This is a genomic window from Echinicola arenosa, from assembly GCF_014841125.1.
Lineage (GTDB): Bacteria > Bacteroidota > Bacteroidia > Cytophagales > Cyclobacteriaceae > Echinicola > Echinicola arenosa.
Window position 1 is genome coordinate 288357 of record NZ_JACYTQ010000004.1, and the last position, 57671, is coordinate 346027.

Here is a 57671-nt window from a genome sequence, read left to right on the forward strand (position 1 = left end):
AAAACCCCCTATCCTATCCAACAAGTCCTTAACTTTAAGGTAAACCTAATAACCCTAAATGACCATGTTGCGAATGATATGTCTGGCAGTGTTTGCCCTCTTGGCCTGTAAGGCTGATGCCTTTAAAGAGTCCCCTCAAAAAAATGAAAATGAAAACATCCAATCCTTATCTGTTGTGGGAACGCAATTGGTGGATGAGGAAGGAAACCCGGTGGTACTACGCGGGGTAAGCTTTGGCTGGCACAACTGGTGGCCCCGCTTTTATAATGCTGAAGCCGTCAATTGGCTGAAGGAAGACTGGGGCGTCAATGTGGTTCGGGCGGCCATGGGAGTAGAACCTGAGGGAGCCTATTTGTCCAAACCTGACTGGTCCAAAGAAAAAACAGAAGCGGTAGTAGAAGCAGCCATAGCAGCTGATATTTATGTGATCATTGATTGGCATAGCCATCATATTTTTACAGAAGATGCCAAGGCCTTTTTTCAGGAAATGGCCAGAAAATATGGTGAGAATCCCCATGTGATCTATGAGATCTATAACGAGCCTGTGGATGATACTTGGGCAGAAGTGAAAGCCTACAGTGAAGAGGTAATCCGTGCCATCCGGGAAATAGACCCAGACAACCTTATTCTAGTAGGCTCGCCCCATTGGGATCAGGACATCCATTTGGCAGCAGATGACCCAATTGTCGGTTTGGATAACTTGATGTATACTTTGCATTTTTATGCTGCTACCCATAAGAAGTTTTTAAGGGACAAGGCGGATTATGCGCTAGACAAAGGACTTCCGCTTTTTGTGTCGGAATGCGCAGCCATGGAGGCCACTGGTAATGGTCCCATTGATCAGAAGTCTTGGACGGATTGGCATAGTTGGATGGAAAAGAATCAACTGAGCTGGTTGACCTGGTCGGTGTCAGACAAGGATGAAACCTGCTCCATGTTAAAGCCCTCAGCCTCCTCGGAAGGGAACTGGAAAGCTACAGATTTAAAAGAATGGGCAGTCTTGACCAAGTCTTACCTGAAGACGGAATAGCATAGGAACTTAGTAGAGCAAATGAATAGGAAAGTTTAAGTGTTTATTTCACATTTTAATTATTGATGGTTAAATTGTTCAAAATGACTGCCTTTAAAATTTAAATAAGGTGGCTTTACCCAATTTAACCTTATTATTCTATGAAAAGACTATACCTGTTCTTCTTCTTTGTGGTAACGACCCTTTCCTTTTTGAATACTTTTTCTTCCTGTGGGCAGAGTGCTTTGCCTATTACGTCAGCCGACACCGTGATACTTCAGGTTAATTTTGATAAAATCATAGGGGAAATGGATCCGGTTTGGGCCTGGTGGGGCTATGATGAACCCAACTACACCTATATGAAAGATGGACAGAAACTTCTAACGGAGATTTCCCAGCTTAGTCCTGTTCCTGTTAATGTGCGGGCGCATAGCCTATTGGTTACCGATGAAGGCCCCCGGGCAGCCTTAAAGTGGGGCTCTACCAATGCCTACACGGAAGATGAGCAAGGCAACCCGGTGTATGATTGGTCCATTGTTGATAAGATTTTTGATACTTATGTGGAAAGGGGGATGAAGCCGTTTGCCCAGATTGGGTTTATGCCCAAAGCACTTTCTTCCAAGCCTGACCCTTATCGGCATCATTGGAAGCCTGGCGCCAAGTATGAAGAGATTTATCGCGGCTGGGCTTATCCTCCCAAGGATTATGAGAAATGGGCGGAATTGGTTTTTCAGTGGGTGAGGCACTGTGTGGATCGCTATGGAAAAGAAGAAGTGGAAAGTTGGTGTTGGGAGCTATGGAATGAACCCAACATTGGTTATTGGCAAGGCACCACAGAGGAGTATATCAAGTTATATGATTATACCGCCGATGCAGTAAAGCGGGCTCTACCCACTGCCAAAATCGGCGGGCCTGAAACTACTGGCCCGGGTCATCCTGATGCAGCCAAGGTTTTAAAACAGTTTTTGGACCATGTCACTGAAGGGACCAATTATGTGACAGGTAAACAAGGTTCTCCTTTGGACTTTATCACTTTTCATGCCAAGGGAAGTCCCCGATTGGAGGATGGCGTGGTAGTGATGGACATGGGTAGGCAGTTACGGGATATTGATAAAGGTTTTGAAATTGTGGCTTCTTATCCTACTTTAAAAGATTTGCCGATAATCATTGGAGAGTCCGATCCCGAGGGTTGTGCGGCGTGTTCTGAGGCGGATTACCCTCACAATGCTTATCGAAACGGAACCATGTATTCCAGCTATACGGCAGCTTCTTTTGCGAGGAAGTACCAGTTGGCAGACCACTATGGCGTTAATTTCTTAGGTGCTGTTACTTGGGGATTTGAATTTGAAGACCAAGCTTGGTTTGCCGGGTTCAGGGATATGGCCACCAACGGTGTGGATAAACCTGTTTTGAATGTATTCAGAATGTTTGGCATGATGGATGGAAAGCGGGTACAGGTCCTCAATGGAGCGGACAATAGTGATCAATTAGCTTATGATGCCATGTCCATTAGAGATCATAGTGTCCGGGGAAATTTACCCGATATCAATGCATTGGCAGCGAAGTCTGAGGATCAATTGACCATAATGGTTTGGAATTATCACGATAGAAATGAAATGGCCCCCGCTTCTCCTATCAGTTTGGATTTGAAAGGCTTGGAGCCAGGTAAATATTTGCTAGAGCATTTTAGGATAGACAAAGAAAACAGCAATGCCTATGAGCTTTGGAAAGCCATGGGATCCCCACAGTCTCCAAGCGCGGAACAAATCCATCAGTTGGAAAATGCAGGCCAGTTGGATTTGCTGACCTCTCCCCAATGGATTTACGCCAAAGAGGGAAGCTTTCAGTTGGATATGGCATTACCCCGTCAAGGTGTGTCGCTGATCAAGCTGACCAGAAAGCCTTGAGACCTTAAGTGGGTTGGAAGTTTGGGAGGAGAATTGATAAGGTACAGTATGGAACAGTACACTTACGGTTGGGATTGCCCTTATCTTAGTTCGGGAATATGGGATTGAGGTAGGTTCAATAGCCTACGTTTAATATTATTATTACGATAATTTGGGTTTATTTTAATGTTTTAGGCCTAGTTCCTAAACATTTTCTGAAGAGCCCCGGAGCATTTTTTCCGGGGTTCTTTCAGTTAAATATAAATGATAGCTCCTGCAACTTACTCATTCAAATGAAATATCAGTTTTATGCCATTAGCGTTCTCCTTGGACTTTTGTGGAGTTCATGTTCTGAAAAGAAAGTGACTATCCGCATGGAAGAGGTGAAAGTAGCTGCTCCTTTTGAAATGCCTGTTATCAAGGTGCCTGATTTTAGTGAGGCCAAGCGCTTTTTGATTACTGATTTTGGGGCTAAACAAGAGGATCAAGAAGCTACTTCTAAAGCTATTGAACAAGCCATCACTGCAGCATTTGAGCATGGTGGAGGAAAGGTGGTTGTACCAGCTGGAGAGTGGCCAACTGCAAAGATCCACTTCAAAAGTAATGTAAATCTCCACTTGGAGGAAGGTGCAGTATTGCTTTTTTCAGGAGATCCACAGGACTATTTACCTGCGGTGCAGACGACTTGGGAGGGTATGGAGTGCTTTAATTATTCTCCCTTGATTTATGCTTTTGAGTGTCAAAATGTGGCCATTACTGGTACAGGTGAGCTTAGGGCCAAGATGGACATTTGGAAGGTATGGTTTGCCCGGCCAAAGCCACATATGGAAAGTCTAAAAAGGCTTTATGGCCAAGCGGCGAAAGGTGTGACAGTGGAGGAAAGGCAGTTTGTGAATGACACTTCCCACTTTCGACCACAATTTATCCAGTTTAACCGGTGTCAAAATGTGCTGTTGGAAGGAGTTAAAATCAGGAACAGCCCCTTTTGGGTGATCCATCCATTTATGTCCAAGGATGTGGTGATCCGAAAGGTAAATGTCTATGCCCATGGGCACAATAATGACGGGGTGGACCCTGAAATGAGCCAGAATATGCTGATAGAAGATTGTGTGTTTGATCAAGGTGATGATGCCATCGCCGTAAAGTCGGGTAGAAACCAAGACGCGTGGCGGTTGAATATGCCGACGAAAAATGTAGTGATTAGAAATTGTTTGGTGAAAAATGGCCATCAACTCCTTGCCATAGGAAGTGAGCTTTCTGGAGGAGTGGAGAATGTTTATATGGAGAATTGTGAAGTGGAGGCTGGCGCTAAACTCAACCATCTTTTATTTATCAAAACCAATGAAAGAAGAGGGGGCTATGTGTCCAATATCCAAATGAAAAACATCAAGTCAGGTAAAATAGATAAAGGCATTTTGGGAATAGAAACAGATGTGCTTTATCAGTGGCGGGATTTGGTGCCTACTTATGAGCGTAGATTAACTCCGATCAAGGAGGTTTTTATGGAAAATGTCGAAGCCACAGATGTGGCATTTGTTTCACGGATTCAAGCCAATGCGGAAGAGCCAGTGGAAAATGTTCAGCTAAAAAATATTCAAGTAGATTCCATCAGAGGCGAAGCACTCCTCAACGAAAATGTGAATGGGTTTAAGTTGGACAATTGACATGTGATTCTTTATTCAATTTTTAAGCGATTTACTCAGGTCAGGATGGAGTTTTTGGGCTTCAGGTATATTGATGAATTCTTTTAAACCTTTTAAAGCAATGACTTTGTAGTCGTGTTTGGAAAGGTATTCCAAGTAGCTTTTGAACAAGTCGGGAGGGGTGTTGACCCAAGGATGCTCCAGATCTGGAACACCGTGAAAACTCAAGACAACTATTTTCCCATTTTGTGCTTCTTGGAGCGCAGCCATGATTTCTTTTTTGTTCTCGGCTTGTGGCGCCCAACTTGGGATTAAAAAAGGATGGTCTTTTAGCGGATCGTAGGCACGGCTTCCTCCTGCTCTGGAAAAATCATAGCCTTTGGAATCAAGGACTTTCAAGGATAAATTGTCAAGGCCGTATCCCGGAAAAGCAAAGCTCTTTGGTGAGGGTATCTCCATGGAATCGCATTTGTTTTCGATGTAGCTTAACTGAAATTTGATTTCATCTTCATTGAGCTGGTCCACATGCGCATGGGACTGGGTATGGTTCCCTATCTCAAAACCCATTTTGTCCAAAGCTTGAATTTGTCGCCAGTTCATATAGAGGCTGCTGTCCGCATAATTGGGAGGGAATTCACAAACAAAAAATGTGGCCCCAAACCCATGTTTTCTAAGTAAGGGAGCCACTAATGAATAGTGACTGGCAGGAGCATCATCAAAAGTCAGCACTACCAGTTTATCAGGGATTGGTTTTTTAAGGATCTGTGAGGAGCAGATCATGGGAAAGAGGATCAGATAAAAGAATATGAGGTTTTTTTTCATTGGTCTTGGATTTATTTCAACAAAAGGTCCAGTATGTAGAGGCACCATGATTTCATTTTTTAGAGCCCATGGAGAATGGCTTTTTCGGCGGCTACCCAAACCGCATAGCCTTGTTCGTTGAGGTGAGTACCATCATTGGTCAATTCCTTTTTTATCAACCCTCGCTGGTCGGTGAAATACTGGTGAAGATCGATGACCTGATAATCTTGCTTGGATTCATTTTCTTTGATTATCGCATTTACCAAATCTATACTCTCCTTGATTTCAGGCCTGGCGTTTGGAAGAACCGTCTGGACAAAAACCTTGGTTTTGGGGGACTTTTGATGGATTTTTGCAGCAATTTTAATGATATTATCTGCCACATACTTGGGGGAAGGAATTTTGGTATGGTACAAGACATTGAGCCGGGACTCATTTTCCTGATGGTAATTGGACAGGTCGTTGATACCAATGAGCAAGAAAACCGCTTTAGGTCGGTAATACACGATCTCATCCAGTCTGGCCAAAACTCCATCTGTTACATCTCCAGATATTCCCCTGTTTTTAATGTTGCTCAAACCAAATTTTTCATTCCAGTTTTTGCCCTGTTCCGTAATGCTATTGCCGATAAAGACAATATCTCCAAAGTCCAAAGGGTTTTCTTGAAAGGCTTTAATCCTGTTTTGATAATGACCGACCGTCCATTCATTATGATAGGGAGTGACCACCTTGTCGGTAGGATAATGCGCTTGATCGTCTGCTTGCTTTTTAAAGAGGGTACAACTGCTAATACAGACCAGAAGGCCGAAGATCAATGAGGTATTGCGAAAGGGAAGTTGTCCGTTTGTCATTTCAGTTTGTTCTTGGTTGGCCCTACTTGAGCTTTGATTTTATCCAATTCAAAATTACTCTTCTCGTTTTTTCAGAAACCCAATGCTCATTGATCGGAGTAATAAAGGCCTCTTTTTCGCTTTTCAAAACATTATAAACTACGTAGCTGGTGGTAGGTGGGCAGGTATTGTCATTATAGCCCCAAGTCATAAATACCGGCACCTCAATCAACTTGGCAAAGTTGACCACATCGTAATATTGCAAGGTGTTGATTTTTTCTGGCGTCAACATATCATTGAAGCGATTCAGGTGGGGATAGCCACCAGCCCTATCGGCTTGATAACCTGCCATATCACTCAAAGCAGGGTGGTTTGCGGCACAGGCAGTGATTCTGGCATCTAATGCTGTGGTGATCAAGGCCAGCGCACCTCCTTGACTACCGCCTTGTGCAATCAGGTTTTTACCATCCCATTCGGGTAAAGTGGTCAAGAAATCCAGTGCCCTTACACAGGAAAGGTATACTTTTTTCATATAATAATTGTCACGGTTATCCAAGCCATTGACCAGGTAACTTTTGTCACCATTCCCAAAGGCACTGCTGATTTCTTTGTAGGTAGCGGCATCTAAATCAGGGCGGATACCATGAATCTCCATATCAAACCGAATCACTCCGGATTCTGCGTAAAACAGGTGTTTCATGGGGTTCATAGGCTTGATGCCGGCACCTGGAGGTGCAAAAACCACGGGGAATTGGCCTTCTTTCTTAGGGATGCTGAGGTATCCATAAACCTGTTGGCCTTTTTCAAATGCCTGTATTTTGACTAAATAACAAGCAACATGATCGTTGGAGTATTCGGGAACAAAGGTTTTTTCTATCAGCATGGGGCATGCTGCGGCTTTTTTCTTGGCAGCCTCCCAGTAGCTGACAAAATCCTCTGGGAATTCGGTGAAAGGTTCCAGCTTTTCCGGTGCAAAACCCACCTTGACATGGTGTCTGTAGGTTTCCCCATTGAGTGCTGCGGTAAACCAACAATCCCTAAAGCCGGGAGCGGTGGAGGTTCCCAAGGACAAGACGGCTTTTCCATCTTTCAAGGTCAATGTGCCTTCCTGATCTGCCGGCATCATTTCTGGACCGACGCGATAGGTTATGGTTTTAGCATCCACCGGCATACCAAATTCATAAAGTGAAACGGTTACTGTCGCTTCTTCTCCTAACTGATACAACCAATCCCGGTGGTCAGGTTCGGTGACCCAGAGGACATTACTTCTGGAGGGGTAATTCTGGGCTATGGCAGCCGCCATAACGAAAAAGCAAAAGGCAAGCAGGTTTAATTTTTTCATAATCGATGATCATTATTCAATAGAGACCCTGTAACATGAGTTCGATCATGAAATAGATATCAATGCGTCATTGCGAACCCTTTTTAGGAGGGTTTAGGTTGGAAAAGGGTGTGGCAATCCCGAAATACTGAGACTGCCACGACTTCCGGTCCTCAAATCCTCCCTTAAGCCTCGCAGTGACGGTTTTATAATCGAACTGAGGTATGTAAAAATAAAGGTTATTCCAATATGCTCAGAGCAAATTGAAATAACCTTTGAAAATGATGAACAGCTGTAACTTATTCTGCCAATTTGTACATTTCTGAAGCGGCCAATAAGAAACAACCTAGACCATAATCCTCAAAATCCGGTTGGCTGGTATAGGTAACCGGTTGCCCATCTTTAGGCTCTTTGCCTGTTCCCTGCAGATAGCCTAAATAGCCATTGTCATGGACAGCCTCTTTGGAGATGGCGTTCCAAGCTTTGGTGATGGCAGGCATATAAACCTCTTTTTCTAACAGGCCATTATTGACTCCCCAGGCCATTCCATAGAGGAAAAGCGCGGTGCCAGAAGTTTCTTTGCCCTCAAAATGAGTAGGGTCGTGCAAGCTGACATTCCAGAATCCATCGGTTCTTTGTACCGTCAAAATGGATTTGAGCATGCGTTGAAGCATTTGTGCATATTCAAAACGATGGGGATCATCTTTGGGCAAGAACTCCAAAGTTCTTACCATGGCCGCCACTACCCAGCCGTTACCGCGTGACCAGTAGCAGTCATTGCCATTGGGTTCTTGGTAGGGAGGCAGAAAGTCTTTATCTCTCCACCAAAGGTCATCGATAGGGTTAAAAAGTCCTTGGGTTACTTTGGTATCCATATACATTTCATACATACGCTCAGAATATTTCTTGTCGCCTGTGATGCTGGTGAGCTTGGCAAAAACCGGCATGGCCATCTGTAAAGCATCTATCCAATCCCAATCATTGATTTTATAAGTCTCTATCATATCATCAACTGAAGATTGTATATCCCGAATCCTTTCGGGTTGTGGATCTATTTCATATAGCATGATATAAGTTTGGCCTGCGCAGTGATTATCGGCGTGTCGGGTTTGGGCTCCGTTTCTTAAGCCCCAATTGTGTGCCTCTCCCCATTTTACAGCATAGTCATAATAGGCTTTGTCATCTTTCAGTGCATAAAGTGCCATCAGTCCTTCATAATATACCGCACGGGTCCAAAGGTTGCTGGGGCGTTCTTTGTTGGTGATGACATTGACGCCCGGATCGGGCCATTTGTTCATCAAATACTGATTGGTCAATACCATCTGGTCCATTACTTCCTTTTGAGTGGGAAGTTCTTGCGCCTTGGTCCAGCCAGCCGAAAATAATAAGGCAATAAGGAAGATAGCTATACGGTTATTTTGCATGATATATTGAATTGTTATTTTGCATTGATGCAATTGATCTTCTCGAAGATAAAAACTTGCCTGCAAATAGGCATGCTGATATGTCCTGATCGATGGTTGAAGAGTCAGAAGTACTTTGTGAAAAGAATTAATCACTTAGGATTTTGATGGTAAATAAAGATACAGCAAAATACCCCATCAGAGATGTTTTATTGTCAATAAGAAAGTATTAGTTTTAAAGCATAAAGGTTTCAAAAAAATATCTTAAGAATGATAATCAGATGGAACAAAGGAAATTAGCGGCGCTAACGGATAAGGAATTATTAGTAGAAGCTAAGAAAATGAAATCTACCAAAATTTATGACGCTGCCCTCTTTGGGCTTTTGGTGGGAATTGCCATCTATAGCTCCCTGGTCAATGGCTTTGGGTTGCTTACTTTTTTGCCCTTGGTTTACCTTCCCATAGCAGGTAAGAACAAGGCTAAAGCCAGAGACTTAAAGCAAATTTTGAAAGAAAGGAATTTGAGTGAAGGGTAAAAGGAGCTTGGGTTACAAACTCAATTTGAATCACACCTAAGAGGAATAAAATTTCTCAGTTTAACCTTAATTATATTTAAACAATGAAGTATTTGAGACGACTTTTTCTTGCAATAATTTTAACCACTTTTATGGCCAGTTGCAGTGGAGTGGAATCCTCCTGGAGCTGCTTTGGTGCTTCCACTCCTACCAGTTTCACAATGGACAATGATGGACAAACAACAAAATCCGTAACGCTCTACAAACACAACAATCAATTAGGATTTGATCGGGTGGGTACACTTGAAATAGCAGCTAATTCAGTAAAAACAATCTGTTTAGAAGGTGAAGGAACGATAGAAAAAGGGCTTTACATTTATGAGAGTGGTACGTTACATAAAGTGTATTTGAACCAACTTGAAAGCCAGCGCCTAAAGTTTAGCGAGACCGCTTTTCGAATAGCAATCCCAAAACAATTGAAAGACCTAATTGATCAAGAGAGCTAAAAGGTGAGTGAAGCTTATTTTGAAATAAAAAAAATGATTAATGGGATTATGGGACTACTTGGGAGCATTTTATTATTGGGTCTATTTGGCTGTTCTCTCTAAAATACAAGGCAAAAGCACCCCAGCTTATAAGGATATTAGGCTTGGAAAGGGTAAGTACAATAAAGGAGAGGTAACAGATAGGGTTGCCTATGGCTTAAAACTCAAAACTATTGGGCTGATTGTTACGATGCTGATTATTTCTATAATTGTTAAATCTGGTATTTAGTAAGCGGCTTAATATAAAGTCCACACTTGGAGAAAGATGGACACAGATTTGTAGTGGATTGATAATACATATCCGTGTTCATCCTTTTTACCTGTGGCTAGCCAAAAGTGAATAACCATCTTGTAATCAAGAAGGTTTGCTGCACCAGCTGCCAATAAAAACCTTATTCAGCTATCTTTTCACCATTAAGTGTGATGTTCTCCAGTTGTAGATGATGGATATAATCTATATCAATTCCTTTTTCCTCAGGAGCAGAAAGGCTCAGGTTTTTTAAGCTTAGTTCAGATACTTGGTATTGATCTGAAGATTGGGTGTTGAAAATACGCTTACATTCCAGGTTGATATTGTGGAAAGAGATGTTATTTGCCGTAGAAGTTTTTATGCCGCTTTCCCCTTTCAGATCGAAAAACTGCGTCCAAGGTTTGATATAGAGCATATTGGCTGCGCTTCCACTGATGTCCTCCAATTGGATATATTCGTAATGCTGCGGCGTGTCAGGGCGCATTTTGAGCCATAGCAAACGGGTGGCATGAGACACTTTTGTTCTACGCAAGATGATATTCTTATTGTGGATAGATTCACTTCCACAGGTTAAGGCGCTGTGACAGTAGCCAAACTCACAGTCTTCAATGATGATATTGTAGTTACCGCCATTATCTGGATCCTTATCTGCATTTGGGCCTTTCCCGCCCTTTAGGGCGATGGCGTCGTCATTGACGGACATGTAGCAGTTTTTGACCAATACATTTTTGCAGACATCCAAGTCGATGGCATCTGAACTGGGTGCTTTTTCTTTTGCAGGTTTGTGTGGAGCAAAAATATACAAGCCCAGGATTTTCACATTTTCGCATTTGTAATAGTGAGAAGTCCAAAAGGGAGAATTGATCAGGCTGATATCGGATACTTGCACATTCTTGCTGTTAGAAATAAACAGCAGGCGAGGACGCATTTCATCTACATTGGTGCAGTCTGGGTTCCACTCTCTTCTAAGCCAAAAAGCCCTCCAGAAGCGAAGACCGTTGCCATTGAGGGTGCCTTTTCCTGAAATGGTGAAACCGTCCAAACCGTCAGCATTGACCAGGGCAGCAAAATACTTGCGGTTTTGACCTTCAATACGTGTCATCAACAGCTTAAAGTGGCTGATGTCATCACTGCCTTTAAGGACAGCACCTTCTTCCAAGTGCAGGTGGGTGCCTTGCTTGAAAAACAAAGAACCACTCAGGAAAGTACCTGCCGGGATGATAATAACTCCACCGCCTTCCTCATGGGCCTTGTCTATAATGGCTTGGATTCGTGTTGTTTGCAAAAGGGTACTGTCTCTTACCACCCCGAAATCGGTAATTCGGTAATGTTTTCCCAGCTGGTCAATATCTGTAGCTTGGGTGTCACTGAACCAATCTGGCACAGGACTGCCATCAGGAAAAGTGTCTTTTTGCGCGAAAGCCTTGGAGTTGAAAATGGTAAAAAGGAGGAATAAAATCAGGAAATTTCTCATGAGGTAATCAGGTTATTATTGGTTTAATTGTCCAGTCAATCTATGTGATTTGGCCTACGGTTTTATAAGATCACTTATTTTTAAGCTTGAAAAGGGAATTTAGGCAATCCCTTAAATAGATCAATCCTGTATTGTTCTGGTATTTCTAAGTTTTTAACCTAAAAGGTATTTTATAATCTATAAGAAAACCTTAGTTTTATTGCTTGTTTATTTTTCAGGCTGTTGTAGATGGAAAAAGAGTCTTTTAAATATTAAAAAGATTGAATGGCGCTTATAGTGTAGAAAACACAAAGGTACAAAGATGAAAGACTTCTTAAGGAAACTAAAATTGGTTAAGGATATATCCATTGAGTTAAATATTCAAAAAAATGACTTTGTTAGAAACTTTAAAAGAAATGTAGATGAAGGTAGTACTGGTTTTATGTCAGATGCTTTTGATATTTTTTCATCTAGTAAAAATGAATATAAAGGTTATGTAAGGTTTGACCACTTTAAAATAAAAAGAAGGAGGCGTTTTTTAGATATGAATCTAAACTTGGCTGTTGCCAAGGGGACATATGTACAGAGAGGTGATTTACTGATTGTTGAAACAGAAATAAATGGATTCAATGGAGCAATGATGCCTTTTTACATAATCCTGCCAATTTTTTATTCAATTTTTATTGTAGTGTTAATATTTAACGAAAATGTCGGAGGAAAGGAAGTTGGCTTTGCTATACCATTTTTAATTGTCCATGCAGCCTTTATGTTAGGAATACCTTACCTAATGATGAGAAAAAGTATCAAAAGAATGACTCATGAGCTGGAAAGAGAATTCTTCTATTTAACGAAAGCGAGATCTCGTAGCGAGTAACCGTTTTTGAAATAATGATTGAGCCTTAATTTTATTCATTAAAAAATGGATAGTTGGAACAGAAAATGAAGTTGAGGTATATGATTCAAAAGTAGTGCTTCCTTTATACAAGTTTCTGGGTGAGATGTGGGGACCATTAGATTTGGAATAAGTCAAAAACAATAAGAGTTTATAACTATTTATTATTACTCTGATTTTGAGAGCTTATCTAGAGCTCCCTTTGAGTAAAAAATAAAATCCCCATGGTGGATGGGTTGGATCATTTGTTAATTCTTCTATTGAGCACAAAGAACATTTAAACTAATCCAACTCTCGCAAACCATGGAGACCTTACTGAAATTATTAGCCCTAAGCTTAGTTTAACTAAACTTCTTCAATCTGCTAAAATTTAGTTGAGAAGGGCTATCCATAACGTGCAGAAACCTATCATTTTTGAACATCCTGGTAAGTGGCAGGATTGTAATCTATTGGTTTTTAGGTATTTAATTGTTTTCTGTTTTTTCTTTGATAAACTGGCTTGGAGAGGAACCAAAGTGTTTGGCAAAAGCCCGGGTGAAATTATTGGGAATACTATATCCGACCTTATAAGCCGTTTCTGAAATATTGTATTGGCCACTCAATAGGAGTTCAGCGGCTTGGTTCATCCTAAAGGAGGTGACAAAATCGGATGCGGATTTATTGGTCAAGGCTTTGATTTTTCTGTAAAACTGGGAGCGGCTCATATTTAACTGCTCCGCCAGTGAGTCAATGTCCAAGTTTTCGCTTTCTAAATTGGATTCAATTAACTGGCGGGTTTTTTCAAGAAAAGCTGCATCCGTAGCATTGACCGCAATTTTCTTTAATTCGATGGTAGAGCCATTGGAGAAAAGGTCCCGTAAGCGTTTCCGCTGCTCCAGAAGGTTGTGTACCTGAGCCCTCAAAACGGATGTATGAAATGGCTTGGTCACATAGGCATCGGCGCCCGTTTCATAGCCTTCGGTTTTGGCGGTTGCAGATTGCCTAGCAGTCAAGAGGATGATCGGAATATGGCTGGTGCGTTCATCAGTTTTTAATTTTTCACACATCTCCAACCCATTCATGTCCGGCATCATCACATCACTGATGATCAAGTCTGGAATATGGTTTGTTGCACTTGCCAGACCCTCCAAGCCATTGCTGGCAGTGATTACTTGATATTCCTGATTAAAGGTCATTTCCACGTAAGTTCGAATGTCATCGTTATCATCAACCACTAAAATTACAGATCGGTCAGGATCAATATTGTGAGAATCCGGTTCCTTTTTCTCATCGCTCTTGTCTTGAAAAGCATGAGGGGCAGTGTTGGTGTTTATTGCGCTTAAAGTTTCTGATAATGTTGTGTTGTCTGGAAGAAAAACTGAAAAGCTGGAGCCTTTTCCTAAATCACTGTCCACTGTGATTTCGCCACCATGCAGGGCGACTAGCTCTTTGGTGAGACTTAAGCCAATTCCAGAGCCTTTGTACTGCCCATTGTTATTGCTGGCTTGATAGAAAATCCCAAAGATTTTTTCCAATTCTTCTTTAGAGATACCTTGCCCGGTATCTTTTACCTGAATAATTATTCCTTTCTTGGGATGGTTAGTTTCCTTAAGGTCCAGGGTGATTTTTCCTTGATCTGGAGTAAATTTAAAAGCATTGGACAGCAAGTTGTTCAGAACCATGGTGAGCTTGGCCTGATCGAAAGGCATGATCAGTGGTGTGGAGTTGGTGGTGACCTTGAAGAAAATTTGCCGTTGTTTGGCCATTTCTTCAAATGAGGCTGCGAGATTGCGCACAAAGGCTACTAGATCGGAATTTTCCAAATCTAGCTGCAAGTGCCCAGATTCCAGTTTTCTAAAATCCAGCAATTGGTTGACCAGGGCCAATAATTGTTGGGCATTTCTGTGCATCAATTGGTAATACTGCTCGGCCACCTTTTGTTTGGGCTTTTCGGCAATAAGCCTTTCCAGCGGGTCAATGATCAGGGTCAAGGGTGTCCTGAATTCATGGGATACTTCTGTGAAGAAATGAAGCTTGGCTTGGTGTATGGCTTCTTTTTTGCGCAGCTGAATTTTTGAATTCAAGGAACGGTACACGAGCCAGGCCAAGGTGCAAAACAGTATAAAATATATAAGCATTGCCCACCAGCTTAGCCACCAGGGAGGAAGGATTTTGATTCTTAAGGTCGTGGCAGTTTCATTCCAAAGACCATCACTGTTGGCTCCATGGACTTTAAAAATGTAATCTCCTGCAGGAAGGTTGGCGTAGGAAGCCGTAGGCCGAGAAGCATCTGTAAAAATCCAATCCGTATCATACCCCTCCAGCATGTATTTGTATTTGTTACTGCGAGGGTTGGCATAATGCAAAGCTGTAAATTCTAGCATAAAGGTTTTGTCCCACCAAGTCAGTGTAATCTCTTCGGTTGCCAGCAAGGAGTTTTCAAGAATTATCCGGTCATTCACCTTATCGCCTATTTGTACATCTTGGTGCATGACATCGAGTTGTGTCAAAACTACTTTTGGAGGGTAGGGATTGGCTTTGATTTGACTGGGCTGAAAAGATGTCAGACCATTTGATCCACCAAAAAAAAGCATCCCACTGGGAGCATGCTGAAAAGCTGCATTTTGTTTGAACTCATTGCCCTGAAGGCCATCTTGCATGTTGAAGCTTTGCATTTCGCCAGTCTGGGCATTTACTTTTGTCAGTCCTTTGGTGTGACTGACCCAGATGGATCCTTGCGCATCAGCTGCCACGGCTGTGGTAAAGTCGTCTGGAAGTCCGTTTTGCTTGGTGAAGTTTTGAAATTGATTGTTTCTTGGATCCAGTTGACTTAGACCAGCATCTGTGGCCGCCCATATATTTCCCGCTTTGTCTTCCGCCAAGGAATAAATTCGATTACTGAGAATCCCATTTTCATGGCCTATATTTTCAGTATAGTTGGTTATGGTAAACTCCTTCTTGCCTATAAAATTGGGCGGAGGGGAGAGCTTGCTCAGTCCACCCTCTTCTGTAGCCACCCAAAGGTTGTTTTCCTGATCCACCAGCAGGTCCATAATTTGGTTTCCTGCTAATCCCGATGCCTTATTCATACAATGAAATTCATCTAAATAGGGGTCATATAAGGCAAGTCCATTATAAGTACCTACCCAAATGGCACCTTGTTGGTCCTCTGCTATGGCAAATACACTGGGGTGGCACATGTTCAAGCTACAGTTTCTAAACTCATCCTTGGCAGGGTCATAATATACCAGGCCTTTTTTGGTTCCTATCCACACTAAGCCTTGGCTGTCGCAGAATAAATTTCGAATCAACAGGTTGTTGAGGGATTCCTGGCCTACATAGGTATACTTGTTTTCTTTTTTTGAAGGATCAATAATGGTGATTCCATGGTTTTCTGAGCCTACCCAAATTCTGCCTTGATGATCCACCGTCATGGCCCTGGCGACATTGTCAACCAAGCCTTTTCCCGCTGGTCCTTTATAATAATTCACAAAAGGTTTGGTGTTCAGGTCAGCATGGCTGACACCACCAGACTGTGTGCCTACCCACAAATGCTGTTGGTCATCCAAGTAGATGTATTTGGTAATGTTATCTGATAAGGAGGAAGGGTCGTTTTGATCGGCTTGATAAAGAACTGAATCTCCTGTTTGTAGGTCAATCTGCAAAAGTCCATTGGAAGAGGTGGACCATTCATAGGAAGCGTTTGAAGTTCTTTTTACATTATAGCGGTACTGAACATTGATTTTATCGAGGATGTTTTGGGGAGTGTTATCCCTAGGGATTTGGTGAAAGTTTTCCTTTTCATAATTGTAGAGAAACAAATTGTCCCGAGGCTCTACTTCTATCCAAATATTGTTCAAAGAATCGGTTACAATTGCGCTGACCCTGTTGTCTGACAGGGCCGTGGAGTCATTTTCATTGGCTCGGAATACCTTGACATTGTATCCATCATATCGGACAGCACCGCCCCAAGTTCCAAACCACATAAAGCCATATTTGTCTTTGGTGATGGAATAGACGGAATTTTGAGGAAGCCCATCGTTTACTGTAAGGTGTTCAAATTTCAAGTGGGTGTTTTGGCCATATCCCATTTCCCCAATGGACAGAAATAGAGAAAGTAGTACAAATGAGATTTTCAAAATTCGGGACATGTTTGCCGAGTAGTAGATGCCAATGACGAAAATAAAATTTATTTTTTGATATACCATGGGGCACTTACATGCAATGGATTTTGGTTCCATTCAGCTTTCAACCTTATTTAGCAATACCTGTTTGGATTGTTTATTTTTACAACTAGACCAAGGTCAAATAATAACTTTCAAGGAATTTGTAGCCCTGTTTGGTACATCTATAAGGTTTGTGGAGCTAAGGTTCGGTCTTTGGTGACAAAATAATATAGAGTACTTTTTGGGAGGTGTAGATGAATTGTATTTTCGATTCCTATCTTTGTGAAAGATAGTAAAGTTTGTCAGGCTTACTCAAGAATAAGAAAAATCATTAATAATCAACTAAATAAACGAAGTACATCATGGAAAAGAAAGCGGATATTGGCTTGATTGGCCTGGCCGTAATGGGTGAAAACCTGGTTTTGAATATGGAAAGCAAAGGCTTTTCTGTAGCTGTTTATAACAGAACCACAGAAAAGGTAGATAAATTTATCGAGGGTAGAGGTGCTGGAAAGAATTTTATTGGAACGCATAGCATAGAAGAGTTGGTAGGGGCTCTGGCGACTCCTCGCAAGGTGATGATGTTGGTAAAAGCAGGGCAGCCAGTAGATGATTTTATTGAGCAGATCATCCCACATTTGGATCAGGGAGATATCATCATTGACGGAGGAAACTCTTATTTCGAAGATACCATCAGAAGAACCAAATATGTTGAAGGTAAAGGGTTCAAGTTTGTAGGGACAGGTGTGTCAGGTGGAGAAATTGGTGCATTGAGAGGTCCATCAATGATGCCGGGAGGAAGTAAGGAAGCTTGGCCGGAAGTGAAGGAGATTTTTCAGGCAATTGCTGCGAAAGTAGATGATGGTGTACCATGCTGCGATTGGGTAGGCGCTGATGGTGCTGGGCATTTTGTGAAGATGATTCACAATGGTATTGAATATGGTGACATGCAAATCATCACCGAAGCTTACCAGTTTATGAAAGAAGTATTGGGCATGTCCTATGATGAGATGCACGAAACCTTCAAAAAATGGAACAAAGAAGAACTTGATTCTTATTTGATTGAGATCACGGCAGATATCATGGCCTTCAAGGATGAGGATGGCGAGCCGATGGTAGAGAAAATACTGGACACTGCTGGACAGAAAGGAACCGGAAAATGGACGGGCATTGCAGCCATGCACTTGGGAGTTCCTTTGACTTTGATCGGAGAATCCGTTTTCTCTAGATTCTTGTCGGCGCAGTTAGATCTTAGGGCCAAGGCTTCTGAGGTTTTTGAGGCTCCTGAAATCAAGTTTGATGGAGATAAGACCAAGATGTTGGATGATCTTAAAATGGCTTTGTATGGCGCTAAGATTATCTCCTATGCCCAAGGCTATAACCTTTTGATGGAGGCTTCCAAGGAACATGGATGGGACCTGAACTACGGGGCCATTGCCTTGATGTGGAGAGGTGGCTGTATCATACGCTCAGCTTTCTTGGGAGATATCAACAAAGCTTTTGACAAAGCGCCGGATCTTCCTCATTTGCTGTTGGATTCCTTTTTTAGGGATAAGGTACAAGCAGCCCAGCAAGGATGGAGAAATGTTTGTGCAACGGCTATCAGTAATGGTATTCCTGTTCCATCTTTGTCTTCTGCTTTGAGCTATTTTGATGGATTCAGAAGCAAACGCCTACCGGCTAACTTGCTTCAGGCACAAAGAGACTACTTCGGAGCGCATACCTATGAGCGGGTAGATAAGCCAAGGGGAGAATTCTTCCATACCAATTGGACAGGCGAAGGAGCCGATACTGTATCTACTGCCTATAACAGCTAGTGGCTTAGGGTTGTCCTGATAAAGTAATTATAAATTTAAGAAAAGGATCAGGCTCAATTGAGCTTGGTCCTTTTTCTATTGAAATCATTTAAAGCTCAGACCTTCAAAAATGTTTGACTTAATTGGTAAATAAAATTTTCTGATTATCCGCTATGATGCCAGTAACCATACCTCCTTTGCTCAAGTGGTCGGAAGCCTGTCTAACTGCCAGGTAGAACTGAAGTCTGAAGACCGAAGCGGTCAATACTTTAATAAAAAGGGTCGTTTCTATTCGCTTTTGATCTTTACTGATAAAATTGCGGATATACCTATAAAATTTTTATAAGATAATGACCTGAAAAGATTAAAAAAACCTCATTCTTAATCCTGTATTTTTCTTTATCAAGAGGCTAAGCTTTGTCTTTCAGCTTCATAACAGTGCAGAACGGTTTTAGGTAATTTTTGCCATAATTTGTTCAGGCATTCAGTCTTCACAATATTAATAACTCAGTTAGAAGTGAAGGCTGTTAGACTTAATTAGAGGTATCAATGGTCTTGGAATCTTACCATCAATAATTGGTGGTGTTTTTTTGATGCTGCTATCCAGTTCAATCCCAAAATAATCAATTATGAAAAAAATTTATGGAAATTTAAAGTGTTTAACGATCCTTGCTTTATCGTTGATCCTTATCACATCCTGCAAGGAGGATGAAATGGAACCAGTTGAACCAACGGCAGGTTTCACGACAGCTACGAATGAATTGATGGCTACTTTTACCAATTCTTCAGAAAATGTCACTTCTTATTCTTGGAATTTTGGTGATGGCAATACTTCCACAGAGGAGAGTCCAAGCCATAGTTATGAGGCAGCAGGAATCTATACTGTTGTTTTAACGGCTAAAGGCGCGAATGGAAAAATAGTGGAAGCAGACGAGGACATTACCATTATCGAGAATCTAAAGGCAGGCTATACTTTTGAGAAAGAATACCTGATGGTAACTTTTGCCAATACCTCCGAAAATGCAGTGACTTATTCTTGGGATTTTGGTGATGGCAATACTTCCACTGAAGAGAGTCCAATCCATACCTATGAGACTGCGGGAACCTATACAGTCGTTTTGAATGCTACGGCCCAAGGGGGGACAACTGTGGAGACCAGCCAAGAGTTAACAGTTGTGGGGCCTCCATTGGCAGATTATACTTTTGAGGATGAAGGCCTGACGGTAAACTTTACCAATATATCTGAAAACGTGGTGACTTATTCCTGGGATTTTGGTGATGGTAATACTTCCACAGAAGAAAGTCCCAGTCATACCTATGCAGCAGAGGGGACTTATACCGTTGTTTTGACTGCCACTAGTGAAGACGGCATCGTAGTAGAAACCAGTCAGGATATAACTGTGGAAATTCCGGTAGATACTTCACTTTATACGATTGTGTTTGTTACCGATGATGCCTTGGATGATGATCAGATTGGATGGTTAGAGGATAAGGGTTTTAATGTTGTCAGATATTACAATCCTACCCTCAGTACAGCTCCCCAAGAGGATATAGATATGCTCAATGCGGCGGATTTGGTTATCATTGGACGTAGTGGTAATTCTGGGGACTTTGATGGAAACGATAAAATTGCCTGGAACGCTATTACTACTCCTCTGATACTGAATTCCCAATGGGGTGCCAGGAATAATCGTTTGAACTGGTTTGATAATGCTGGGAGTCCTGCTGCTTATAACCCTGAAGGAGGAGAAGTAGTTCGTGCGCTGATACAACAAACCGACGATATGGCTTTTGATGAAGTTACTATCGGTGAAGATAATTTACTCCCTTGGTTGGCTACACCTGTGAACTTGCTTTATGTCAACACGGCTACCAATGGTCAAGTATTGGCTACGAGCGCTGCAGGTGATGGAGGCAGTACAGAAGGAGGGGCCATGCTGTTTGTTCGCTTTGAAACAGGAACAGAGTTTTATGCTGGAGCAGGTGAGTCCGCTGCTGGGCCAAGAACTTACTTTGGCTTTGGAGCTGATGAGGGTGGAGTTTCTTACTATTGGCAGCTAACTGATGAGGCGAAAGCAGTTTACTTTGAAGAAATAATCAGATTGGTTTTGATGTAAATGTAGTTCCCTAGTTGGGGTCAGAAGAATCCGTGCTTTTATTGCCTATGATTTAGGTGATAAAGGTGCGGATTTTAGATTTTATGCCTATCCATGATTATGCAGATGCCAGTTGCTTGAGAATTTAAATTGGTTCCTGCAAAACGCGCTTACACCCGTAGATTTTGTGAGACTAAAGAAAGGGGGTGTTACAGTTTGAAAATGCCAATGCGACCCATAAGGCAAAACTGGGCTTACTGTCTGTATTTGAAAGGGAGAGCAGGGGATTGCAGAAATATCAAAAGAGATTTAAAGCCTGCTAAGAAGTAAGAAAGCGACACTTTTGGTGGGCTTTTATTTTTTTCGGATCGAAATTGACTGTACCGTAGTGCAAAATTAGTATTAGGTTGGGTTAAAATTTGTCAATTACCGAATATAGGTCGATTGACCAAGCTAATCGATTTAGTAATGGGTTTAACTGTGTTTTATGAATGAAATAAGTGAAATCCACCTAAATATTATCAGCGTTTTTCTTTGGAATGTAATGAAATATTTGCATTTGAATAATTGTATAAAGCACACTATACCAGTATAAACCATAACACTTATTGGGAGCTACTTTTTTAAATTTCGTGTATATCCCAAAATGTAAAACTTTTATGATGCGGCGATTGGCTTTCTTGTTCAAGGGGTTGATCCAGAGCAGTAAGGGCTAATTACTAGGGAGAAGTTGATTAACAAAACCTCAATAATCTATGAACAATTTTACAAAACTGCTTTTGGCGTGTTTTTGTTTGTCAGGCGTTTTCTTGGTGGGTTGCCAAGAGGAGTTTGATGAGTATTATGCCAGACCAGAGGGCTTAGAAGGTCCGATCTATCAAGTTTTGTCTGATTCCGTCCGGTTTCGGGGGAATTTCGACCATTATTTGGCATTGGTAGAGAAGGCAGGCTATAAGCAAACGCTTAGCTCAGCAGGATATTGGACTGCTTTTGCTCCCAATGATGAAGCTTTTGAGCTTTATTTCCAACAAAACAATATCAATGGTGTCGAGGATATCAGTGATGAAAAGGCCCGCGACATTGTTTCCTACTCTTTGGTTTACAACGCCTACAATCTTTCGGATTTATCTTATTATCAAACTGGTCCACAGAGGGATACCCTTTCGGCTTCCTTTCGTAGAAAAACTGCCTATTACAAAGGAGTATTTCAGGAAATGGTAGAAGGAGAAGCGTTTGATGTAGTTGCTGCTAACCGGAATGGTATCGGTACTTATAATTTGGATGACAATAACAATAAGTACTTGCCCTATTTTTTACAGCATTACCTGGATCGCCTGGACTTAACTGCCGATGATATTGAAGGGTTTTATGATCGTCCGTTTTCCGGTGCCCAGGTTGCTGGGGCAAATATTGTTCAGAGCAATGTCATCGCTGAGAATGGTTATGTTCATGTGGTAGATCGTGTCATTGAGCCTATGCAAAATATAGCCGATTACCTTTCGGACAATCCCAAATACAGTTTGTTTAAATCCATTGTGGAAATGGAGTTTAGAAACCGTCAGAACAATACTGCCGTCAGTTATGATGCGAACTCTTATCCTGAATTGACGGAACGTTTTGCGCCTGTCTATGATCTGTCGGGACCGGTATATGTCAAGGCCTATACAGGTTCATATGCTTTTGCACCCAATAACGAAAACTTCCTTAGCGGTGGAAATGATGCCCAGTCAGATAGCTGGACACTTTTTGCTCCTGAAAATGAGCCTTTGCAGCAATTTTTGGATGAGGTACTTTTGGAATATTATGGCGAATTGGCCAATGTGCCTGATCCGATTTTGTTTGATTTTGTGAACATGCACATGTGGCAATCTACCATGTGGCCAAGCCGATTTGAGTTATACACCAACTTGCTTAATGAAGAGGTTCGATTTGATCCGAATGCCGACATTACTGATCAGAAAGTATTGAGTAATGGTCTGTTTTATGGGACCAGTAAGGTACAAGAAGGAAACTTCTTCTTCACCGTTTACAGTCGTCCCTACTTGGATCCGCAGTACAGCATCATGAGGACACTGTTGGACAGTTACCGATTTACCATATCCGACCCAGGACAAAGCTTTGCTTTACTGATGATGTCAAACCAGCAGCTAAATGATGCCGGATTCGAGTATGATCCCGGGGCCAGAAATCAGTGGACTTATAACGGAGAGGCCAACCAAGCTTATGAGCGCTTGATCAGAATGGTAGAGTTGAGCATTATTAAATTAAGCAACCCTGAAGAACTCAATGATATTTCAGGTTCAGGAATTTTGGAGACCTATGGAGGGGAATATATCCGATATGAAAACGGTGAGTTTGTCGCCTCAGGAAATGTAGATAGTGGAGAGCCAGTAGGTGTAAACCAAGATGAAACTTACACGGCTAATAATGGGGTCGATTTCTACACAGATGGATTGCTGACTTACACCGAAAAAGTGCTTTCAGAGAAGATTTTGGAAACTCCTCAGTTTTCAAAGTTTGCAGAATACCTTTCCAATTCCAGTATTTATGATCCCAATACCCTGCAGATCGAAGGGGTTTCTCCGGGACAGTTTTTTACTGTATTGATTCCTTCTAACGACGCTATGGATGCTGCCATCGCAGATGGCAAAATACCAGCAGACCCTTATACGTCCGACTCGGAAGAAATGTATAGTATTGCCACTTTTCTCAAATACCACTTTGTACCTAGGGAAATTATTGTTCCTGATGGGAAGAAGATTGTAAGTGAAGATGGAGAAGATTACTCCACGCTATTCGCAACCGTTGAAGGTGAGATCAAAAAAGTGATCATCGACAACAGTGCCAATGGTTTTCAGCCGCCATACACCATGACGGTGACAGATGAAAAAGGTAATGTAGCCAATGTGAATATCCCTAACAGCAATATACTGGGAAGTTATGCAGTGCTACATGAAATAGATCGAGTATTAGAAACTAACTAACCCCAAAAACCAAAATATTTCTTATGCAAAATTTTACCAAGAAACTGTTGTGGTTTGTCATGGGGCTGACCTTGATGTACACAGGGGCGAATGGCCAGCAACAGCAGGCGCAGACCTTGGAAATTGTCAAAGGACAGGTCATTGACAAAGATGATCGGGTATCGATCATTGGTGCCACTGTTGTAGAAGTGGATAGTGATGAACGGACACTTAGAGGAGTGGCTACTGATGTAAATGGTAACTTTTCCCTCAGAGTATCCAGCAAACAAAATAGAATCAGGGTGTCTTTTATCGGATATAAAACGATTACCGTGCCGATCAATGGTCGTTCAGAAATCAACCTTGAATTAGAATTTGATGTCAGTGAGCTGGATGTGGCAGAAGTGACCGCGGAGAAGATGATCGATCAGGGAATGATGAAAATAGACGAGCGTGACCTGACTTCTTCTTCTACCCGAGTAGACGCAGAGCTTTTGAAGGAAATGTCTGCACTGTCCATTGACCAAGCACTTCAAGGAAGAATGGCCGGTGTGGATATCGTGTCCAATTCCGGTGATCCGGGAGCAGGAATGTCCATCCGGATCCGTGGTACGACTTCCATCAATGGTTCCTCAGAGCCTTTGATCGTGGTAGATGGTATTCCTTTCCAGACTGAGACTTCCAATTTTGACTTTGCCAATGCCAATGAGCAGCAATATGCGCAGCTCTTGAATGTGGCTCCTTCCGATATTGAATCGATTACAGTACTGAGGGATGCTGCAGCAACTGCTTTATGGGGATCCAGAGGTTCCAATGGGGTATTGGTGATCACCACCAAAAGAGGTTCAAAAGGAAAGCCAACGGTAACTTACAGTTTCAGAGGCTCAGTTACCAAACAGCCTGATCAAATCCCGATGTTGAATGGCGATCAATATTCTACTTTGATTGCGGAGGGATATATGAACAGCTTTGGAGTACCCTTGAATATCAATGCCAATAAGGAGTTTTCTTATGATCCATACGATCCCTATTACTTTTACAATTACAGCAATAACACGGACTGGATTGATCAAATTACCCAGTTGGGCCATATGACCGACCATAATATTGCCCTCTCAGGTGGTGGAGAAAAGACCCGATATAGGGTGTCGGTAAATAAAAATGGATCTGTCGGTACGACCAAAGGAACGGGCTTTGACCGCTTTGCTACAAGAATTGGACTGGACTATTTGGTCTCAAAAAAGATCCGAATCATGACAGACCTTTCTTATACCAATTCAGAGACAACCAGAAACTGGAGAAATAACCTTCGTTCTGTGGCTTATGAGAAAATGCCTAACATGTCTGTCTACGAATACGATATGTTTGGTAATCTAACACCGAACTATTTCTCTCCTGAGTCCAATATCCAAGGGTCTTTTTCTGGAACCTATAATCCATTGGCCATGGCTGAAGAAGCCTCAAATGTTTCCGAGAGTAACAGGATCATTCCTAAATTTACTTTGCAGTATCATATCCGGCCTGACCTGATGTTCCAGTCCGATGTGGCTTTTGATATCAACAATACCAAATCATATGATTTCTTGCCACAGGTGGCGACAGGTTTACCGCTGAACAACCAGAGTGTCAATGCGGCCTCCAATTCTGATTATGAAAACTTGATTACCCAGACCTTCAGTAAACTATACTATACCCCAGATTTAGGTGAAGATCATAGTTTGATGGGTTTATTGATGTTTACGACTTATGAAGTAAGGAGTGATGGATATTATGTGGGGACCACCAATGCCCCGTCGTCGTTTTTGCAAGATCCTTCCTCGGTGACCAGAACAGATAATATTTCCCTTTCTTCCTCTACCAGTCAATCCAGGGCCATTGGTATGTTGGCCAATGTGCAGTATGGACTAATGGACAGGTACATTATCAATGCCTCTTTACGAAGGGATGGAAGTTCTAAATTTGGTACCAATAACAGATGGGGAACTTTCCCTAGTATTTCCGGTAGATGGAGAATTTCAGGTGAGCCATTTATGCAGGATCAAAGCTTGATCAATGAATTGAGCTTGAGGGCCAGTTATGGTGAAAGCGGAAATACGCCAAGATCCAACTATTCGCATTTTAGTACTTTCTCCAATTTGAACTGGAATTACTTGGGAGAAACGGGTGTGGTGCCAGATAATTTGGAATTGACCAATTATAAATGGGAAAGCGTTGGACAAACCAATTTTGGTTTGAACTTGGAGATGTTCCAAAGCAGGTTGATTGTAGGATTGGACGTTTACCGCAAACGTACAAAAGACTTGTTCTTTGATAATCTCAGGATTCCAAGCTCTTCTGGGTTTTCTTCCATTGACATGAATATCGGAACCATGGACAATAAGGGTTGGGAGCTTTCAGTTTTCACCACACCATACAGAAAAGGTGACCTGAAAATTGACTTTGACTTCAATGTGGCCAGAAATGAAAACATTATCCAGGAAATCTCGGATCTCTATCAGACGGATAACCTGGAGGCCATGCAGTCCAATGGTAATTATTTTGTGACCATTCAAGAGGGCAATCCGCTGGGCTCTTTCTATGGGTTCAAATACAAGGGAGTTTACAAAGATGGTGAATCGACCATTGCGAGGGATGCCAATGGTAATGTGATTACCGGTCCCAACGGCGATGTCGTGCAGATGATGTTCAACTATCCTAACATCGCTTATGAATTCCAGCCTGGAGATGCCATGTATGAAGATATCAACCATGATGGCAATATTGATTATAGGGACATTGTTTGGTTGGGAGATGCCAATCCAAAGTTGACCGGTGGTTTTGGCCCAAGAATCACTTATAAAAACCTTCAAATTTCTGGTTATTTCAACTTCCGCTATGGAGCGGATATTGTGAACCGGACCAAAATGCTTACAGAAAACATGTATGGCTATGAAAACCAGAATACAGCGGTACTGAACCGTTGGAGAAGGCCTGGTGATGAGACAGATATGCCAAGGGCATTGATCAGAACAGGTTATAACTGGCTGGGCTCAGATCGGTATGTGGAGGATGGTTCTTTTATGAGATTTAGGACCCTTACCGTTCGTTACAACATGCCAAGTGAGTTTTTGGATAAAATCAAATTAAAAGACCTGAGCTTCTATGTGACGGCAGAAAACCTCTTTACTTGGACAAGTTATACTGGTCAGGATCCAGAGGTAGGCTTGATGAGTTCCAATGCCAACAGGCTTTTCCAGGTAGGCTATGACGAGGCCAGGACTCCCCCATCCAAGACATTTACTTTAGGTATCAATGCGCGGTTCTAATTTGATCATTAAAAGGAGAAAATCATGTTAAAGAGATATATATCATACACATTGCTCGTTCTGATGACCATCGTAGGGTCGGCCTGTGACAGTTGGCTGGACCTTCGTCCCGTAAATGGAGTGGTCAAGCAGGATTTTTGGCAAACCAAAGAACAAGTTCGTTCAGCGCTTTTCGGTGCTTATGCATCCTTAAATGGAAATTACCGTGGCTACCAGCTTACAGAGAGGATGTTTCTCTTGGGTGAGCTCAGAGGTTATATGGTGGCACTGAATACCGGGGCTAACTACAACGATACACAAATCATATTCGGAAATATTCAAGCCACCAACCCACTGGCGGATTGGAGCGGATTCTATGGTACCATCAACCTATGTAATAATGTTATAGAAAATGGACCCCAAGCACTGGAAACGGACCAGACTTTTCAAGTGGAAGACCTCAATAATTATGTGGCAGAAGCTAGAGGCCTGAGAGCCTTGATGTACTTCTACTTGGTAAGAAGTTTTGGAGAGGTTCCTTTGGTGACGGATGCCATTGACAGCGATGAAGATGAATTGACCATGCCTAAGTCAAGTCAGGAAGAAGTTCTTGCCCAGATATTGGAAGACCTTGATTTGGCTGAAGGGGACATCTATGAATCCCATGAAACTACAGCCGCTTCCAAAGGCAGGATGACCAAATATGCGATCAATGCACTGCAGGCGGATGTTCATTTGTGGATGGAAAATTATGAAGAAGCAGTGGTTGCTGCAGACAAAGTACTGGCAGGACCATACAGTTTGGTGGAACAGGAGAGTTGGCTGAGAGAACTTTTTGTAGAAGGGAATTCTACAGAGAGTATTTTCGAAATACAATATGAATCTCCCCAGAACAATGCTTTTTTCAATATGTTCAGCACGGTACAGGGTAGAAGGTTTTTGGCTTATCCTTCTGTGTTAGAAGATACTTATGGCTTCGACATCAATTTTCCAGAAGAGATCGATGCAAGAAGTATCGATGTCACTTTGAAATCCAGTGGTGAAATCTGGAAGTATATTGGTTTGGGAGAGACTCAGCGTCGCCAAGCCACAGATTCCTATGCCAATTGGATTGTTTACCGACTTGCTGATGTGATGTTGATGAAAGCCGAAGGCCTCTCCCAAATTGGCAGAGGAGAAGAGGCACTAGAGATCATCCAAACCATCAGAGAAAGAGGCGGTGCTGTGGAGGCTACGGAAGAAAGTCCTTCTGCATCAAGCTCCAATGATATCGTACGCTATGTTTTAGCAGAGCGAGCTAGAGAGTTGGCTTTTGAAGGAAAGCGCTGGTTTGATTTGCTCAGGGTATCCAAGATGGACAACTACTCCAATCTGGATTTAATGTTGAACGCGGCCATTACCAATGCCCCTGAGACTAATTTAAACTCTATTTTGAACCAAATGCGGGATACACGAAGCCATTATCTACCAGTTTATTTTCTGGAGTTGGATGCAAACCCTGAATTAGTTCAAAATCCATACTATATCCAATAAACCTAAAATAACTGCAGATGAATACTACATATATAACATCGAATTGGAGCAGGTGGACAGGCTTCCTTGCATCAGTGCTGTTCTTGGGATTGATCAGCTGTGATTTTGAACCACCCTCCAATATCAATATCACTGATGATACCAATATCAGTGGATACTTGCGACAAAATCCCGATGACTATTCCAGTCTTTCCAGAATTTTGGAGATCTCCAATACTGAAGGGTATCTGGGAGCTTATGGAACGTATACCTTTTTTGCCCCAAACAATGAGGCAGTTGATGTCTATTTGAGCGATAATGGATTGAGTTTGGATGGTTTGAGTGAGGAAGAGGCCAAAGATATCGTCCGTTACCACTTGTTAACGGATACCATCTCTACAGCCAATTTCACAGATGGTAAATTACCAATTCCGACCGAATACGGTAAGTATTTGGTGACAGGTGCTGAATTTGTGGATGGCCAAACTTCTATCCGTGTAAACCGTCAGGCCAATATTTTACAAAGCAATATCAAGTTAGGGAATGGGATCATGCATGCCATTGATAATGTATTGTCACCACCTACCAAGACAGCGGCGCTTTGGCTGGAAGACAAGCAAGAATATTCCATTTTTTCTGCCGCACTGAAGTCTACGGGATGGTATGATATTTTGAATAGGGAGGAAGAAGGCGTTTGGTATACTGTAATGGCTGAATCCGATGAAACTTTTGCATCAGCGGGTTTTGATAGCTATGCAGCATTGGAGGATCGTTACTCCCATTTGGGAGAACCCAGCAATCCTGCTGATAGTTTGAATTTGTTTATGGCTTACCATATTCTGCCCAATATCAAATATATAGCTGATTTGGTGACCGCAACAGCGCATCAAACGGAAGCACCTCAGGAAGTGATTACCATTAAATTAAAAGGAGAAGAAGTGCTGGTCAATGAAGATGTTTTCTTCGGGGTGCTCGAGCCTGGGTCTCCAATTATTCGCCCGGAGAGTGACAATTCGGTAACCAATGGGGTGGTTCATAAAGTGGAAGAGCATTACGCGATTAAGTTGAGAGCCCCAACAGCAGTGTATTGGGATGTGGCCGATCAGCCTGAAATCAGGCAGTTGACACAATATTTCAGGGTGCCGGGTGCTCCAAACTATACCTTTAAATTAGGCGAACTTTCTAAAATGACTTGGGGAGGTAATTACGTAGATGCCATGGTGAATTATATCCCGCCTAGTTTAAATGAAATTTATTACAGTAATGGTGATTTCATGAAAATTGAGATCCAAGGAAACCGATTGAACATGGTTCAGTTCACGACTCCTGTATTGGTTAAGGGGCGATACAAAGTTTGGGTGTGCCACTACGGTGACAAATGGAACAATGGAAGCGAGCTGAAAATGACATTTGATGGTGAAGACGTTCCAGGTGCAAGATTATTGGATACCCGTATCAAAGCTCCTTCAGGAATGAATGAGGATGAGTTGGAGTCCAGAGGCTGGAAAGAATACCTGACGGCTGGATCCAATGGCGGAAGAATAATGGGCCGATTCATTGGTACCATAGATGTGCAGACTACCGGCGAACATATCCTTCAGTTTGATAGGATCACTGGTATTGGACGTAGTAATGGAGGACTTTGGCTGGATATGATCCATTTTATTCCGGAAGGGGATGATCAAATCTATCCGAAATTTGCCCTGGATGGCTCATTGGTGTACGAAGATGATGAAGATTAAGATATCTTCTAAAAGTCTAAAGTCCTATAATTTTCAAATAGCAACAAAATGATAAGAAAATATAAAAACCACCTGCTAGTGATGCTTTTCATTGGTCTGAGCGCATGCTCAGACCAATGGGAGGAGCATAATGGCGCAGCGCAGGATTTGAACAATAACTTGGTGCAGCTGATCCGTTCGGATGCAGACCTCAGTACCTTTGCAGATCTTTTGGAGGAATCTGGCTTGGATAAGCAATTGGCCTCCGGATCTTATACCGTATGGGCTCCAACCAATGCGGCCCTTGAAGGATTGCCTGCTACCATCACGGGAGATCAAGCATCCCTGAAGCTTTTTGTAGGAAACCATATCGGCTATCAGGAAAACCTGAGCTATCAAGCGGCGGATGCTCCTGTGCGGGTGAAAATGATTAATGGGAAAGTAAGTGTCCTTGAGGAAAATAGCATTACCTCAGTTGATGAATCAGCTTCCTTTGAATCGGCTGACCGTTTGGCAAAAAATGGGGTGCTATATAAAGTAGATGCTTATATGCTCCCCAAGAAGAACATTTGGGAGATTGTGAAGGAGGAAAGTGATAACCCAGTAAGTCAATTGATTTTGAGCATGTCCGTGACCGATGAGCTGACCATGGAGACTTACAATTACTTCCAGTATGATGTGGCAGACCTGAGTAACGAGGACTCGACCTATACTTTCATCATGTTAGATGAGGCGGCTTATGGAAGTTTCCAGACGGAAATGGAGCCTTATTTCAAGGATACCCTTCCGGATGAAATGTCCATCCCACTTTCTTTGGGTTTGACCAAGGATTTGGTGTTTACCACGGCATATTATGACAATGTGCCGGATACCATCCTTTCGGTGGATAGCGTTAAAGTAGCTTTTAACGCAGACAATGTGGTTCGTCAAATTAATGCTTCGAACGGCGTGGTCTACGTGATGAATGATTTTGATTATAAGTTATCGGATAAGATTCCTGAGATTAAAATTGAAGGAGAATATTATGATGCCATCAGCGGCAGCTCTGGTCCGGTAAATGTCAGGGCCAGATCATGGGCTTCCAATAAGCGGGATTTATTGGTGTATAATCACAGCACGCCTTCTTATCATGTAACCTATGATGTGCCACAAGCTCACTCTACGAAGTACCAGATTTATTGGGTAGCCAACAATGATGATTACTGGCCAAGAAACAACTGGCAGAGCATCGCGATAGACTCGGTCAGCAACCTTCCTTACGGCAACAAGATGGTGGAGTTCAATAACCTCGAAGAGGTGTTTATTGGGGAGCATGAAGTGCAAAACTATGGACAGCTGAAGCTGATCCTGAAGGCGGAATCTACCTCAAATAATGACTGGAACACTTTGGTTCTGGATTACCTGAAATTAGTTCCAGTATTTGAATAAACCCAAAATCAGAAATCGATGAAGCTAAAAAATATATACAAGATATGCACAGCTGCTCTGGCACTTCAGATGGGCTTTGCTGGGAGTTTAATGGCCCAGGAAGTGGAGGAAGTAAAGGTGCAGCCCAACAGTCAGGCTGCCTATCTCTCGGAAGAACTTACCGGAAAGGTGGTTTCCAAAAGGACAGGAGCCCCGCTGGAGGGAATAGGGATTTCCTACAAAGATATTTCTGCCACTTTCTCCAACTCTGAAGGTGAATTTAAGCTGACTGTTCCTAGTTACTCCACCACGATTACGGTGAGTTTTGGAGATAATGTCGTCAAAGAAATTCCCGTGAAAGGCAGAAATAGTCTGGAAATAGTGCTTTCAGATTTTGAATTGGCAGAAGCGGGAAAGGTTTCTGTTCAATTGCCCTATGATGAAAGGTTGTCTCATCAGGTGACTGGGGCGGTATCTACAGTAGACCTGACTGATGCTTGGAAGGGCAAAGCAAACTCTCCAGAAACGGCGTTTCAAGGAGAAGCAGCTGGAGTAAACATGATCAGAAGATCCGGAACGCTAGGAATTGGTGCAAACACATTTATTCGCGGTTTGGGCTCTTTGAATGCTGACACCAAACCTTTGGTGGTGGTAGATGGAATGATCTATGACATGAACGAATATGAGGGATCTGTGATCAACGGATTTACGTCAAATCCCCTGTCATTTATTGATGTCAAGGACATTGATAAAGTTACCTTTATGAAAGATGGGGGATCTATTTATGGCACCAAAGGTGCTAATGGTGTTATTTTGATTACTACCTCTAGAGCAAGAGATTTGACAACAAAGATTGACTTTTACACCTATGGAGGAGTCAATATCCAACCTAAAAATCTTCCTGTTATGCAGGCGGATGAATTCAAGCCTTACTTTTCAGAGATGTTACGTAGCAGTGGTCTTACCACCAATGAGGTGTTGAGCCATCGGTATTTGAATGAGGTGCCGGATACTTTGGGCTATTATAATTATCACAATAATACCAACTGGCAAGATCAGGTGATGCGTACCAGCTATGACCAAAATTACTTTGTCAAAGTTTCTGGTGGTGATAATATTGCCTCATATGCCCTTTCCATTGGACACCTGAAAAGTCGCAGTGTCATAGAGGGAGAAGGATTCTCAAGATCAAACGTACGTTTCAATGCGGACTTTCAAGTGACCGAAAAATTCACCGCTGGAACCAATATGGCTTTTTCATATGCCGTAACTGACTTGTACCAGTATGGTAGCGAGGTAAACAGCATCAGCCCTCTTTATCTGGGTTTGGCAAAGTCACCATTTTTGGCACCAAATATTTTCTCAGAAGAAGGAATTGTTTCTCCTAATCTGAGTGACTCAGATTCCTTGGGAATCAGTAATCCCCGTTCAATCATTGAAAATATGCAGGCCCAGAATAGAAGATTCCGTTTCTTCGGCTCCTTCAATGCCAAGTACCAGTTCAATGATCACTTTAGTCTTCAAAGTTTATTTGGACTAACGGTCGACCAAAATAGAGAATCCTTCTTTGTTCCAGATTTGGGGGTTGAAGAGGAAAATGGTACCAATACCATTATCAAAAATAAAATAGGTGGCCAGGTGCAAAGATTGTTCTCTACTTATAGTGATACAAGGTTTGACTACACCAACACGTTTGGATACGCGCACAATTTTGATTTGGGCCTAGGTTTTCGCTTTAACAAAAACACGTTGGAAGAAGACAGAGGTTATTCCTTTAACTCTGGTACAGATGATTTCATTACCCTGGGGGCTGGGGTTGTCAGCCTCAATGAAGCCTACGGAAATAATGGGGAATGGATCTGGATGAGTTACTATGCGGATGCCAGTTATAACTACCTGAACAAATACTTTGTAGATTTTAATGTGGCAGTAGATGGTTCTTCAAGATTCGGTAGTGAAGCAGAAGAAGGAATCAGCCTTTTCAATCATAAGTTTGGGGTTTTCCCTTCTATCAGTGGCGCTTGGTTGATTTCTTCTGAAGATTTTATGGCCAATAATCCACTAGATCTATTGAAATTGAGACTGAGCTATAGCCAAACCGGAAATGATGGTATTGGGAATTATAACCAATATCAACTGTATAACGGATCGAATGTAATGGCCGTTCAGGGCTTGGTAAGGGCAAACATTGCCAATGACCAAATCCAATGGGAAACCAATTCTAAAGTGAATGCAGGAATTGATATTGCTACAGCGAATAGCACACTTGGGTTCAGCATTGATGTGTACCAAAATAACATCTCCAACATGATTACTTACCAACCTTTGAACACGGTTGTAGGCTTGGATTATTATTTGGCCAATGGAGGAGAGATGTCGAACAAAGGCGTGGATCTAGGTGTCTATGCGAAAGTATTGGATCGGGAGGTGAAATTGGATTTGGGCCTTCAGATAGGTACTTACACCAATGAGGTGAAAAAGTTGCCTTACGATCAGCGGATCACGCCCGTGGCTGGTGGTGAAGTGATTACCACTACAGGGGAATCTGCTGCCATGTTTTATGGATACGAAACGGATGGGGTATACAGTACTTCTGAAGCAGCGGCTTCTGATGGATTGAGAACTCCTACTGAAAATGGTACATTGATACCTTTCCAAGCAGGGGACATGAAATTTGTAGATCAAAACAATGATAATATCATTGATGAAGATGACAAGACCATTATTGGTAATCCAAATCCTGATTTCTATGGCGGTTTTACAGCCCATGCCTCCTATAAGCGATTCACTTTTGATGCGGCCTTTTCCTTCAGTTATGGAAATGATGTATATAATTATGTAAGACAGCAAATGGAAGGTATGTCTGGTTATGAAAACCAATTTCTAAGTGTGCGGAACCGATGGAGAGCTGAAGGGCAGGATACAGATATGCCAAGATTGGCCTATGGTGACCCTGCTGGTAACAGCCGTTTCTCTGACCGATGGGTAGAAGATGGATCTTACCTCAGACTTAAAACCATCAATATCAGCTATGATATTCCGGTCAATGGTTCCATCGTCAAGAATGTCAATGTATACGCGGCAGGTCAAAATTTATTGACCATCACCAATTACCTAGGCTATGATCCTGAATTCAGTTATACCAGTAGTGTATTTGGTCAAGGTGTCGATGTGGGATTGACCCCACAATTTGCAAGTGTGTTGTTGGGACTTAAAATCGGATTGTAATCATGGAAAAGTTAACAAGAATCTTAAAAGCCCAAAATATGAAGATGATATTTATCCCTTTTAGAAAATACATTGCGGCTGCTACGATAAGCATGGGACTGTACTCCTGTTCTGACATGCTTGATGTAGAGCCTACGCTGGAGCTGGACAAAGACCGGTTTTATCAAAATCAGTTGGATGCAGATGTGGCCGTAATGGGCGTTTATGGCGAGTTGATGAAACTGGCAGAGCAATATGTGGTGCTTAATGAAGTCCGAGCGGATTTAATCGAGCCTACCATGATGGCTGATGCTGACCTGGTAGATTTGAGCAATCATAGTGTCGTGGCCTCTGATAATAACAAATATGCAGATCCAAAGCCATTTTACAGGGTGATCTTAAACTGTAATGATGTTTTGGCAGGCTTGGACAAAATGCGGGATGAAAACAGGATTACTGAAGATCAGTATAATCAGCGTTTGTCTGATGTAGCTGCCGTAAGGACTTGGGTTTATCTACAACTGGGAATCCATTTTGGAGAGGTACCTTATGTAACCAAGAGTATTGAGTCAATCGATGATGTTAATAACCCTAGTCTTTTCCCGAAGCTAGGCTTAATGGAATTGATCAATGAATTGGTTAAATATATGGAAGACATGCCTTATTTGGATGCATATCCTTCTAACATTGGTCTGGTGGGAAGTTCCGCTGGTTATGATCTCAGTACTTATTTTGTCAATAAAAGAGGTCTTTTGGGAGATTTGTACTTGTGGCAGGGAAACTATACCCAAGCAGCAGAAATGTACAGAACCATCATGGAGTCTTCTACTTCAATGGGGCCCGGCGCAGGTGCAGTTTATTATGATCGAATGAGACTCTCGTGGAGTTCTTCCGATTATTTCAATGTTCGGTACGGAAAAGAGAATGACATCAATTCACTGTACAATGACAATACCAACGGGTGGAGGTCTATTTTTGGTCGTCCAGCAGGAGAGCGATATTCCTACGATGTCTGGGTATGGGTGATGCACTATGATAGTGATTTTGCTCCAGAATATCCATTTATCCGGCTGTTTGCCAATGAAGGGGAAGGAGAGTATCAGTTGAAGCCTTCTCAAGCAATACTGGATAAATGGAATAGCCAAACCCAGTGGAACAATGTGGAGTATGATGCCAGGGGAGTGCTTTCTACAAAAAATTGGGACACCATGGAGCCTGAAGTGGGTAAGTTTACCTTTAATTATAACGCCATCAGCACCCCACTTCAAAGAGAGGGGAAATGGATTTTAGAAAGAGCTGCCTCTGTTCATCTTAAATTTGCCGAAGCAGCCAATATGGATAACTTGGATAGTATCAGTCAGCTTTCGCGGGCCTTGATCAATGATGGAATACGAGAGGCCTATACGCCAGAGAGCTTTTCGGGTGACGATGTTACGGATATCCAGAACACCTTAGGTTATGGTGCTCCTTATGATTTTGATGCCAGACAAGGGGATTTTCCCAGTTATAGGGGGCCTTGGTACAGGCATCAGGGAATTCGAGGAAGGGCTTATTTGCCTCCGATAACCTTACCAGAAGACATTACCAATGTGCAAGAAGAAAAAGAATGGACGGAAGATTTGATCCTTCAAGAGGCTGCGCTGGAATTGGCTTTTGAAGGACATAGGTGGCCCCAGTTACTTCGAATTGCCATGAGAAGGAACCCTTCTGTTTTAGCCGATAGGGTTTATGAAAAACTGTCCAAGTCCCATAACCCTGAGGCGGTAGCCAGGGCAGCAGGAGTAAAGGCTAAATTGAACAGTGGAGATTGGTTCCTTCCTTTTCATTGGGAAAAATAAATCACCCTGTAATTAGTTTAAAATCAGTAAGATGTAATGTGAAATGCAGAAAAATGTATTTGAATAAAAATTATTTTTCAGATATGTTTGTTAAAAATGAAGAATAACTTATATTAAGCCAAAGTTAACAATCACCCAATGTTATGAAGTATCTAAGCATGAAAAAGCGTTCCGGCTTAAGCTGGAAGACTCGATTGTTAGTTTACTTGGCTACTCTTCTAATTTGTGTTTTGGCGGCGAATTTTCGCACCGAGATACAGCAGATCACAGGAAATTCTTACAGTGAAAATGTAAAAATTTCAACCATTCAAGAATAAGCTATGTTAACTAACATATGTAAGTACGGCAAGACCTCAGGTCTTGCCGTATTCATTTTAATTTTAATCAATAGTTCATGGGCAACTGGGCAACAGTTGCGGCAAATGGAAGCCTTAGACCGAGGATTAATAGCACTTCCTTCTCCTGAGGGCGGTAATTTTATCAGTTGGCGTGTATTGGGTACAGAGCCGGAGGATATCAGCTTTAACCTCTACCGAAAGACTCCTTCCGGTAAATCAAAAAAAATAAACAAACGCCCAATCACAGAGGCCAGCAGTTTTACCGATGAGGAAGGAGATAGTAAAAGTACATATGAAGTAAGGGCAGTAGTAGATGGTAAAGAACTTGAAGCATCCCAGCCCAGTTTAACCTGGCAGCAAGACTACCTCTCCATTCCTTTAAAAACCCCTGAAGGTTACATGCCCAATGATGCCTCTGTGGGAGATTTGAATGGAGACGGGCAATACGAAATCGTACTCCACCAAGCGGGCAGAACACACGATAATTCCCATAAAGGTCTCACTGATCCACCGATCCTCCAAGCCTATACCTTAGAGGGGGAGATGCTCTGGGAAATCAATCTGGGAAAGAATATCAGGGATGGAGCCCACTATACACAGTTTATGGTCTATGATCTAGACGGCGATGGGAAAGCAGAAATAGCCTGTAAGACTGCTGATGGTACCACTGATGCTTTGGGAAATGTAATTGGAGATGCCGATGCAGATTATAGGAATGAGGATGGATATATTCTGGAGGGGCCTGAGTTCCTTACCATTTTTGATGGAGAGTCAGGCAAGGCCTTGGCCACAACCGATTATATTCCACCTCGGTATCCAGGAAAACTCAATCCTACTACGGAAGAACTCAAATCTCTTTGGGGAGATGGATATGGCAATAGGATGGACCGTTTTTTGGCAGGGATTGCCTACTTGGATGGTGAGCGCCCAAGCTTGATCATGACCCGTGGCTATTATACAAGAACGGTAATTGCCGCTTGGAATTGGAGGGAAGGTGACCTTTCGGAAGTTTGGACCTTTGACAGCCATGATGGAGATCCTGATCACCGTAAATATGCAGGACAAGGCTATCACAGCTTATCCATTGGGGATCTTGATGAAGATGGGAAAGACGAAATCGTCTTTGGAGCGATGGTTTTGGATGATGACGGGTCTGGAATTTACAGCACAGGTCTTGGACATGGTGACGCCTTACATTTATCGGATATAGATCCAGAAAGACCAGGCATGGAATTATTCGGCATTCATGAACATGTCAGACATGAACATGGTGCCAACCTCCGGGATGCCGATACGGGAGAGATTATTTGGTCTTATCCTTCAGATGATGTAGGAAGGGGCTTGGCCATTGATATTGATCCAAGGTATATGGGCTATGAAAGCTGGGCATCAGGGCCAGGACTAAAAGGCCTTTGGAATGTCAAAGGAGAGGTGATTTCCGAAAAGAAACCGAGCTCCTGCAATATGGGTATATGGTGGGATGGCGACTTGCTTAGAGAAATATTGAATGGAGTGGATATTGATAAATGGGATTTCGAAAATGAGCGCTCTAATCGTATTTTTACAGGTGAAGATTATCAGGTAGCGAAAAATAACGGAACCAAATCCAATCCTGCACTTTGTGCGGATATTCTTGGAGATTGGCGGGAAGAGTTGATCGCTAGAACGGAAGATGGGCAGGAACTGAGAATTTTTACCACTACCATTCCTACAGAACAAAGACTCTATACCTTGATGCATGACCCGGTTTATCGCCTGAGCATTGCGTGGCAAAATGTGGGCTACAATCAGCCAGCCCATACAGGTTTTTATCTTGGTGCAGGAATGCAAAATCCTCCTAGACCACCAATCAGTACAAAGTAATCAAGAGGACACTGGGCTTGATCATGGCATGACTCCAAATTTTGCCATGATTAAGTGTCCTACCTTGATTCCCCAACCAACACAGTTCAGCAGAGTTGAACGGGTTTTTCTTTTTATTTTAAGCGGTAAATAAATAAGGACAATTATGAAGTATTCTTTTTGGATGCTGTGCACCACTATCCTGATGGGTTCAGCATGTAATCCTGCAGAGGAGGGCGACGAAACAGTTAATTTTACAGTTGAGAACAATGCCGAACTTGCCTTGACAGACAAGCCTCTTGTGTTAAAAAGAACAGCTATTCCCGGAGTGGATGATCATGAAGGAAAGTTCCCCTTGATCATCTCGGGAAGAGACACGATTCCTGCTCAGTGGGATGATATGGATGGCGATGGAATCTGGGATGAAGTGTTTATGGTAATGGATTTTTCGGCCAAAGAAAAGAAAAAACTTCAACTGGCTTGGGTAGCGGAAAAACCCAAGTTTCCAGCGAGGACAAGTGTTCGTTTTGGTTTGCGGGAGGGAGCAGATATTCCGGTCCACACGGCTCAAAGTGATACTTTACCAGCAGACGGTCTTCCTAAAAGTGTAGGGTATCAGCCGTACCAAACGGATGGGCCATCTTGGGAAAATGACAAAGTGGGCTTTAGACATTATTTTGATGGCAGGAATGCAAAAGATCTTTTTGGCAAGAAAACTTCCCAAATGAGCCCTGAAGATGTGGGAATCAATAGCCAAGGAGCTGTAGAGGACAATTACCATGTGATGGAAGACTGGGGTCGGGACATTTTGGCGGTTGGAAATTCTGTTGGATTGGGTGGAGTAGCTTTGATGATCGATGGTGAGCCAGCCCGGTTAGGGGTGACCGTAAATGACTCTATCAACAATGTGGAGAATAGTGTTTTTCAAATCATTGAAGAAGGGCCTGTTCGCTCGATTATCCAATACGACTACTTGAATTGGGAAACTCATGACCGCTCCTATGACGTCCAAGAGGTCAGTACCATCTGGCCTGGAATGTATGCTTATAAAAATGAAGTGTCTGTAAAGGGGCTCAAAGGTGATGAGGAGCTTTTGATCGGTTTGGTGAATATTAATAATGATATGGACCTTGCTGAAATTGAGGTCAATGATGAATGGGTGGTTTTACTGACCCATGATCAGCAGAGTTACGAAAAAGAATGGTGGCTGGGGATGGCGCTCATCCTGCCAAAATCAATTTATCAAGGATTTTCAGAAGCTCCTGAGTCAGGAGATCTCTCCAATAGTTATTTGGCTAAGTTAACGATAGAGGAGGGGCAATCGGTCGCCTATTATGCCGTAGCTGGCTGGGAGCTTTCTGATGAGCAGTTTGCTGACAGAGAATATTTTAAAAGCTATGTAGTTGACTTGGTGAACCAATTGACTGCAGAGGTAGAAGTAGCTTGGGCAAAATGAAAGGATTGAGACATAGTATAATGGCTTTTGTGACAGGCATGTTGATTACCTCTTGCACCTGTTCCGTAAACCATTCTTCCGAACAAAAGACCATTGTCAAAAAACTAATTTTTGAAGATGATTTTTCACTACCTCTTGATACCAAAATATGGAAAATAGAAATGGACAGTCTTCCCAATTCTTCAGTTTCATCTTTTGATGGAAAACTGGTTTTGGATACCAAGGGTGGAGTTACAGTTTGGTTGGATAGAAAATTGGCGGGTGACATTGAGATTCACTATAAAAGACAGGTGGTAATGGCTGATGGCCCCAATGATAGGCTTTCTGACCTGAATCAGTTTTGGATGGCCACAGATCCAAAGGATAGCAACCTATTTACGCGGAGCGGTAAGTTTGAGGAATATGATTCCTTAAGAATGTATTATGTGGGTTTTGGAGGGAATTACAATGGAACCACCCGTTTTAGAAAATATCAGGGCAACGGTGAAAAAACACTGCTTTTTGATTTGGAAGATGAAGCCTATTTGCTACAGCCCAACCATTGGTATGACATCAGTATAAAGGTGGAAAATGGAACCATTACCTATTGGGTGGATGGAGAGAAGTTCTTTGAATACAAAGATGAAGCACCATTGACCACTGGATATTTTGGATTTCGCTCCACCTGGTCACATGATGAAATTGACAGTCTAAGGATCTATCAGCTGCAGATGCCTGAAAATAAAAATTAATCTACCACATCACGGATAAACCCTAAACACCACAACATGAAAAACTACTCACTTTCGCGAAGGAGTTTTGTCAAAAATTCAGCATTGATCACTTCTTCTCTTTATATGGCTCCAGGAATAGCAGAAGCTTTTTCTAGTGACAATGAAAGCCCAAAAATAATAGAACCTGTAAAACTCCATTGGTTGGAAAAACCGGAGGGAATTTATACTAGCGGGACCACACTGGGAGTGCCCTGGCCTATGGGGGAGGTGAAAAAAGAAAGTTTTTATTTGGTGAATGAAAACGGGAAACAACACCCTGTTCAAAGTTGGCCATTGGCATTTTGGCCTGATGGATCTATCAAGTGGTCAGGCCATGCGATCTCGAGGCTTGATAAGCTTGGAAAAGGTGTCAAATTGATGCCTGGTAAGGGCGTCCAACCCGAGAAGGCCCTTGTGGTAGAGGAGAGCGCGGAGAAAATCAAGATCGACACTGGTTTGGTGCAATGTAATATTTCAAAAAGCGGTAATCAGTTAATCAAAAGTATAGTCAGGGATGGCCGACGAGGGTTGATCAATGGGCGTTTGGTTTTGTTACATCAAGATGGTGTATTAGGAGAAAAGGAAAATATAACAACGTCTCTCTTTGAAGGCCAAATAGAAAAAGTTGTTGTAGAGCAACAAGGCCCTGTGAGAGCTGTGGTAAAGATAGAAGGAAAGCATGCAGGGTCGGGGCATGAAGCTTGGCTGCCTTTTGTGGTTCGATTGTATTTTTATGCTGGAGGAGACTCCATAAAGACCATGCATACCATTGTGTTTGATGGAGATGAGGAAAAAGACTTTATCAAAGGCTTAGGCTTGAGGTTTGAGGTTCCCATGGAGAATGAGTTATATGACCGGCATATTCGATTTGCGGGAAAAGAACAAGGCGTATTTGCTGAGGCCGTCAGAGGTTTGACAGGCTTGCGAAGAGATGCCGGCAAGGCGGTCAGGGAGGCCCAGGTCCAAGGTGAAAAAACGCCCGATGAAGCAACTTTCCCGGATAGTGTTAAATCTCGCCTGCATTACATTCCTGCCTTCGGGGACTATACCCTTTCCCAGACAAGTCCAGATGCTTTCTCCATCCGTAAGCGCACCAAAGCTGGACATTCTTGGCTAAAATCAGGATTTGGAGATCGTGCACGTGGAACAGGCTATATTGGCGGACCTTCGGGCGGAGTTGCATTTGGGATTAGGAACTTCTGGCAGAGTTATCCTGCGCAGCTGGACATCCGGAATGCGCACACTGAAAATGCTGAGGTGACCATGTGGCTATGGGCACCGGATTCCCCAGCCATGGACTTACGGTTTTATCATGATGGCATGGGGCAGGATACCTATGAAAAGCAGTTGGATGCTTTAAATATTACCTATGAAGATTATGAGCCAGGTTTCGGTACTGCCAAGGGAGTTGCCAGAACCAGTGAGATGACCATTGCAGTTTTGGAAGAAACACCTGATGCATCCTATTTCAATGCCATTACTGACGGAGTAGCGGTTCCTCCACAGCTCAGCCCAGAGCCACAATACATGCATCAAGTAGGAGTGTTTGGAAAAATTTGGGATTTGCCTGATCGCAGCACTCCCCAAAAAGCAAAGATCGAAGCGTACTTGGAAGATTATTTTGCATTTTATCGCCAGCAAGTAGATGACCGGAGATGGTATGGCTTTTGGGATTATGGTGATGTAATGCATAGTTACGATTATGACCGACATACTTGGAAGTACGATGTAGGCGGTTTTGCGTGGGACAATTCAGAATTGTCCACGGACTTGTGGTTGTGGTATTATTTTTTGAGAACGGGAAGATCGGATGTATTTAGAATGGCAGAGGCTATGACCCGACACACAGGAGAAGTGGATGTGCACCATTTGGGAAGGTTTGCCCCACTTGGAAGTCGGCATAACGTACAGCATTGGGGTTGCAGCGCTAAACAACTTCGCATTTCCACAGCAGCCAATAGACGTTTTTATTATTACCTGACAGGTGATGAGCGAGTGGGTGATTTGATGCGGGAACAGATCAATGCCGTGGAAACCTTGAAAGCAATTCCGCCTACCAGAAAAGTTAGTGACAAGTCTGTTTGGGAAACAGAAGATGACCCAAATAAGGTCTATGTAGGTTTTGGGACTGATTATAGTGCTATTTCTGCAGCTTGGTTGACAGAATGGGAACGAACTGGAGACAAAAAAATGAAAGAGAAGCTCGTGAATAGTATGCGGACCATTGGCGCCCAACCAAAAGGCTTTTTTACGGGAGGAAGTAGGATGGATTTACAAACGGGAGAATTTGAAATTCAGGATCGACAGCGGGCATCAGCCTCCCATTTGAGCGCCGTATTTGGTTTGATGGAAATTTGTTCAGAGTTGGTACAAAATATTGAAATACCAGAATTCAAACAAGCTTGGTTACAGTATTGTACTTTGTATAATGCCTCTGATGAAGAGCAAGAAAGGGAGCTGGGAAATGCCTTGGGAAGGCTTAACCTTGGCCAAGGCCATAGTCGATTAACTGCCTATGCCGCACAGCAAAAACAAGACCCTGCATTGGCCAAAAGAGCATGGGATGAATTTTTTGGCGGAGCAGCAGGCTACCGTTTTGATAAACCAGCGATTTATACCGTAGAGGGAGAGAATGTGTTGAGACCTGTCGAGGAAGGGCGTATATCCACCAATGCCACTGCCCAATGGGGATTGGCGGCCATAGAATGTTTGGGTTTGGTAGGAAGTGAATTAAAGGAATAGAGGTGAAAATGTTCAGGATTTCAGTATGGCTGATCCTTACTTTTGGGATCATCCTTACAGGCAAAGCACAACAAGAGTATTCTAAGAGCTGGAAGTTTGATTTCGGTGAAGGAAAGGTTGCCAAAGGATATCAGCAGGTAAAGCCTAATATGAATTATTCCAGCTCGAGAGGGTATGGTTTTTTGGACGGGGAACCGGTAAAAGCGCTGGATAGAGGAGGAGATGAGCTTAAAGGAGACTTTATAACCAGTGAGCAGCCCTTTTTCTTCACGGTGGATGTGCCTGAGGGGAATTATGACGTAAAAGTTGTCTTAGGTGACACTCAAGAAAGTTCCTCAGTTACCATAAGGGTAGAAAACAGAAGATTGGTGTTGGGACGTACCGACACTGAGCCAGGTGAACAGGTGGAAAAAGTTTTTTCAGTACATGTTCGTTATCCAGAAATCAAAGGTACCGATGAAAAAGTAAGGCTTAAATCGCGCGAGCTTGAATATTTACATTGGGATCACCAGCTGACCATAGAGTTTAATGGAGAGAAGCCAAAGGTTGCAGCCATTGAGATTACACCCAATACTCAAGCACCAACCGTCTTTTTGGCCGGTAACAGCACGGTGGTGGACCAAGCCAATGAACCTTGGGCTGCTTGGGGGCAGATGTTTCCTGTATTCTTTGAGCATGGCGAAGTGGTCATCGCCAATCATGCAGAGTCTGGTGAAACGCTAAAGTCCTTTCGAGGAGCAAAAAGATTAGAAAATATCCTTAGTCTAATGAAACCGGGCGATTATCTCTTCATAGAATTTGCACATAATGACCAAAAGCCAGGAGGAAATCATGTAGACCCTTTCACGACTTATCAAGAAGTAATCAGAGAATATATAGCAGCGGTGAAAGCCAAGAAGGGAATTCCGGTTTTGGTAACTTCAATGCATCGAAGAAGGTTTGATGAAAAGGGAAAGATTATCAATACCTTGGACGATTATCCTGCGGCCATGCGCGAATTGGCGAAAGAGGATGACATTACTTTGATTGATTTAAATGCGATGAGCAAAGAACTCTATGAGGCGTGGGGTGTAGAGGAATCCAAGAAGGCTTTCGTACATTTTCGAGCAGGGACCTTTGAGGGGCAGGATAAGGATTTCGCGGATAATACCCATTTTAGTACTTATGGTGCCTATCAATTGGCCAGCTGTGTGGTTTTGGGATTGAGCCAAACTGATCTCAAGCTCAAAGATTATCTTAAGAAAGATATCCCTGTCTTTGACCCAGCTTCTCCACCTCCTTTTGAGGACTTTTATTGGCCTTTAAGTTCTAAGACTTCTATTATTAAGCCTGATGGTGATTGATTGGGAAGATTTGCTAATTAGCTGTCTCATCACTGTTTTTCCGATCACCTCCTACAGATTCAGAAAAGACCCAATATGACAGGTTAATTGTTTAATAAGTGTATAAATAACAGTTAATTTATTATATTAGAACTTCGATTACCTGAAGGGTATTCGAAATCAATTTATGTGGATAGAGCATTAAATATTGTTTTATCCACCATTAAATCTAATGATAACCTGCACTTATGAAAAAGATTAAACCCCTAATGCTTGGGATATTGGCGGCTATGGCGCCTTTGTTCTTACAAGCCCAGCAAGAACCTACCGAATTAGTAGTAGACTTGAATGAAAAGGTCTCTGATGTATCCCCGACCATGTGGGGATTGTTTTTTGAAGATATCAACTTCGCCGCGGATGGTGGGCTTTATGCCGAGATGATCAAAAATTACTCTTTCGAATTTGAAAACCCCATGATGGGATGGGGCAGAGTGGAAGACCATGGCGCCAAGGGCTATGTTTTTAACCGCAAACATGAAGCTGCTGGAGCCAATCATAAATTTCTCCGCATGCAGCGTCTCAATGAAGAGGGAAACTTTGGGGTAAGCAACCAAGGATTCCGAGGAATCGCTGTCAAGGAAGGTTTAAAATATACTTTGACCTTTATTGCGAAAGTAGCCAAAGGAGAGAACCTAACCGTTACGGCTAAATTATGGGATAAAGACCAGTTGATCGGAGAAGGATCCGTCAGTGGATTTTCCGATGAATGGGCGGAATATGAGATTGAAATGACCTCTTCCAAGACTTTGGACGGAGTGGGCTTTCAGTTTTTGCTCGAGGGAGAAGGTGAATTAGACGTGGATATGATCAGCATGTTTCCAGAGGATACTTGGAAAGGAAGAAAAAGAGGCTTAAGAAAAGATTTGGTTCAGCTTTTGGCGGACATGAATCCTGGCTTTCTGAGGTTTCCGGGAGGATGTATTGTCGAAGGGTTTGATTTAGAAAATAGATATGAATGGAAGAAGACGATCGGAAATATGGAAGACCGTGAGGTGATCAAAAACCGTTGGAATATTGAGTTTGCCCATCGGACTACACCTGATTATTACCAATCTTTTGGAATTGGTTTTTTTGAATATTTTCAGTTGTCAGAGGACATTGGCGCGGAACCACTTCCTATTTTGAGTTGTGGCCTGGCCTGTCAGTTCAACACTGGAGAGCAAGTGCCCATAGGGGCCCTGGACGAATATGTAAACGATGCTTTGGACTTGATTGAATTTGCCAATGGGTCTGTGGATAGTAAATGGGGTGCTAAGCGGGCAGAAATGGGACATCCAGAGCCTTTTGGACTGAAGTTTATTGGTGTAGGGAATGAAAACTGGGGGCCTCAATACATTGAAAGAGCCAAGATTTTTGAAAAAGCCATTAAAGCAGCCTATCCAGATGTGACGATTGTATCTACTTCAGGTCCTTTTCCTGACGGTCGAGAGTTTGAGTATCTCTGGGGAGAGTTGAGAGAGATGGAGGCGGAACTGGTTGATGAACATTATTACAGACCTCCATCTTGGTTCAGGGAAAATGCCAGAAGATATGACGATTATGACCGCAATGGTCCAAAGGTTTTTGCTGGAGAATATGCCGCCCATAGCACTACAGTAAGTGAAAACTTTAAGCGTAACAACTGGGAAGCGGCTTTGTCAGAGGCAGCCTTTATGACCGGTTTGGAGCGGAATGCTGATGTGGTAAGACTGGCTTCCTACGCACCATTGTTTGCCCATGTGGATGGTTGGCAGTGGAATCCAGATATGATTTGGTTTGATAATTTGCGTTCTTATGGCACGACCAATTATCAGGTGCAAAAGCTATTTTCTACCAATCCTGGCACCCATGTGTTGTCCATTACCCAGGAGGGGAATAGCCTAGCTGGGGAAAATGGGTTATACGCATCAGCGACCATTGATGAAAATACCAATGAATTGATTTTTAAAATAGTCAATACCTCATCAGAACCCAAGCAGGTCAGCATCAAGCTGGACGGAAAATACAAAGGGAGTGGCACTGGAGAACTTCTGGAAATGGCTGACAAGGACCTAGAAGCCTATAACTCTCTGGATGACCCTGAAGCAGTAATCCCTTTAAGCAAATCTATTGAAGTAAACAAAAAAACCATTGAGCTGGAATTAAAAGGCCAATCTGTTAATGTTGGTAGAGTTAAAGTGGCCAAATAAATCTAATTTATCATGTTGATTTTGGAGAATCATCAAAGTAAATGCAGACAGATATTTCAGTCTGCATTTACTTTTACCCTAATTTTCTTTTGGAACATTGGTACAGTGTTCGCCCAAGATGGAAGGAAATTCAATCCCATTTTGCCAGACAATATTGCAGATCCCTCCATAGCCTATTTTGGTGGGACCTACTATCTCTATGGCACGACGGATATTGACCAGGGATTGTCCAAAATGGGTCCTCCTGTTGTTTGGACTTCAAAGGATTTTGTGAATTGGAGCTTTGAAGGAACCATTCTGGAAAATATTGATTGGAACAAAGCTTACAATTTTGAGGATAAAGAGGGAAAGCAAAAGTCAGCATATTTTCGGTATTGGGCACCAGGAAGACCGATAGAGAAAGATGGGAAATATTATTTGTGGCCTACCATAGTGAAGCCGGATGACCAAATGGGTATTTATGTGATGGTTGCAGACCACCCTACGGGCCCTTTTAAATTCCTCAATGGAGAGGGGCTTACTTTTAGCGGTTCTCAAATGGTAGAGCCTGAAGCCAAGCCTATTATTGATGATATCGATGCGGAGGTTTTCGTAGAGGAGGATGGCACTGCTTTTATTTATTGGAGAAGAAGAAAGGCTGCCAGACTGAATGAGGATTGGACAGGATTGGAGGGAGAAGTTATGGATATCCCGACCGGCCATGGAGGATATTCTGAAGGCCCTACAGTCTTTAAAAGAAACGATATCTATTATTATCTCTATACCCTATCAGGTCATGCCAATTATAAAAATGCTTACATGATCAGTAAAGAGGGTCCCTTAGGTCCTTTTAAAGAACCCGGGGGACCGTCCATTTTTATCCACTCGGATGGAAAAGCAGGAATCTGGGGTCCAGGTCACGGTAATATCTTCCATGACCCACAAACTGGCAAATACATTTTTGCCTATTTGGAATATGGAGAAGGAGGAACAACCAGACAGGTTTTTGCCAATGAGATGAAATTTGATTCTGATGGTACGATTAAGCCCATCCAAGTTGATTTCGAAGGAATTGGTTATTTAGGAAATCCATCCAAAGAGGGAACCAATTTAGCCTTTGGTGCTAAAGCAAGTGCTTCTTCCAGCAAAAAGGCCAAGGAAGTAGAGGCCAAGATGGATTTGAACCCAAATAATCTGGCTGGTGGAACGAGTCCCAGAGAACAGACCAAACAAAAGATATTTACTTATGAGGCGGAAAATGCCACAGATGAAAGTAATTATACCCGATGGGTTGCAGATGAGGGTGATGAAAATCCTTGGTTGCAAATCGATTTGGGTAAGAAGAAGCAGGTCAAAAGAATGAGTTTGGCATTTGTACACCCGGTATATGGACATGCTTTTGAAATACTAGGTTCTGAAGATGGTGAAAATTGGGAAAAGATACATGAACAATCGGAGCCTGAAATCAAGACGCCGCACGATATAAAAGTCAAAGCGCAGGCAAGGTATTTAAAGGTAATTATCTTAGCCGGACATCCTGGGATTTGGGAAATGAAAGTTTACTAGAATATTTAGCCAGCCTCTCGGGGTTGGCTTTTTTGTTCACGGATTCTGCTGATTTTCGCAGATGTTCAATTCCAGTTAGGTATTGAATATCTGTAAAATCCGAGTTGTCCATGGGCAGGTTTTGACATGATAGTACAGGATAGCCTCTGCTCCTATTCTTTCTAACTTGGTATTAAAACAAGGGAGATCCCTTGACTTTTATCATGTCAACTAACCCAAAATCATTCCGAGTCATGAAAAAAAAATGCTTGTGGATATACTGCCTCGCCTCCTTGTCTTTACTGGGCTCTTGTGTGCAGGAAAAACAAAAAGTAAGCTGGAGAGATGGTATTCTTGTAGATGAATTTATATATGAGGAAGCACCCTACCCTTCTTGTCATGCTGCCACAATAGCAGAAACCTCAGATGGTCTTGTAGCCGCTTGGTTTGGCGGAACCCATGAAAGAAACCCTGATGTAGGTATATGGTTAAGCCATCATAAGGATGGTAAATGGACACCATCTGTTGAAGTGGCCAATGGCGTGATCAATGACACCTTGCGCTATCCAACTTGGAATCCAGTGCTTTATCAGGTGCCAGATGGTGATTTACAACTTTATTATAAAGTGGGTCCACATCCTTCCAAATGGTGGGGAATGATGATGAGCTCAAAGAATGGAGGACAGAGCTGGTCTGCCCCAAAGGTACTTCCTGACAGTGCGGTAGGACCTGTAAAAAACAAACCTGTTTTGTTGGGCAATGGAGATTTGATAGCACCTTCAAGTACAGAAGGGGATGGTTGGAATATCCATTTTGAGGTTTCACCAGACTTTGGGGAAACTTGGGAAATGGTCGGGCCAATTGATCGTGGAGAAGATGACATCAACGCCATCCAGCCTAGTGTATTGGATCATGGAAACGGAAAGCTTCAGATTTTAGCCAGAACACGCAATAGGGCCATCGGAACCTCTTGGTCCGAAGATTATGGGCAAACTTGGACTCCTTTGGAAAAATCCAATTTGCCAAATAACAATTCCGGAACAGATGCAGTGACTTTAGCAGATGGAAGACACCTTTTGGTTTATAATCATGTTTTGCCTCCCGGTGATAAAGCAAAAGGTCCAAGAACTCCTTTGAATGTATCCATTTCTAATGATGGGATCAACTGGGAAGCTTCACTGGTTTTGGAAGATTCAGAAATCAGTCAATACTCCTACCCTGCGATTATACAGTCATCTGATGGTATGGTGCACATTGTATATACTTGGAGAAGAGAGCGGATCAAACATGTGAAAATTGACCCTGATAGGCTGACCTCGCTGCCGATCAAAGATGGAACTTGGCCAAAACTCCCTGAAGAGGCAACCACTATAGAAGAAGCTGTCGAAGAATGAAAGAAGGCATAAATAAAGGTTTTAACAAGAAGAGATTCGTGAATAGGTTTAAAAGGAGAAGTTTTATCAAATCTTTGGCGCTGATTGGCGGAGGGATAGTTTCTGGTCAGGCTTTGGCTGCCTGTACATCCAGCAAGGCAATGACTGGTTTGGCAAAGAAGCGCTATCAAATAGCAGTTTGTGACTGGATGATCCTTAAACGCCAAAAACTCAGTGCCCTGGCCTTAGCCAATGAGATCAACGCAGATGGCATTGAGTTAGATATGGGGGGATTGGGTAACCGTGATACTTTTGACAGCAAATTGGGAGATGCCCAAACCCGTCAACAGTTTTTGGAAGAAGCCCAAAAACAAGGTGTTGGGTTTAGCTCCATTGCCATGTCAGGTTTTTATGCTCAGTCTTTTGCCGAGCGTCCAACTGTACCGCAAATGGTACAGGATACGGTTGACACCATGAAGGGGATGCAGATCAAAGTAGCTTATTTGCCTTTAGGGGTTCAAGGGGATTTGGTTAAACACCCAGAACTCAGGCCCGCTATAGTGGAAAGGCTGAGGATGGCAGGGGGCAAAGCCCAAGAGGCTGGAGGTGTTATCGCCGTAGAAACAGCCTTGGATGCAGCTGGAGAAGTGGAGTTGTTAAAAGAAATAGGGTCACCAGGAGTGAAAATATCTTTCAATTTCGCGAACGCCATCAAGAACGGGAAAGATATTCCTACAGAATTGAAAAAATTGGGAGCGGAAAACATTGCCCAAATTCACTGCTCGAATACTGATGGTGAGCTAATTCAAAATGACCCTGCTCTGGATATGCCTACGATCAAGAGGACCTTGGATAAGATGGGCTGGTCAGGTTGGTTGATCATTGAACGCTCAAGAGATACGGATGATGTACATAATGTCCGTGCGAATTATGGGGGTAATGTGGCTTACATGAAGTCGGTGTTCCAAGGTTAACTTACAACCCAAGATTTTACACAAAATAGTTTTTCTTGCATTTACCCAAAACTAACCAGGCATGAAATTACTGATTCGACTTTTAGTAGTAGTCCTCTTGCTATCTGCATGTCATTCACGAGAAAAAATCACCATCCTCACGACTGAAAACGCCTCCAACAGGGTGAGGTTTGGTGCAGAGCAGCTTGTAAAGGCACTGGAGGCTAACAACACGTATGAAGTCAATTTAGAAAAACTAGGTACTGAGAAAATACAGGGTAAGGCCATTGTCATCGGAGAGCAAGGAGATTCGGTTTTGGTTCGGTGGAAGCAAGAGAATGCAGAGGGGACAAATAATGGAGATCTTGCTGGAAAAGAGGCATTTCAAATTAGAAGTGCAGGAGAAAGCACCTTGTTGGTGGAAGGTGTAGATGGTTCAGGCGCATTATATGGAGCAATTGAGTTGACCGATCAACTGATAGCATCAGGGAGAATCGATTTTCTGCAAGAATTGGTGGACGCACCGGAAATGGTCCTTCGCGGAGCCTGTATCGGTTTACAGAAGACCTCATATTTGCCAGGGCGAGGTGTATATGAATATCCTTATACGCCTGAAAATTTCCCTTGGTTTTACGATAAAGAACTTTGGATCGACTATTTGGACATGTTGGTTAATAACCGCATGAATTCCCTTTATCTTTGGAACGGCCACCCTTTTGCTTCTTTGGTAAAACTGGAGGAATATCCATTTGCGGTGGAAGTGGACGACGAAACATTCAAGAAAAATGAGGAAATGTTTCGTTTTATCACCGAAGAAGCCGATAGGCGGGGCATATGGGTCATTCAAATGTTTTACAACATTATTGTTTCCAAGCCTTTTGCGGAGCATTATGGCATTGAGACCCAAGATCGCAGTCGCCCAATTATTCCATATATAGCAGATTACACCCAAAAATCAATTGCGGCATTTATTGAGAAATACCCCAATGTAGGTTTACTTGTGGCGCTGGGAGAGGCCATGTCTGGTGAAGAAAATGATGTGCAGTGGTTTACCGAAACCATCATTCCGGGTGTTAAGGATGGCCTTAAAGCATTGGGGCGAACCGATGAAGCTCCAATTATTTTGAGGGCTCACGACACCAATGCTCCATTGGTCATGGAAAAGGCATTGCCCCTTTACCATAACCTTTATACCACCCATAAATACAATGGCGAGTCATTGACGACCTACCAACCCAGAGGCCCTTGGACAGCTATCCACAAAAGTCTAAGTTCCAAGGGGAACATCCATATTTCCAATGTTCATATTTTAGCCAATTTGGAGCCGTTCAGGTATGGATCACCTGACTTTATCCAAAAGAGCGTGCAAGCCATGCATGATGTACACGGAGCCAATGCTTTGCATCTTTACCCACAGGCATCCTACTGGGATTGGCCATACACAGCAGATAAAATTGAAGGAGATGAACGACTTTTGCAGATCGATAGGGATTGGATTTGGTATAAAGCCTGGGGGCGTTATGCTTGGAATTGTCGAAGAGATCGTGATGAAGAGATTGCCTATTGGAGTCAATTGTTAGGCGAAGAATATGGAGCTGGAGAGGAAGTTGGAAGGCAAATATTGGCTGCCTATGAAGAGACAGGTGAAATTGCACCCAAACTTCTGAGGAAGTTCGGGATCACCGAGGGGAATCGCCAAACCCTCTTACTGGGGATGTTTGGCAGCCAATTGGTTAACCCTTATAAATGGAGAGTATATCCTGGCTTTCATTCTTCTTGTGGCCCTTTGGGTGAAATTCTGATCGAATATGCCGAAAAAGAAAATAAGGGCTTAGCTCATGAAGGGGAAATTCCGCCTCAGCTTATAGCAGAAGTGGAGGAACATGGGAGACTGGCAGTAGAGGCCATTGATGCTGCTGCTCTTCAGATTAAATCCAATAAGGAGGAATTTGCTCGCCTCCAGAATGATATACACAGCTATCAGGCTTTTGCACAGTTTTTCTCTGAGAAGGTGAAGGCAGCCATGGAGGTGTTGGAATTTAAATATTCAGGAGATGTGTCAGACTTGGAAGAAGCGCTGCCTCATTTGGAAAATAGCGTCCACTATTATAAGGAGTTGGTAGCCCTGACCAAAGACACCTACTGGTATGCCAATAGTATGCAAACCTCCATGAGGAGGATTCCCATCGGTGGAGATAATGGAAAAAATAAACATTGGTCAGAATTACTTCCCCATTATGAAAAGGAATTGGCCAGTTTTAAAAGAAACATAACTTTATTAAGTGACAGGGATGATGGAGAACAACTGCCTGTCCAAAAGGGAAAGCCTTGGGAAAATGCAGTTATAGATTGGAAAATAGAGTATCCAACTTTTGAAGTCAAGCCAGGTCAAAAAGTCTTTAGTGATAGCCCAAGCAAAATCACCCAAGTGGCTGAAGAGCTTAGTGACTTAAATGGCTTATTACTTTCATCTGAAAAACTGGATGATGAGGGGATAACGCTTGAATTTACAGCTAAGCAGCCCTTGAGGTTGGTTTTAGGCTATTTTAATACAGGCGACAAACATTTTCTTACCCCACCAACCTTGGAAACCAATGCCATGGGCAACATGCGAGGAGAAGCAGAAGTTCAACTCGCCAATGCCATGCAGATTGAGGGTATGCCACCCCTAAATATCCATACCTATTTATTTGAGGCTGGGGAAAATAAATTGGTTTTGGAAGATGGGAAAGTATTGATCTTAGGAGCTATAAAAGCAAACCAAGAAATTACTTCACGAGAAGTTGGGCTTATTGGAGACGAGCAAAAAGTAGCCGTAGATTGGGTGTTTTATTAAAAGTGATCTAAATAGGGGTTTGATGGGTTAAATGAATCATATAGGAAAAATTTCTCTTCGGCTTTGGAAGACAATGGATGTTTTTTACGGTATTTGAACTAAAGATATTTTAGTCGTGGGGAGTGGTAAAATGTTTGAAAGCCTTCTTTTCTAGAAAACTGTGTATTATTTTACAAGTGAGAGCCTACCAGAAACTCCTCTCGATATGGATTTATAAATTGAATTATGCAGAAACTATATAGTATTTCAATGATTTTGATGATGCTTGTTGGCTTTTGGGCCTGCTCATTTTCTTCTAAGGAAGTTCGTCAGGTTGTTGATTTTAATAGAGGATGGTACTTTAAGTTGGGAGATCACCCCAATGCCATTCGGGAAGGATTTGATATTTCCAGTTGGAGATTACTCTCAGTTCCCCATGATTGGAGCATTGAAGGTAATTTTAGTGAAGATCATCCTACCAAACCAGAGGGAGGAGCACTGCCAGCGGGTATGGGTTGGTACCGAAAGACCTTTTTTTTACCCAAAGAGGCAAGTGAGCAGAGCATTTGGGTAGAATTTGATGGGGTTTACAGAAACAGTGAGGTTTGGATCAATGGACATCGTTTGGGAGAGCGGCCAAATGGTTACAGTTCTTTCGAGTATGATTTAAGTGAATTCCTGACATATGGGGATGATGCCAATGTAATTGCGGTAAAAGTGGATAATTCTGCCCAACCCAATTCAAGGTGGTACACAGGTTCCGGAATCTATAGAAATGTAAGGTTGATCAGGACAGGCAAGATCCATGTGGATCATTGGGGCACATTTGTGAGCACTCCAGCAATCAGCAACGAAACGGCTAAAGTGGAACTGGAAGTGATCATTAGAAATGAAGGTCACAACCGAAGACACCTGACCATTGAAACCGTGATTTTGGATGCTGAAGATCAAGAGGTGGCACAGTTGGAGTCCAAAGCTTCTGTGGAAGGCAGCAGTCACTTCGAGATATTACAAGAAATGGAAGTTAGTCAGCCAGCCTTATGGTCTACTGAAAGGCCATACTTATATAAAGTGGTAACGAAGGTATATGCCGGTATGCAATTGCAAGATGAATATACCACACCATTGGGGATCAGGTATTTTGAGTTTGATACCAAGAAAGGCTTTTCCCTCAATGGAACTCCGATGAAAATTCTTGGGGTTTGTAACCACCATGATTTGGGTGCCTTGGGAGCTGCTGTCAATAAAAGGGCAATTGAAAGGCAGTTGGAGATTTTAAAGGAAATGGGAGTTAATGCCATTCGAACGGCTCACAATCCTCCAGCTCCTGAGCTATTGGACTTGTGCGATGAGATGGGCTTTATTGTCCAAGATGAGGCCTTTGACGTATGGAAAAAGAAAAAAGTGGATGAAGATAGCCATACTTTTTGGGACCAATGGCATCGAAAGGATCTTGAAGATATGATCTTGAGGGATCGAAACCATCCCTCCGTAATGATGTGGAGTATTGGGAATGAGATTCGAGAGCAATTTGACAGTACCGGTATCAGCATTACGCGTGAGTTGGTGGGAATTGTAAAAGAACTTGACAATACTCGGCCGGTGACCTGCGCATTGACAGAAAATGTTCCCAAGAAGAATTTCATTTACCAATCAGGTGCTTTGGATCTTTTGGGTTTTAATTATAAGCACAAAGACCACAAGAATTTTCCTAACTGGTATCCAGGTGAAAAATTGATTGCTTCAGAAAATATGTCTGCATTGGCCACTAGAGGTCATTATGACCTGCCTTCTGATACCATAATGCGTTGGCCTGCATCCTATGACCAACCCCTGACTACTGGGAATGAGGATTATACCGTATCCGCTTATGACCAGGTATCTGCCTATTGGGGCAGTACACATGAGGAAACATGGAAATCAATTAAGCAGCAAGACTTTATGGCTGGCCTCTTCGTTTGGACAGGGTTTGATTACTTGGGAGAACCTATTCCCTACCCTTATCCGGCCAGAAGTTCCTATTTTGGAATCATAGACTTGGCCGGTTTTCCCAAGGATGTTTATTACATGTACCAAAGTGAATGGACGGATACCCCAGTATTACATGTTTTTCCCCATTGGAATTGGGAGGAAGGCCAAATGGTTGATGTGTGGGCTTATTATAATCAGGCAGATGAAGTGGAATTGTTCCTCAACGGAGAGTCACAAGGAACCAGGAAAAAGTCTGATGATGAACTCCATGTAATGTGGCGCGTTCGATATCAGCCTGGAAATATTAAGGTAGTGTCTAGAAAGAATGGAAAGGCAGTGTTAGAAAGAGAAATTTTTACTGCTGGAGAGCCTCAAAGAGTTACTTTGACCCCAGATAGGGAAATCATCAAAGCAGATGGGAAAGACCTCTCTTTCATTACGGTAAACATTCAGGACATGGAAGGTAATTTAGTGCCTTACGCAGACAATATGGTGCATTTTGAATTGGAAGGTGAAGAGGCTACTATTGTAGGAGTTGACAATGGGTACCAAGCCAGTTTGGAGCCGTTTAAGGTCAATTATCGTAAGGCGTTTAAAGGAAAGTGCCTATTAATTGTTCAATCTACTTCCAATAGTGGAGTGGTGAAAGTTAAGGCCACAGCAGAAAATCTTCAGCCGGCTGAGATCGAACTAAAAATAGTAGATTAATAGGATAATATTTATCCACAAGTCAATGAAACTCCCTTTTGATAGAGTTTGCCTGTTCAATTCCAGTGTGTTCAAATAGTGGTTGTAAAGTACTGCAAAGATGAATACACATTAATAAGCTGTGTTTTTAAAATATTTTTTGGCATGATAATCTTGAGGCTTAGAATAAAGCTTTTGGTTATTGGTTTTTCATTTTATAAGGATTATCCCGAAAGTGCAGGATAGTAATGAGCGGATGTTGAGGTAATATTGGTTAAAGACTCCAGGAGCTCTTTAACTGAAATAACCAAAGAAATGAAAAGACCTAAAGTAACCTACTGTGTTCTTTTAGCCCTATTGTTGGGATTATTTTACAATGCATCAGCTGCTGATATTTGGGTAGCGAAAAATGGCAGTGATGCCAACAAGGGGACCAAACAGTCCCCGCTGGCAACTGTTCATATGGCTTTGCGAAAAGCAAGGGAGTTGCGGCGACTACAGGATCCTTCCATAGCAGGCGGAATCCAGATTATTGTTGAAGATGGTGTTTATAAGTTCTTTGAGCCACTTTTGATCCGTCCTGAAGATGCCGGGACGGCAACGAGCCCTACCACAATCAAAGCGGCACCAAATGCCCAACCAGTTTTTTCGGGAGGGGTAACTGTAAAAAATTGGAGAAAAGCCCCTGATGAAATCCAAGGGTTTCCCGCGGAGGCAACAGGAAAGCTATGGGTGGCAGAAGTCCCTTTGGAAGGAGGCCAAATGGTAGAATTCCGCCAACTCTGGATCAATGGCCAAAAAGCAAAAAGGGCTACGAATCTTGATGAAGGTGAATTGGACAGGATTCTTTCAGTGGACAGTGCCCGGCAAGAAATGTGGATTCCCACACCAAAATGGGATTTCAAGAATCTCGATCAGTTGGAATTTGTCATTCACCAATGGTGGGCCATTGCCAACTTGAGAGTAAAATCAGTAGAGGTATTAGGCGAAAAAACCAAGCTCACTTTTCATCAGCCAGAAAGTCAAATAGAATTCCAACATCCTTGGCCAGCACCGTTTATCGATGAAAAAAAAGAATACAATGGCAATTCGGCTTATTATTGGCAAGGAGCAGCCGAACTGCTCAACCAGCCTGGAGAATGGTACCTAGA

General features: G+C 42.6%; 34 protein-coding genes (1 of these 34 only partly in view). 28 read left to right on the top strand and 6 right to left on the bottom strand.

The genetic code is table 11. The features are described from left to right. Positions 1 to 64: 64 nt before the first annotated feature. The 3 genes from IFO69_RS13475 to IFO69_RS13485 all read left to right on the top strand — a co-directional run bounded on the left by IFO69_RS13475 (position 65) and on the right by IFO69_RS13485 (position 4559). Positions 65 to 1030: a glycoside hydrolase family 5 protein gene (locus tag IFO69_RS13475; protein WP_192010644.1), complete on the top strand. Its 966-nt coding sequence runs from the start codon at positions 65 to 67 to the stop codon at positions 1028 to 1030. A 140-nt stretch (positions 1031 to 1170) separates the two neighbouring features. After that, positions 1171 to 2916: a GH39 family glycosyl hydrolase gene (locus IFO69_RS13480; protein WP_192010645.1), complete on the top strand. Its 1746-nt coding sequence runs from the start codon at positions 1171 to 1173 to the stop codon at positions 2914 to 2916. 272 nt (positions 2917 to 3188) lie between these two features. Continuing rightward, a complete protein-coding gene (locus tag IFO69_RS13485) occupies positions 3189 to 4559 on the top strand; it encodes a glycoside hydrolase family 28 protein (RefSeq protein ID WP_192010646.1) in 1371 nt (456 codons plus the stop codon). Between the two features lie 15 nt (positions 4560 to 4574). On the opposite strand, the gene IFO69_RS13490 is transcribed toward IFO69_RS13485, so the two are convergent. From IFO69_RS13490 to IFO69_RS13505, 4 genes are all read right to left on the bottom strand, one after another. After that, complete coding sequence (locus IFO69_RS13490) at positions 4575 to 5360, bottom strand: polysaccharide deacetylase family protein (protein WP_192010647.1); 786 nt, start codon at positions 5358 to 5360, stop codon at positions 4575 to 4577. Positions 5361 to 5419: 59 nt separating this feature from the next. Further along, on the bottom strand, positions 5420 to 6190 hold the full coding sequence (locus IFO69_RS13495; RefSeq protein WP_192010648.1) for a GDSL-type esterase/lipase family protein: 771 nt from the start codon (positions 6188 to 6190) through the stop codon (positions 5420 to 5422). Between the two features lie 22 nt (positions 6191 to 6212). Then, positions 6213 to 7511 carry an acetylxylan esterase gene (locus IFO69_RS13500; RefSeq protein ID WP_192010649.1) on the bottom strand — a complete coding sequence of 433 codons (1299 nt, stop codon included), beginning with the start codon at positions 7509 to 7511 and terminating at the stop codon, positions 6213 to 6215. 278 nt (positions 7512 to 7789) lie between these two features. Continuing rightward, complete coding sequence (locus tag IFO69_RS13505; protein WP_192010650.1) at positions 7790 to 8914, bottom strand: glycoside hydrolase family 88/105 protein; 1125 nt, start codon at positions 8912 to 8914, stop codon at positions 7790 to 7792. Between the two features lie 260 nt (positions 8915 to 9174). On the opposite strand from IFO69_RS13505, the gene IFO69_RS13510 reads away from it, so the two are divergent. The 3 genes from IFO69_RS13510 to IFO69_RS13520 all read left to right on the top strand — a co-directional run bounded on the left by IFO69_RS13510 (position 9175) and on the right by IFO69_RS13520 (position 10182). Continuing rightward, positions 9175 to 9429, top strand: a complete 255-nt coding sequence (locus IFO69_RS13510; protein WP_192010651.1) for an FUSC family protein — start codon at positions 9175 to 9177, stop codon at positions 9427 to 9429. Between the two features lie 83 nt (positions 9430 to 9512). Continuing rightward, entirely contained in the window at positions 9513 to 9914 is a 402-nt protein-coding gene (locus IFO69_RS13515) for a hypothetical protein (protein WP_192010652.1), read from the top strand. A 40-nt stretch (positions 9915 to 9954) separates the two neighbouring features. After that, a complete protein-coding gene (locus tag IFO69_RS13520) occupies positions 9955 to 10182 on the top strand; it encodes a hypothetical protein (RefSeq protein ID WP_192010653.1) in 228 nt (75 codons plus the stop codon). A gap of 163 nt (positions 10183 to 10345) precedes the next feature. Here the strand turns inward: IFO69_RS13520 and IFO69_RS13525 are convergent, their stop codons facing one another. Beyond that, positions 10346 to 11677, bottom strand: a complete 1332-nt coding sequence (locus IFO69_RS13525) for a rhamnogalacturonidase (protein WP_192010654.1) — start codon at positions 11675 to 11677, stop codon at positions 10346 to 10348. Positions 11678 to 11978: 301 nt separating this feature from the next. Between IFO69_RS13525 and IFO69_RS13530 the strand changes: the two genes are divergently transcribed. After that, positions 11979 to 12530, top strand: a complete 552-nt coding sequence (locus tag IFO69_RS13530) for a hypothetical protein (protein WP_192010655.1) — start codon at positions 11979 to 11981, stop codon at positions 12528 to 12530. A gap of 482 nt (positions 12531 to 13012) precedes the next feature. On the opposite strand, the gene IFO69_RS13535 is transcribed toward IFO69_RS13530, so the two are convergent. After that, positions 13013 to 16678 carry a hybrid sensor histidine kinase/response regulator transcription factor gene (locus IFO69_RS13535; RefSeq protein ID WP_192010656.1) on the bottom strand — a complete coding sequence of 1222 codons (3666 nt, stop codon included), beginning with the start codon at positions 16676 to 16678 and terminating at the stop codon, positions 13013 to 13015. Positions 16679 to 17055: 377 nt separating this feature from the next. Between IFO69_RS13535 and gnd the strand changes: the two genes are divergently transcribed. The 21 genes from gnd to IFO69_RS13640 all read left to right on the top strand — a co-directional run. Next, a complete protein-coding gene (gnd, locus tag IFO69_RS13540; protein WP_192010657.1) occupies positions 17056 to 18510 on the top strand; it encodes a decarboxylating NADP(+)-dependent phosphogluconate dehydrogenase in 1455 nt (484 codons plus the stop codon). A 608-nt stretch (positions 18511 to 19118) separates the two neighbouring features. Then, positions 19119 to 20606, top strand: coding sequence for a PKD domain-containing protein (locus IFO69_RS21805; protein ID WP_192010658.1), 1488 nt, complete (start codon positions 19119 to 19121; stop codon positions 20604 to 20606). A 734-nt stretch (positions 20607 to 21340) separates the two neighbouring features. Further along, entirely contained in the window at positions 21341 to 23569 is a 2229-nt protein-coding gene (locus tag IFO69_RS13550; RefSeq protein ID WP_192010659.1) for a fasciclin domain-containing protein, read from the top strand. Positions 23570 to 23592: 23 nt separating this feature from the next. After that, complete coding sequence (locus IFO69_RS13555) at positions 23593 to 26853, top strand: SusC/RagA family TonB-linked outer membrane protein (RefSeq protein WP_192010660.1); 3261 nt, start codon at positions 23593 to 23595, stop codon at positions 26851 to 26853. A gap of 24 nt (positions 26854 to 26877) precedes the next feature. Continuing rightward, positions 26878 to 28365 carry a RagB/SusD family nutrient uptake outer membrane protein gene (locus IFO69_RS13560; RefSeq protein WP_192010661.1) on the top strand — a complete coding sequence of 496 codons (1488 nt, stop codon included), beginning with the start codon at positions 26878 to 26880 and terminating at the stop codon, positions 28363 to 28365. Positions 28366 to 28382: 17 nt separating this feature from the next. Then, positions 28383 to 30086 (top strand): fasciclin domain-containing protein, encoded by a 1704-nt coding sequence (locus IFO69_RS13565; RefSeq protein ID WP_192010662.1) that lies wholly within the window; start codon positions 28383 to 28385, stop codon positions 30084 to 30086. Positions 30087 to 30134: 48 nt separating this feature from the next. After that, positions 30135 to 31493 (top strand): fasciclin domain-containing protein, encoded by a 1359-nt coding sequence (locus IFO69_RS13570; protein WP_192010663.1) that lies wholly within the window; start codon positions 30135 to 30137, stop codon positions 31491 to 31493. Positions 31494 to 31511: 18 nt separating this feature from the next. Further along, positions 31512 to 34700 carry a SusC/RagA family TonB-linked outer membrane protein gene (locus IFO69_RS13575; protein ID WP_192010664.1) on the top strand — a complete coding sequence of 1063 codons (3189 nt, stop codon included), beginning with the start codon at positions 31512 to 31514 and terminating at the stop codon, positions 34698 to 34700. 2 nt (positions 34701 to 34702) lie between these two features. After that, the gene (locus tag IFO69_RS13580) at positions 34703 to 36517 is read left to right on the top strand and encodes a RagB/SusD family nutrient uptake outer membrane protein (RefSeq protein ID WP_225444135.1); all 1815 of its coding nucleotides are present in this window, start codon (positions 34703 to 34705) and stop codon (positions 36515 to 36517) included. Positions 36518 to 36837: 320 nt separating this feature from the next. Then, a complete protein-coding gene (locus tag IFO69_RS13585; RefSeq protein WP_192010665.1) occupies positions 36838 to 38718 on the top strand; it encodes a rhamnogalacturonan lyase in 1881 nt (626 codons plus the stop codon). 145 nt (positions 38719 to 38863) lie between these two features. Further along, on the top strand, positions 38864 to 40153 hold the full coding sequence (locus IFO69_RS13590; protein ID WP_192010666.1) for a DUF4861 domain-containing protein: 1290 nt from the start codon (positions 38864 to 38866) through the stop codon (positions 40151 to 40153). Beyond that, complete coding sequence (locus tag IFO69_RS13595) at positions 40150 to 40884, top strand: DUF6250 domain-containing protein (protein ID WP_192010667.1); 735 nt, start codon at positions 40150 to 40152, stop codon at positions 40882 to 40884. The genes IFO69_RS13590 and IFO69_RS13595 overlap by 4 nt, the downstream gene beginning before the upstream one ends. A gap of 36 nt (positions 40885 to 40920) precedes the next feature. Continuing rightward, the gene (locus IFO69_RS13600) at positions 40921 to 43647 is read left to right on the top strand and encodes an exo-rhamnogalacturonan lyase family protein (protein ID WP_192010668.1); all 2727 of its coding nucleotides are present in this window, start codon (positions 40921 to 40923) and stop codon (positions 43645 to 43647) included. An 8-nt stretch (positions 43648 to 43655) separates the two neighbouring features. After that, positions 43656 to 44990 carry a rhamnogalacturonan acetylesterase gene (locus tag IFO69_RS13605; protein WP_192010669.1) on the top strand — a complete coding sequence of 445 codons (1335 nt, stop codon included), beginning with the start codon at positions 43656 to 43658 and terminating at the stop codon, positions 44988 to 44990. Between the two features lie 227 nt (positions 44991 to 45217). Next, positions 45218 to 47197, top strand: coding sequence for an alpha-L-arabinofuranosidase C-terminal domain-containing protein (locus tag IFO69_RS13610; RefSeq protein WP_192010670.1), 1980 nt, complete (start codon positions 45218 to 45220; stop codon positions 47195 to 47197). A gap of 12 nt (positions 47198 to 47209) precedes the next feature. Then, on the top strand, positions 47210 to 48742 hold the full coding sequence (locus IFO69_RS13615) for a family 43 glycosylhydrolase (RefSeq protein WP_192010671.1): 1533 nt from the start codon (positions 47210 to 47212) through the stop codon (positions 48740 to 48742). A gap of 233 nt (positions 48743 to 48975) precedes the next feature. Continuing rightward, on the top strand, positions 48976 to 50115 hold the full coding sequence (locus tag IFO69_RS13620) for a sialidase family protein (protein WP_192010672.1): 1140 nt from the start codon (positions 48976 to 48978) through the stop codon (positions 50113 to 50115). After that, a complete protein-coding gene (locus IFO69_RS13625; protein WP_192010673.1) occupies positions 50112 to 51068 on the top strand; it encodes a sugar phosphate isomerase/epimerase family protein in 957 nt (318 codons plus the stop codon). Before IFO69_RS13620 ends, IFO69_RS13625 begins: the two co-directional genes overlap by 4 nt. Before the next feature lie 61 nt (positions 51069 to 51129). Beyond that, positions 51130 to 53883, top strand: coding sequence for an alpha-d-galacturonidase (locus tag IFO69_RS13630; protein ID WP_192010674.1), 2754 nt, complete (start codon positions 51130 to 51132; stop codon positions 53881 to 53883). Between the two features lie 225 nt (positions 53884 to 54108). Next, entirely contained in the window at positions 54109 to 56541 is a 2433-nt protein-coding gene (galB, locus tag IFO69_RS13635) for a beta-galactosidase GalB (protein ID WP_192010675.1), read from the top strand. Positions 56542 to 56835: 294 nt separating this feature from the next. Continuing rightward, positions 56836 to 57671, top strand: the beginning of a protein-coding gene (locus IFO69_RS13640; protein ID WP_192010676.1) for a right-handed parallel beta-helix repeat-containing protein. It continues 1048 nt past the right edge of the window; 836 of the gene's 1884 nt are visible here — the first part of the coding sequence; it begins with the start codon at positions 56836 to 56838; its stop codon lies beyond the right edge, outside the window.

Bases quoted from the DNA above. Each gene is read 5' to 3' on its own strand.
- IFO69_RS13475 (WP_192010644.1), top strand. From the start codon at position 65: ATGTTGCGAATGATATGTCTGGCAGTGTTTGCCCTCTTGGCCTGTAAG.
- IFO69_RS13480 (WP_192010645.1), top strand. From the start codon at position 1,171: ATGAAAAGACTATACCTGTTCTTCTTCTTTGTGGTAACGACCCTTTCC.
- IFO69_RS13485 (WP_192010646.1), top strand. From the start codon at position 3,189: ATGAAATATCAGTTTTATGCCATTAGCGTTCTCCTTGGACTTTTGTGG.
- IFO69_RS13490 (WP_192010647.1), bottom strand. From the start codon at position 5,360: ATGAAAAAAAACCTCATATTCTTTTATCTGATCCTCTTTCCCATGATC.
- IFO69_RS13495 (WP_192010648.1), bottom strand. From the start codon at position 6,190: ATGACAAACGGACAACTTCCCTTTCGCAATACCTCATTGATCTTCGGC.
- IFO69_RS13500 (WP_192010649.1), bottom strand. From the start codon at position 7,511: ATGAAAAAATTAAACCTGCTTGCCTTTTGCTTTTTCGTTATGGCGGCT.
- IFO69_RS13505 (WP_192010650.1), bottom strand. From the start codon at position 8,914: ATGCAAAATAACCGTATAGCTATCTTCCTTATTGCCTTATTATTTTCG.
- IFO69_RS13510 (WP_192010651.1), top strand. From the start codon at position 9,175: ATGGAACAAAGGAAATTAGCGGCGCTAACGGATAAGGAATTATTAGTA.
- IFO69_RS13515 (WP_192010652.1), top strand. From the start codon at position 9,513: ATGAAGTATTTGAGACGACTTTTTCTTGCAATAATTTTAACCACTTTT.
- IFO69_RS13520 (WP_192010653.1), top strand. From the start codon at position 9,955: ATGGGATTATGGGACTACTTGGGAGCATTTTATTATTGGGTCTATTTG.
- IFO69_RS13525 (WP_192010654.1), bottom strand. From the start codon at position 11,677: ATGAGAAATTTCCTGATTTTATTCCTCCTTTTTACCATTTTCAACTCC.
- IFO69_RS13530 (WP_192010655.1), top strand. From the start codon at position 11,979: ATGAAAGACTTCTTAAGGAAACTAAAATTGGTTAAGGATATATCCATT.
- IFO69_RS13535 (WP_192010656.1), bottom strand. From the start codon at position 16,678: ATGTCCCGAATTTTGAAAATCTCATTTGTACTACTTTCTCTATTTCTG.
- gnd (WP_192010657.1), top strand. From the start codon at position 17,056: ATGGAAAAGAAAGCGGATATTGGCTTGATTGGCCTGGCCGTAATGGGT.
- IFO69_RS21805 (WP_192010658.1), top strand. From the start codon at position 19,119: ATGAAAAAAATTTATGGAAATTTAAAGTGTTTAACGATCCTTGCTTTA.
- IFO69_RS13550 (WP_192010659.1), top strand. From the start codon at position 21,341: ATGAACAATTTTACAAAACTGCTTTTGGCGTGTTTTTGTTTGTCAGGC.
- IFO69_RS13555 (WP_192010660.1), top strand. From the start codon at position 23,593: ATGCAAAATTTTACCAAGAAACTGTTGTGGTTTGTCATGGGGCTGACC.
- IFO69_RS13560 (WP_192010661.1), top strand. From the start codon at position 26,878: ATGTTAAAGAGATATATATCATACACATTGCTCGTTCTGATGACCATC.
- IFO69_RS13565 (WP_192010662.1), top strand. From the start codon at position 28,383: ATGAATACTACATATATAACATCGAATTGGAGCAGGTGGACAGGCTTC.
- IFO69_RS13570 (WP_192010663.1), top strand. From the start codon at position 30,135: ATGATAAGAAAATATAAAAACCACCTGCTAGTGATGCTTTTCATTGGT.
- IFO69_RS13575 (WP_192010664.1), top strand. From the start codon at position 31,512: ATGAAGCTAAAAAATATATACAAGATATGCACAGCTGCTCTGGCACTT.
- IFO69_RS13580 (WP_225444135.1), top strand. From the start codon at position 34,703: ATGGAAAAGTTAACAAGAATCTTAAAAGCCCAAAATATGAAGATGATA.
- IFO69_RS13585 (WP_192010665.1), top strand. From the start codon at position 36,838: ATGTTAACTAACATATGTAAGTACGGCAAGACCTCAGGTCTTGCCGTA.
- IFO69_RS13590 (WP_192010666.1), top strand. From the start codon at position 38,864: ATGAAGTATTCTTTTTGGATGCTGTGCACCACTATCCTGATGGGTTCA.
- IFO69_RS13595 (WP_192010667.1), top strand. From the start codon at position 40,150: ATGAAAGGATTGAGACATAGTATAATGGCTTTTGTGACAGGCATGTTG.
- IFO69_RS13600 (WP_192010668.1), top strand. From the start codon at position 40,921: ATGAAAAACTACTCACTTTCGCGAAGGAGTTTTGTCAAAAATTCAGCA.
- IFO69_RS13605 (WP_192010669.1), top strand. From the start codon at position 43,656: ATGTTCAGGATTTCAGTATGGCTGATCCTTACTTTTGGGATCATCCTT.
- IFO69_RS13610 (WP_192010670.1), top strand. From the start codon at position 45,218: ATGAAAAAGATTAAACCCCTAATGCTTGGGATATTGGCGGCTATGGCG.
- IFO69_RS13615 (WP_192010671.1), top strand. From the start codon at position 47,210: ATGTTGATTTTGGAGAATCATCAAAGTAAATGCAGACAGATATTTCAG.
- IFO69_RS13620 (WP_192010672.1), top strand. From the start codon at position 48,976: ATGAAAAAAAAATGCTTGTGGATATACTGCCTCGCCTCCTTGTCTTTA.
- IFO69_RS13625 (WP_192010673.1), top strand. From the start codon at position 50,112: ATGAAAGAAGGCATAAATAAAGGTTTTAACAAGAAGAGATTCGTGAAT.
- IFO69_RS13630 (WP_192010674.1), top strand. From the start codon at position 51,130: ATGAAATTACTGATTCGACTTTTAGTAGTAGTCCTCTTGCTATCTGCA.
- galB (WP_192010675.1), top strand. From the start codon at position 54,109: ATGCAGAAACTATATAGTATTTCAATGATTTTGATGATGCTTGTTGGC.